The organism is Chryseomicrobium palamuruense (assembly GCF_042649045.1).
GTDB lineage: Bacteria > Bacillota > Bacilli > Bacillales_A > Planococcaceae > Chryseomicrobium > Chryseomicrobium palamuruense.
The window spans coordinates 287,662-344,325 of sequence record NZ_JBHSEF010000011.1 but is presented as its reverse complement, the minus strand read 5'-3'; the positions used below and the strand labels follow the sequence as shown (position 1 = coordinate 344,325).

Here is a 56,664-nt window from a genome sequence, read left to right as displayed (position 1 = left end):
GTGAAACTTTTTTCCTTACAAAACGTATGTACTAGTAGTGAAAAGAGGTGCCCTATGAACAGTAAATATTCAACGATACGCCATATGCTTAATATTCCAATCAGTGGATCCTCTCTCCTATTGTTATTAATTCCACTTGACGCAGGGCTAGCTATCAGTTCGGCAGTTGCAGCTGGAACGTATCTCGCATCTAACTATTCTATTAAAGGTGTCCAGCGTTATCAAATCGTCAAAAAACACGGTCTAACCTGGACCGAACTGCAGCATATTGAGAAACAGATCGAAGAAGCTCAATCTAAAATTCGTCAATTGAATCAATTCTATACACGGGTGCGGTCCTTCCGCTCCATCAAGCAACTGATCGACATGAACCGTGCTGCAAAACGCGTCGTTCAACTTGTGAAAGAAGAACCGAAACGTTTCTATCTCGTCGAAGCCTTCTTTTATTCTCACCTTGACAGTGCACTTGAAATCACGAAGAAATATGCACTGCTTGCCCAGCAACCCAATAAAAACGCTCATACGAAAGTAGCACTAATGGACGCAAGAGAAATGATGGATGAAGTGAACGGCTTATTACAACAAGATGTAAATGATGTGATACGCCAAGATTTGGATCAACTTCATCTAGAACTAGATTACGCAAAAAAATTAACCAACCGATTACCTGCCCCGAAAGGAGATCAACCAAATGACACAAAATCAAACGAATCATCAAACTGATTACTTGCTCGACGAACTGCTCATGGAGCCAGTCCAGCAACCGAGTGTTCAATCGAAAGAAGCCGTTCCGGTTAAGCTTATGGAACGTCTGACAGATGAAGAGCAATCAAAAGCAAAACAACTTGCTACACAAATCCCAATTGGTGATTATGAATCCATCCTCACTTATGGTGCCACAGCTCAGAACGAGTTGACAAAGTTCTCGCACCAAATGCTTGATCATGTACAGAAAAAAGATATCGGGCCTGTAGGGGACATCCTCGGTGATCTGATGAAAAAGTTAAATGAAATCAATCCAGAAGACTTGAATCAACGGGAGAAAAAAGGGATCCGGAAGTTGTTCTCGAAGATGAACCGTTCCCTTCAAGAAGTCATGACGCGTTATCAAAAGCTCAGCACACAAGTCGACCGTATCGGAATCCAGCTCGAACATTCTAAGCGCGGACTGATTGAAGATGTACGCATGCTCGATAAACTTTATGACCAAAACAAAAATTACTTTAAGGCTCTAAACATCTACATCGCTGCTGCAGAACTTAAACGCGATGAAATCGTTTCGGCCGTGATTCCGGAACTGAAACGAAAAGCGGAGCAGTCGAATGATCAGATGGCTTTTCAAGAAGTGCATGATATGACACAGTTTGTCGACCGCTTAGAAAAACGCATCTATGACCTTCAGTTGTCACGTCAAATCACAATCCAGAGTGCTCCACAAATTCGGATGATTCAACAAACGAACCAGACACTTGCTGAGAAGATTCAGTCTTCCATTATGACGTCGATTCCCCTGTGGAAAAATCAGATTGCGATTGCTTTAACGTTAAATCGTCAACAAAAGGCGGTCTCTGCACAACGACAAGTGACGGCAACGACGAATGATTTGTTGTTGAAGAATTCAGAGATGTTGAAGGTCAACAGTATTGAGACTGCGAAGGAAAATGAACGAGGTATCGTGGAAATCGATACACTGAAAACGACACAAGAAAACCTTCTTCAAACAATTGAAGAAACTCTACAAATCCAAGCTGACGGCCGTATGAAGCGAAAAGCAGCAGAACTCGAAATCGCTCGAATGGAAGATGAACTAAAAAACCGTCTCCTTCAAATACAAGAACGTTCTGAAAATCGAATGTAATACGAAAACCCCGCTGAAAAAGCGGGGTTTTACAATTGTTTCACTAAGTGGTCGAGCATTCTTTTAAGAAGTCTTCTCGCTTCGGATGTGAATTGATCAAGTGAGTGAGTCGCAGCTGTTTTCCTTCCAAAAATAATGCGGAAGAGTTGAAACTGCTCCTCCGTCACCTGGACTTCGGATAGAAAGAGATGCAGAAATGCAATGTGTTGTTTTTCAAGCCACTGGACGGCTTCAGCTGTATCCACTATTCCCTTCTCTCGGTAATCAAATGCAGAAGGTTCTCCGTCAGAAAAATAGATGAGAAACTTTTGCTTTTCTGGCCGTGCGAGTAAACTCTCCCCTGCTACTCTCAGTGCATAACCATCGCGGTTATCTTCGTGAGCTTCTAATGCGTAGATTGCATGGGCAGCATCCCCCTTGTCATTATACGAATGGACAATTTCAAAGTAGTTGGGCTGATACGTATCTATTGCATCATAGGCATCCTCATAATGTTGCACAATCATGTGGGGAATGGATAACTCCCGTAAGACATCATGCAAATAGAGCACGGCTTCTTTTGTCTCCTCTAACTTATCCTGCATCGAAGCTGAGCCATCAATCAGCAAATAGAAGACTGCGTCCAGCTCTTTGCTTTCTTGGCCTTTACGGTAAAAGATACGAGGACGCTCTTCAGTAAAGAACGGAAGTAAGTTTTTTTGCAGACGTCCTTTCGACAAATTACTGAAGCGTTCAGTTTGTTTTCTAGCCATTTCTTTTTTAAAGAGCTCCGTCAGCTGCTTCACATAGGGTTGTTGCTCATACCGAACAGTGGCAATTCTAGTAGTTGCAAACTTCTTATCAATAACGACCTCTCTCTCTATTTTCTTCACAAATTGATGAATCCCTATGGCGTGCGATTGATTACCTATTGTTAGGTCATAGACTTCTCGAGAGGAAGAAGTATCCTTTCCAAGTCCAATTGAAGCAGGAGCATGACCTTCCTCTCCTTCTTCTGTCGGATGATTCGGATCCGCAAGCTCACTATCACGACCATGTTCAATCTCAAAACGAAGATGAAGTCCCTTTTCGTCCTCCGATTGTTGGTGCCAAGTCGGTAGTGTATCTGAAACAGATTCCTTATCCCCTTCAGCACCTGCTTCCCCTTGTTTCATACCTTTGTGATAAGTAAATGTCTTAAAGTGCGCATAAGCCCCTGTTATATGCTGAAAATGAGCTTGTGTGGCATCTTTTTTGATGAATTCCGTGCTGCGATCCAACAGTCCAAGTACAAACTCTTTCGAGTCCTGCGTTGACTGTAGCACACGTGGTTGATTAACATACGAGATAATAGGTTCAAACGATTCATTGTGCGGTAGATGTAGTGTGCCTTGGTAGAATGCAATGGCCATATAATATACGAATGCGTCCCCATCAAACGACCGTTTGAAGTAATTCATATATTGTTGCAAATAATAAGGTATAACGGTTTCATGACGTTGGCGAAACCATTTGCGTGTTCCTTTACGCTTCGACAGAATCAAATTTGTGTAACGGACCTCTTCCACAAGGAACAAGAGCTGTTTGGCAAGTTCCGAGTGAGACGTTCCTTGCGTATCGTCTTTCATCTCCTGATAAGCAGAAAACGCGAAGTATGGAAAGAAACCTTGTGTTAGGAGAAGAACATCTGTCACTCTACCTGCATGACTCACCGCTTCCGGTCGATGACGCCAGAAGACACTAACAGCAAGTTCAGGTGCTTCCGTGTTTAGTTCTAAGAGTTGGCGTTCACTCAGTTCGACAAGAGAGGAATTCATCCATGCTTGTGCAAGTCGCTCAAAGTGTAACAGTTCTCTAGCATCAACCAGTTCATTATTAAACCGAATAAATTTTTCCATTATTCTTCAATCCACGTTTGAACGAGTTCATAGACCAATTCTTTTTCTTGAGTATCTGACATTTTTTCAACAAGCCCATACCGGTAGGCACGGAGAAGTGGCATGTGAAACGATAGATCTGCTACATCAAATAGGGAACGAATAGAAGCCGCCTCATCAGCCAATCTTCCTTGCTCTGCAAGAATACGTAACTCCTTCGTAATAGAGAGGATTGAGGTTTTTGTAGATTCGTCGATAGAAGGATAGATAGACACCAAAAGATGCTCTAGCTCTTTTCCTTCGATATATGGAATTGAAAATGAGACGAACCGGTCCTTCAATGCTTCGTTAAGCGGTGTGGTGCCCATATACCCTTCATTGATTGCTGCAATGACACCGAAATGGGGATGGGCTTTAATCACTTCTCCCGTAAATGGGTTGGTGAGCATACGACGATAATCTAACAATCCGTGTAGGATAGGGAGTGTTTCCGCTTTCGCCATATTGATTTCATCGATGTAGAGCAGATGCCCTTTTTTCATTGCCTGAACAACGGGACCTTCTACAAATTCAATGACGGCACGCCCTTCTTTTTGAACAATCGTTTTGAATCCAAGTAGAGCCTCAGCATCCAGATCCACAGATGTATTAATACTTTGCATTGGTTGTCCGAAGGTATGGCTAAGTGTTTCTGCGAGTTTTGTCTTTCCAGCACCTGCGGGTCCTTTTAATAAAATAGGCTTCCCCAGTGTCAAAGCAATCTCGATATCCTGCATGAGATAAGAAGAAGGACTGCGATACCCGCCTTCGCGAATAAGTGTTGCATCTTCACCGTAGTTTCGTGATGCTCTTTCTTGTTGGGTCTTGTTAATCCGTTCCATGTTCCGCCTCCCCTATAAAAAAACCGATGGAATCCCATCGGTCATTCAAAATAATCTTTATAATAACCGCCAATTTTTCCGGTATTGTCTATGACAAATACAAATTCGTCTGTTTCGTTTTTAACTTCATATTGTTTTCCTTCAGTTAGTACATTGCTAACCAAAAACTTTTCGGCATTTGTGTGTTTGCATGTCACTGTACGAAGTGTTGGCTTTTCAGCCCAATCTAAATGTTTCATCAGTGCGCTCCCTTTCTGTTGAAAAAAAGACCCTGCAAGCGCAGGATCTATTTCGCTTATGAGTTTAATAATAGGTCTTCTGGATTTTCAAGAAGTTCTTTGACTGTCTTTAAGAAGCCAACGGAATCTTTCCCATCAATTACGCGGTGATCATAAGATAATGCAATATACATCATTGGACGAATCTCCACATTTTCACCTACAGCGATTGGACGTTTTTGAATCGTGTGCATTCCTAAGATACCTACTTGTGTACCGTTAAGGATTGGTGTGGACATAAGTGAACCGAATACCCCACCGTTCGTGATTGTGAATGATCCACCTGACATATCAGCAAGTGTCAATTTATTATCACGTGCTTTGGTAGCAAGCTCACCGATGTTAGCCTCGATTTCTGCAAAGTTTTTACGGTCAGCATCACGTACGATTGGAACCACAAGTCCACCTTCAGTAGATACAGCAATACCGATATCGAAGAAATTATTCTTCACGATATATTCGCCATCAAGTTGAGAGTTCACATACGGGTACTTTTTAAGAGCTGCAACAACAGCTTTAGTGAAGAACGACATAAAACCAAGTCGCACATCGTTTTGCTCAAAGAACTGGTCTTTTTTGCGTGAACGAAGCGCCATTACATTTGTCATATCGATTTCATTAAATGTTGTTAACATCGCCGTATTCTGTTTCACTTCAAGTAAACGGCTAGCAATCGTCTGTCGACGACGTGACATTTTTTCACGAGTCGTACGGCCATCGTCTTCTTTTGCTTCTGACTTTGCAGGAGCCTGAGCAGTTTGAGGTGCAGCAGCTTTAGAACCATGTGCAGCAACGTCTTGTACGCGTACACGTCCCATAGGATCTACTGGAGAAATGTCGCTTAAGTTGATGCCTTTTTCACGAGCTAATTTACGTGCAGCTGGAGAAGCAATCGTACGGTCAGATGACTCTTCTTGTTTTGATGATTCTTCTTTTGTTTCTTTAGCAGGCTCTTCTTGTTTTGCTGGAGCTGCTTCTTCTTTCTTTTCGGATGCTTCTTCTTTCGGAGCACTTGCAGATCCCGAACCTTCACCAGCACCTACTTTTGCGATGACTTGACCAACTTGCACCGTGTCACCTTCAGCTGCTAGTAGCTCTTGAACTACACCTGCTTCTTCTGAAATGACTTCAACGTTGACTTTGTCTGTTTCAAGTTCAACAATGAATTCACCTTTTTCGACTGTGTCACCTGGTTGTTTCAACCATTGTGCAATGGTACCTTCTGTAATGGATTCTGCTAATTCTGGTACGATAATATCTGCCACGTTAATTTCCTCCTTGGACGATTTAGTTATTTTCAACTACTTCATTAATGATGCGTGCTTGTTCTATTTTGTATGCCTCTCCGTCACCTTCTGCGGGACTAGAACGGTGAGTACGACCACTGTACGTGATTTCTAAACCTTTTCCAAGCTCTAATAGATATGGAAGGGCAAAATGCCATGAACCCATGTTTTGTGGTTCTTCTTGCGCCCAAACGAGCTTCTTCACATTCGGATAACGCTTGATGATCGCCTCGATTTTCTCGGTTGGGAATGGATATAGTTGTTCCACGCGGACAATGTGAAGGTGGTCGTATCCTTCTCCAGAATCGATTTTATCTGAAAGATCTACCGCTAGTTTTCCACTTGCGAAGACGATTTTCGTCACTGCATCTTCATTTTTTCCAAGAGCCGGCTCTTCAATAATTGTTTCAAATTTGCCACTTGTCAACTCCGCAACATCTGCTCCAACTTTTGGATGACGAAGTAAAGATTTTGGTGAGACGATAATCAATGGGCGAATCGCTTCATCATGTAACATCGCTGCTTGACGACGCAAGATATGGAAGTAGTTCGCTGCACTAGATAAGTTCGCCACCGTCCAGTTATTTTCAGCAGCTAATTGTAAGTACCGTTCAACGCGCGCACTCGTATGTTCTGGTCCTTGTCCTTCAGCAGCATGCGGAAGTAACATTACAAGACCTGATTTTAGTCCCCATTTCGCACGTGCTGCACTGATAAAGTTATCAAACATCACTTGCGCCATATTGGCAAAGTCCCCATATTGCGCTTCCCAAATAGTTAAGGAATTTTGATCCTCTAAATTATATCCGAATTCATAGCCTAAAATAGCGGCTTCCGTAAGTGGACTGTTGTGAACTACGAATGAAGCTTTCGCATTTTGAATATGGTGAATCGGAACAAGTTCGTTCCCATTAGTTTCATCATGTAAAACTAAGTGTCTATGTGAGAATGTACCGCGTTGTGCATCTTGCCCAGTTAAACGCACCGATTGGCCATCTTGAAGGATGGTTGCAAACGCAAGTGTTTCCGCATGACCCCAGTCAATCTTTCCTTTACCTACAAATGGTTCTTCACGGCGTTTTAAAATACGTGCGAGTTTCTTAAATGGTGTGAAGTCTTCAGGCCAAGAAAGAAGATCTTCATTAATTTTGCGTAGACGGTCTTCTTCAACACCAGATTCAAGTTCAGGCATACCATTCAATACAGCGTCAGGAATAATGATGTCATTTGCTTTTGATTCTTCCAGTTCCTTCACACGGTCATACGCTGCTTGCATTTCAGCAAACGTATCAGTATCAAGTGTCGTGACATCTTCGTCAGATAGGATCGATACACTTGCAAGATTTTTTCCGTAAAGTTCACGAACGGTTGGATGTTTGTGGACCATTTTATACATTTCTGGATTTGTCACCATTGGTTCATCCATTTCGTTATGTCCATAACGACGATATCCAATCAAATCGATGACGATATCTTTGTGGAACTTTTGACGATAAGCAAATGCAAGCTCTGCTACACGAATGACCGCTTCTGGCTCATCTGCATTCACATGTATAACAGGTACTTCATATCCTTTTGCTGGATCGCTTGAGTACAGCGTGGAGCGCGAATCAAAGTATTCGGTTGTAAATCCAATCATGTTGTTTGCAATTATATGGATGGAACCACCTGTTTGGTATCCTGGAACACGACTATAGTTCAACATTTCCGTCACAACACCTTGACCTGGGAATGCCGCATCTCCGTGAACAAGAACAGCAAACGCAGTAGAAGGATCTTGTTTAGGGAACCCAGCCTCATTTGTTGTTTCTTGTGCAGCACGAACTTGTCCAGTAACCACAGGACTGACCACTTCCAAATGAGAAGGATTGTATGCAAGTTTTACTATCAAACCTGATGCCGAACGATAGGTCGCTCCGTTGTGATACTTCACATCGCCATACCAACCCTTGGACAACTCAAGTGAGCCATCTGTAGGCAAAAAGGAGTCATTAGGAACATGTGCAAAATCAGCAAACATCATTTCATATGGTTTATTTAAGATATGCGTCAAAACATTGAGTCGACCGCGGTGAGCCATCCCGATATTGATCTGTTTTATTTTCACTGCATTCGCTTTTTCCACAAGAGAATCGAAGAGTATCACTAAACTATCGAGTCCTTCAATTGAAAAACGTTTTGCACCCACAAATGTACGATGGATAAATTTCTCAAATCCTTCAACATGTGTCAGACGCGATAAAATCTCTTTCTTCTTTTCAGTAGAAAGTTCATCTTGAGGGGAAGCTTCAATTGTACGTTGCAACCATTCTCTTTCTTCACGCGTGATGACATGAGCAAATTCATAAGCTGTCTTTTTTGTATAAACCTCTTTTAAATGCTGAATAGCTTGTGCCCCATTTTGAATATGAGCAGGTGCATTTTGGACAAGCAAATATACAGGTACCTTTTCTAGGTCCTGTTCAGAAAGTCCATAAAATTCAAGAGAAATGCGCTCTGTCTTCTTTGGGCGATCATTTAATGGGTAAATATCTGCAGCCTCATGGCCATGTGTACGAATAGCATCTGCGAGCTGAATCGCTTTTAGAGCTGTATCCATTAAGGAATCATCCACTTGTACACTTGGTGTTAAACCAGTCGATTGAACTGGAGCTCCATATTTCTTAAATAGCTCACAAAGTTCTGGATCGACATTTTCGGGCGTTTCTAAATATAAGTCATATTGTTCCATCACATACCCTAAGTTCGGACCCGAAAAAGCCGACCAAGGTGCGTTTGTTTTCGACATGTGACAACCTCCAACTGTTGTTCCTATCAGTAGTGTATATATTCATAGTATCATTGATGCCGCCTTTATGAAAGCGAAGGGACATGAACAATTTTTCCATTTCAATCTTACTACTCTCATAAAAAAATACAATGCTTTTCGTGAAAAATTTCACGAAAAAACACTTAGTATGACAAAGTAATAATATGAATGGTTATTCACTTTGCTTTTTGTGGAAATAGTAGGTGAAACTCACTGCCTTTTCCGGGTTCGCTGTAGACCCGAATCTCACCACCAGCGCGTTCCATAACTTGCCGAACAAAAGTTAATCCAAGGCCAGTTCCTCCGCTTTCTTTTGACCGGGTTTCATCTATTGTATAGAAAGGTTCAAATAGCTTTCCAAAATGCTTTTCTGCAATCCCTACTCCATTATCATGAAAAATTAGTCTGTATTCATGAGAGGTCTTTTCAGATTTAATTTGAATAGATGGATGTTCGTTACTATATCGTATGGCGTTGGTCAGAAGGTTCATGACAATCTGATGGAATAGGATCCGTGATAATTCAATTTCTGCTTGTTCCACCTGTAAAAGAATTTTTATGTCTGGATACTGTTCTTTAAAAAGCCTAGTTGCTTCCTTCATCTCTTCTTTTACAAAGATCACTTCACTTGTTAGTTCATGTTGTTTGGCAAGTGCGAGAAGTGCTTCCATCATCTCTTTCATCCGGTAGATTTCTTGCTGAACTATAGAAAGTGTCTCATGAAGAACTTCCGGATCATCTTTACCCCATCTAGTAAGAAGGGCTATATTTCCTTCAATTGCCTGTACTGGACTTCGTAATTCATGGGAGACATTGCCGATAAATCGCTCTTGCATCGCATAGACGTCGTCCATTCGTTTCAGTAATCGATTGAATTCTTTTGTTAGTTCGCCAATCTCATCTTGTTTTGTATAGTTAGGAGTCAGACGCACGCCTTTACCTGGCATCGTTGATTGCATTGCGTTTCGCAAGTTTTCTAAAGGTTGAATTAAATAAGAGCTTAAAAAGTATCCCGCAAAACCCGCAGCTATGATAAATAAAATAGCAAAGAGAATGAGTGCCCACAACAAGTATGACAACATACTTTCATATGAAGCCAAAGAATGAGAGACGGCTACGAAAAGACGGTCATTCCCAAGAGGAATTTCAATTGCTCGATAAAGAATCGAATGATTGTTGACCTCTAATTGGACAAACTGATTGGTGGGGCCATCAAAACGTGGAAAAACCCCTTCCGAATTGATCTGAAGCAGTTCGATTCCATCCCGGTTCAAAATTCTCGCACTTTGATTCCGGGAGAGAAATTGATTTAGAAGTCCTGTATTTCGCTCGAAGTCCTGAATCGACAAATAAGCTCCTCTCGACTCCATATAACTTTGAAGCTCCGATAGAGATTGTTTTGCCGTTTCCCGCTCACTTGCAAGAACCCATTGGCTGAGGGCAGTATACAATAGTGCAGCAAGAAAAAAATAGGTGAGCACCATAGAAGTAGCTGTCCAAAGGGACCATTTGAAACGTAATGAGTCAGTCTTCCCTTTCATAAAGATACCCTACCCCTCTAACCGTACGAATGGAATCAGCTATATCACTTGGTAATTTTTTTCGCAAATGACGGATGTACACATCAACGACATTCGTCTCTGCTTGATTATCGAATCCCCACACCTGCGTCAATAGTTGATCTCTTGATAATACGATATTCGGATTTTTGGTCAATGTAAGCAGTAAGTCGAACTCTGTTTTCGTCAATTCAATCTTTGTTCCTTCATATGAAACTTGACGTGCTTGTTCATTAATATAAAAGCTCTCTTCCGGAGGGAGCGCCTGCCGGTCGCTACGTCTCAAGATTGCCCGGATACGTGCAAGCAATTCTTCAATCGCAAATGGTTTTACAATATAATCATCAGCCCCCGCTTCAAGACCAGAGACTTTATCCATCACAGCGTCTCGTGCAGTCACTAAGAGTATCGGTACAGAAGACTGTTTACGAACACGTCGAGTTAACTCTAATCCATTGATTCCAGGTATCATGATATCGATTAATAACAAATCAAAATGACCATCCTCAAATGCTTGCAACCCCATGCGTCCATCAGCTGAAACGACGACGTCAAAACCCTCGTGCTTGAGTTCTAACGCTAGAAAACGTGCGATATTTTGTTCATCTTCCACAACAAGAATGGATGGCAATAGTATCCCCTCACTTAGGTCGTTATGTACTTCTCATCCTACGGATTTAGGTACGAGGATTCAAGTTTTTTCGTTCACGTATTTTTCACTTTTCATTTTGAAATAAATAGAGTATATTTTTCTAGCAACATAAAATTTGATAGTGATTTAGGGAAGGCAAATGGTGCGCCACCACTCGATGGTTCTAGTAGGTTCGATTCCTACCCCGAAATTTTTTATGCAGCACAAAATGAAAAATTTCAGGGTCCAGGTAACTGGCTGAGGAGGAAATCGAATTGCTAAAAAAACGCGATTTGCAGGATTGTCACGCTCTTTATGAGCTCATTTCCGATCCCAATGTCATGAAATATGTACGTCACAAAGCCCATTCTGCTGAGGAGTATTTATTCAGCACCAAAGCGTTAATGGAAGAAGAAGAACAAGGTCTAGTGATTTCTCGTACGATTCTAAGCGATTTTGGTCAACCAATTGGAACAATTAATTTATTTGATATTGAACACCATGCAGGATTTTTAGGCACTTGGATTGGTCCACCGTTTCAAGGGCAAGGATACAACGCGAAAGCAAAAGAACAGTTTTTAAGTGAATTGTTTTTTGAACTGGAGATTGAGCGTGTGTTTATGCGCATTCGCAAAGTGAATGAAAAAAGCTTACGTGCAGCTGCAAAGCTTCCCTATGCGATTCAAGCAAATGATTCGTTCCCTGCACTTTATGCAGAAATCAATTCGGAACAAGACGTGTATGACCTGTTCTGCATTTCAAAAGATATGTTCCACTTCTATCTACTTCAACAACAAAATCAAGAAGAACAAGCTATGTAATAAGGCCGCTCCAAAGAGCAGCCTTTTTTTATTTTTGCCAGTGCATCTCAAGTAGGTCGACAAATTGTTGGGGAAGTGGCGGTTGTTGGGCATCGGTCTGAGATTGAATCATCTGCTTGCGATCACGAACCATTTGGTGGATTGCTTCCATAAAGTCTGTTGTCGTTAGCATGTCTTCCTCGGTCGTTACAGCAAAGCCTTTCGATGCAAAGTAATGAGCATTTTCTACTTGATCACCTCGACTAACCTTTTTAGAGAGGGGAATCAAATACATCGGTTTCTTCAGGGCTAGAAATTCAAAAATTGCATTTGAACCTGCACGGGAGATGATATAGTCGGATGCTGCGAGATAATCAGGCAATTCATCTGTTACAAATTCAAAGATACGGTAGCCAGGATGTGCTCCTTCATCCCCATGTATATGACCTTTTCCTGCTAAATGAATCAGTTGAAAATCGGAAAGTAACTCTGACCGCGTTTCACGAATCAATTGATTGATTTTCGCAGAACCTTGGCTTCCACCCATAACCAAAAGAATAGGTAGATTGTTCGAGAATCCTAGCTGCGTTCGCGCCTTTTCTGCAGACCCTTTAAATAATTCAGGTCGAATCAAAGGGCCGACAACCACTCCCTTACCGGGAAAGTGCTTCGCTGTGGACTCAAATACAGTAAGAATCGTATTAGCAAATTTGGACGCTATCTTATTGGCAAGCCCTGGACTCATGTCCGATTCATGAATAATTAAAGGCCGATTCGTCAGTTTCGCAGCAAGTGCAAGTGGAACGGAAACAAAACCGCCTTTTGAAAATATGGCATCTGCCTTGTGCTTCCGAATGAGCGCAATCGATTGGGCCACCCCTGCAAGTACTTTAAATGGATCTTTCGCATTTTGGAGTGAAAAATAACGACGTAGTTTTCCTGTGGAAATTGAATGGAACGGAATGTGAGGATAATATCCTTGCATGAGTTCCTCTTCAATGCCCCCTGCCTGTCCTACATAATGGATGGCATAGCCCCTTTGTTCAAGTTCTGGTATAATAGCTAAGTTTAATGAAACATGTCCGGCGGTTCCTCCGCCCGTTAAAAAAATCGTCTTCATAAAGACCTCCATTATTCGTAAAGGATGAGATTGTTATGCTTTCAAATTTACCAAAGTATGTAAAACGATTATCTATCATTGTAATTCCGATTCTCATCACACAGGTCTTTCTTTATCTTATGACCTTTTTCGATATTTTGATGACGAGTAAATATGATATCGGACATTTGGCTGGCGTGTCAATCGGTTCCTCCTTGTGGGTCCCCATCTATACGGGACTAACGGGGATACTCATCAGTATAACGCCTATTGTGGCACATTACATCGGTGGAAATAAAAAAGAGCAAGTCCGGCCCTCAGTGCAACAGGGAATTATAGTAGCCATAGGGATGTCTTTACTTGTTTACCTGCTCATATTCTTAGGTACGGATCCTATCTTGTCTAAAATGGACTTAACCGAAGTCGAACGGACGATAGCGGCCTCGTATATTAAAACCATCTCTATCGGGCTAATTCCTCTCTTTATTTACAGTGTACTACGTGGATTCATTGATGCACTTGGTCTTACACGTGTGACCATGTTGATTACGTTAATTTCAGCACCGATCAATATCTTCTTAAATTATTTGTTGATTTTCGGGAATTTTGGCATGCCTGAACTTGGTGGAACTGGAGCAGCACTTGCTTCCGCCCTTACATATTGGCTTGTACTTGGTATGACTGTTGTATTGACTCTACGCCTCCCATCCATCCAACAGTATCAGATCTTTAGTGGATTTGCGGGAGTCGACCCTAAACGCATATGGACCATCATTGCCATGGGGGTACCCATCGGACTATCCATTTTTGCAGAAACGACGATTTTCTCTGCGGTTACACTGTTTATGACCCGTTACTCGACCGAAATCTTGTCAGCTCATCAGATTGCCTTGAACTTCACGTCCCTGCTATATATGGTCCCTCTTTCCATTGCAATGGGAGCGACTATTTTAGTAGGACAAGCTGTAGGAGGAAACCAAATGAAAGAAGCCACACATTACGCGTGGCTGTCGGTCTCTCTCGCTATTTTCATTAGTTTCATCTCTGCTTCTGTACTTTACTTTTTCAGAGATACAATTGGAATCTTATACACTGACAATGCCACTGTACTTGCCTATACTGCAGAGTTTTTGATATTTGCAGCTTTGTTTCAATTGTCTGATGCCATTCAAGCACCTGTACAAGGTGCATTGCGAGGCTACAAAGATGTGAAAATCACGTTTATTATGGCTATTGTCTCATACTGGGTCATCGGTCTTCCACTTGGACATTATCTTGCAGTCACAACAGACTTTGCGCAATACGGTTACTGGATTGGGTTGATTGCTGGATTAACGGCTGGAGCCCTTACATTGACTATCCGCTTAGTGATTGTTCAAAAGAAACACGCACGACAACTTAGCAATTAAGGGCACTTCCATGACGGAAGTGTCTTTTTAATCTATAATGCCCGAATCACGCACAGTGACGTTAAAATGCGTGTTTATCGTTAATCCCTGATAAACTTCTTTCCATTCATTCTCCTCATATTGCTTGGGTCGAAATGCACGGTAATATTGTCCAATACCAAGGCCATCATGATTTGCTTGTTTCATTTGTTGGAAAAGTTTTTGTGCACGTATTTCGAGATCAGCTTCAATTGTTTTTTCAACTTCATCTCTACGAGCTGCTTTTTTGAGGCGATGCGGGTAATAATCCAAAATGCTTACCTCAAGGTTATAATATAAGTCAACAGAATTCGCATGAATTTTAACTTTCCTATGGGCTCTTTCAATTTCATAACTCATTGGAGCATCTTGAAACATTAACACATCTTTTACTTGTTTACCTAAATCATCTTTCAGTACTTGCATTAATACCATTTGCTTCATAAGAATGATTTCCCCTGTAAACCTATTTCCATCAAATAAAGCGATTCCTGTAATTGCAGGATACTCACTTTCTTCACCGATCTCCATGTAGGGAAGCTGCAGATCAATCGCCTCGTCAAATAAATACGTACATACAAGTTGTAAATCCATATGAGGAAGTTGACTATTTTCATACAATTGTTTCGTCACATCACTATAAAATGTATTGATGTTATCTGAAAATTCGGATCCCTTTTCAATGTATGGTTGAACCGGACCATTTGTGATGATTACGGACATTCCCAATCGATTTCGTACATCTCGATAAAAGGAATCCAAATAGCCGTAAAGGTTAGTTTTAGCGGATTCCTCATCGATTAATAACGCAGTCAACATAGAAGTATCCAATTGGTTATGCGTGATTGAATTTGCTGCTGCTCTCGCATCATGAAATGAACGGCCATCCACAGTAATAATACGTGTTTCTTCGCTTTTTAGTTCAATAGCGGGCAATGCAAAACTAACCGTTAGCTCTCCTAATTCACCTGAAATGCCCGCCATCGGTACGTGGATGATTGAATTGTAATTTTGTTCATCCCAACAGCCTGCTAGTAGGAGTGGAATAACGAGGAGAAGTACCCTACGCACGTTTCATCACCTTCTCTCGTAGACATATAAACGCTGGAAACACTACGGTAAATACGAGGCTAAGAAAAAGCATTCCATTGTGAAGTTCGGTTATATCAAATCGGTTTAAAAAGAAGGAAGCTAGTATAAATATCGGAATTATTTTAAGAGACAAACCACGTATGGTAGGTATTTTGACAGAAGTTGTACGGAAAATTAAAAAGCCGTATAAGATGATGGAAACTATACTCCAACTAATCCACAGACACATGAAGATTAAATCTAGTCGTTCAATAAAGGTTACTTCTTGAGATTTTAGTAGGTACATCAATGCAAATGGAACGACTTTGATTTCTTGGAGGGAAAATAATAGTAATGTAAAAACGATGGTCATAGTCAGGAATAGTCCAAAAATAACTTTAAAGATAACTACTTCGCGAACACGAATCTTGTTTGTTTGATTTAAAAACGGCTGCAGGAATAATAATGCTTCCATTCCATTAAATGCGCTGAGAGACTGGAAACCTGCGTCAAATGTTTCTTTCCCTGTGAGTCCAGATAAAGGTAACAAATTGAGCCAGTTTAGTTCTTTCCATGAGAGAAACAATGTACCGATTAAAATTACGAAAAATGGAGCTAACAGAATTGGCAAGTTCAATGGAACGGCTGCTTGCGCAGTGAGTGCATAAACAAACACAATCCCGATCATCAGTAAGATAACCCAAGAAGGCGTTTCTTGAAAGACCCATAACTGAGAGACAAATACAACTTTCGATAAGAAGACAAACAATAAAAATAGCCAGTATAGCTTAAATATCGCGACCTCGAAACGGTTAGGCTTAAACCATTTTTCAATTTTGATATAGGCTATTAAAATCAAAAGATGAATGGCAGTTACACCTAAAAAGATAAGCCAACCGTGTTGATTTCCGGCATTAACGACACGATATTGAAGATTGATAAATGTCGTGCCAGACTGTAAAACAAATAGAAACATAAACAACTGCACTTTTGTAATATTCCACTTGGTTTCAATCTGTGCGTTCATTGGCATAATGATCCTTTTGTAATTTGTGAGGTTGTGAGTGGGGCAATCGGAAAAATACATTTCCCACTTTCGATGGTTCAAATGGTAACAGCGGTGTGAAAAAAGGATGCCCATATGATGTGGATCTCATTAAGTGAATGAAAATGAGTAGGGAACCGATGATAAGACCAAAGAAACCCAAAATAGATGCTGCAATCATGAGTGGGAATCGTAATACTCGCAAAGCGGTATTCATTTCAACAGATGGTAAAACAAAGGTGGCCAATGTTGTGGAAGCGATGACAATAATCATTAAATTTGAGGCGAGTCCTGCAGAGACAATTGCATCTCCTATGACCAAACCTCCTACAATACCAATTGTTTGTCCAATTGGCCTTGGCAATCGGATGCTTGCCTCTCGTATAAGTTCTATCATGAGTTCTAAAATCAATGCCTCAAAAATAGGCCGGAATGGAATAGAAGACACAGAAGTTTTTACTTGTTGACTCAAAGATAATGGGAAAATTTCAAAATGAAAACTGATAATGGCAATATAGAGAGCTGGTAAGAACAAAGCTGTAAAAAAACTGCCTAAACGAAGCAATCGATAAAAAGAGCCGATTAAAATACGACCACTGTAATCATCTGGCGAATCAAAAAACGAAAACAGTGATACAGGACCAATTATTGCCGTTGGATCCCCCTCCGTAAAAACAACTACTTTGCCTTCAGCAAGTGCTGCGATGACACGGTCTGGTCTCTCCGTCATAAGTAACTGTGGGAAAAATGCCTTGTTCGCATCCTCAAGTTCTTCTGCAAGTTGCCCCGCACTAAATACAAGTAACGAGTGTAAATTTTTCAAACGATTACGGACGAGATTTACAGTTTCTTTATCTGCTTGATTCTCTAAATAAATTAATGTGGAAGTTGACCACTTTAAATCGCCATGTTTCACATCCTCCATAACAAGACAGGGGTTTCGCATCTTAGCTTGCAACAGCTTCTTATTTGTATCCAATGACTCGACAAACCCATCATGCGAACCTCTGACAACATATTCTGTATCTACTGGACTGACTTTTCTTTGAACATCCATACACTCACCTCTGACTACCAGTGTTGTCAGATCCTTAAAAAACTATACAAAAAAACTCACTGCCGAAGCAGTGAGTCGAATCTTACTGTTGAATAAATTGTTGGACCCAGTAACGGCCATTGGAATCGTACCCAATACCGATATGCGTCAAATTGCGGTCCAAGATGTTTGCGCGATGTCCTGGTGATTTCATCCAAGCATCGACTACTTCTGTTGCTGAACGCTGACCCATTGCAATGTTCTCTGCCGCACGACGATACGAAATTCCATTCGCCTTCATTTGGTCAAAAGGTGAACCAAGTGTTGGACTTGTATGTGAAAAATAGCGATTTTTCGCCATATCCGTTGCTTTTTGTTGAGCAGATTGTGAAAGCGATGTATGAAGTGAAAGTGGAGCTAAACCATTTTCAGCTCGGTACGCGTTCGTCTCCTTTAAAACTTGCTGTACTTCTACAGAAACCGAAGCATCTGACGTTACAGGTGCCTGAACAGGAGCTGCCTTCTCTTTATTAACGACTGGTGCCTTAACAGGTGCTTTTACTGGTGTAGCCTCCTGTTTTTTTTCGATCGGTGCGGGAACAGAAGCTTTTACTGGTGCTTGTACCGTTTCCTCTTTAGATGCAGGGGCTGGCATCCAGCAAGTAGCTGAAGCTGAGGTGGTTCCTGTCAAAAGAACAACCGAGACGATAAGTGATGTTGACCATTTTTTCATTGTGTTCCTCTCCTTTCACATACCACTCTAATAGATAGATAAGGAATAAATAGTACCTAATAGTTGGATGGATGACCAGTAGACTACTTAATGCTGTAAATGATGAGCAACATCTAGCTAATCAAAGGAGAGTTTGGCAGAACCTTCTAGTCAGAATCGGTTGACGATTGATTCAATATCTCGGTAAGGAATACAATCATCTGTCGCTCTTCCCATAAAGAACAATCTAAAACTTGTACTTTTTTTATCAGTTGCTCATATTTCTCTTCTCTCGTCTTGCGTACGCGGGGATGACTAAGTTCATCACGCAATTCCTCTAAAACAGCTTGTTTTACTTCATCAATGGTTTGCATCTCTTGTGCACGTTCACGTGTTGGATAAAGCTGTTTATAGAGACGTAGCAATACAAAATCTTCTAATGTGATGACATTATGAATCTGTTCCCCAATTAAGACAAGTTGGGTCTTAACTTTCACATCTTCTTGTAGCCACTGGATCATTCCGTAGGCATACTGGAACAGATGAGGATGCGATGTAGATGGTAGTTGAACATATCCTTTAATGCGATAGACTGAATCAGGTAGCGCAGAAACCCAATCCTCTACAATATACTGTGGATATTCTTTTTCCAAACTATCGAGTCTGCTTCCCAGCAATAACTCCTGGCCAATCCGACTCTTTTCATGTGATGTCGTTGTAAGAGTTAGATGCTCTATTCGGTCAATATTTACGTTCGCATGCTGTGTTTCAATAATCTGAGCATGTGGATTGATTTGTTGAATTGCAAAAGTAACCTCTGCCACTTTCTTAGAGGGAAGCAAATCCGTTTTATTGAGTACCAACAAGTGAGCATGACGGATTTGTTCTATAAATAGCGTTTGCGTTTGTGGAGGCAGATGGTTCCGTTTTAAAAATCGGAGACTGTCAACGACTGTCACAATGCCTCTAAAGCGGAAATAGTCCGCAAATAACGGGGATAGGACGACATCAAGTGCTGCTACTGGGTGCGCAGCGCCAGTTGTTTCGATTAATAACACATCAAATTGTTCTTGATACAATATTTGCTGTAACTGAGCCTCCGTTTTTTCAGAAGGTGAACAGCAAATACACCCCTCTAACAATTCACGCAATGGGACATCGTCCTCAACAGCGTCACTATCAAATCCTAATGCGCCAAGTTCATTCATCAAGATGGCGGGTTTTATATTCTTCTCTTTTAACTGGCGAATAAAGTTTTTAAGAAGCGTCGTTTTCCCACTCCCTAAAAACCCACTTAATAAATAGACGTCTTTCATTCTATTCCCTCCTTGAGAACAGAACAGGGCCGATTTCATGTTGAAATCAGCCCTGTTGATGTATTATGGATTCGTTTGAAGAAGTTCTGCAGCTTTCAACAGCTGCGGATCTTCTTCAGTTAATTTCGTACGAATAGCATCCATGAGAGCTGTTGTTGTCTCACCCGACACTACTCCAGTCGGTTCTAAATCATTTTGTTCTTGGAATTGCATAACTGCTTGTTGCAACGCTTCGTCAAATCGACCATCTTGTTCCCCTGATTCAAAACCGAGAGCACTCATGAATTGTTCCAGAGACGTCACGGCTTCTGATTGGAGACCAAGAGATAGTTCTGTTGAAGCATCAAGAGGAGCAACTGAAGCAAAGCTTGGATACTCAACGATATAATCAGGTTCAACACCTTTTTCATGAATCCAATTGCCATCTGGTGTCAACCATTTTGCTGTGGTTAATTTGATATTTGAGCCATCTTCTAAATCTTCCACACTTTGTACCGTACCTTTACCGAACGTCGTTAATCCGATAAGAGGTATGTCAGCAGATTCATTAAGTGCCGCTGCGATGATTTCAGAAGCAGATGCACTTCCTTCGTCGATAATGACTGCCGTCGGGATGGAGATTTTCTCTCCTCCTAGTGCAGGAATGGTTTCAGCTTGACCTTGCTGCTCAATCTGAAGAATCGGTTCACCTTCTGCAACAAATAATGAAGCAATATCTATCGCAACATCAAGGAGTCCTCCTGGATTCTGACGCACATCGAGTAATAGAGAGGTCATTCCTTTCGCTTCCATCTCCTCAAGTGCAGTTAAAAGCTCTTGATAGGTATTACGGGAAAAACTAGAAATGGCAATATGGGCCACGCCATTATCCATCATTTCTACATAAACGGTTTCAATAGGAATATCATCGCGTGTAATAGTTACTTCAATTGGTTGCGCTTCCCCGCGTTTAATTGTCAGTGTGACATCTGTCCCTTTTTCACCGCGAATTAAGAGAACTGCTTCTGATGCGCTAAATCCACGAATATCTTCCCCATCTACAGAGAGAATTTGATCGTTCGGCATAATACCAGCACGTTCTGCAGGTGAATTTTTGATTGGGGAAACGACGGTGATTACGCCATTTCGTTCTTGAATCTCCGCACCGATTCCTTGGAAACTTGAGGAGATACTTTCATCAAACTGAGAGGCTTCATCCACATTCATATAATCTGAATAGGGGTCTCCAAGTGCATCGACCATTCCATTTATAGCTCCGTTAACAAGCTCTTCTTGATCAAATTCGGAGTAGTAACTACTTTTTAATTCGTCATACACATCGTAAAGCTTTGAAAATTCCTGTCGTTCAACAGGTTGAATCACTTCCACGACTTTCTCCTCACCAGTTGTCAAAGCAAGCATAGTAACACCTGCTGAAACAGTCGCTGTCAAAAACAAGACAATCACAAAAATAAATGGATTGATACGAAATGCTTTACGTGCTGGTGGCTGTTCTTGTACTTCTGGTTGTTGTTCAGGCTGATGTTCCATCGTCTCACCTCATTAATAAAGACTGTCAGGAATGACAGTCTCGGAACTATTACTCTTGAATTGCAGCTTCAAGTGCTACGACAATCATATCATTGAATGTAGTTTGGCGTTCTTCAGATGAAGTCACTTCACCCGTAAGAATATGATCGCTGACTGTTAAGATAGATAAGGCTTGACGATTAAACTTCGCAGCAAGTGTATAAAGTGCTGCTGATTCCATTTCAACGGCTAAAATACCGTAGTCCGCCCATTTCTTGTAATCTGCTTCATCATTATAGAATAAGTCTGCTGTAAAGATGTTACCTACACGTAAGTTAAGACCTGCTTCTTTTCCAGCCTCGAAAGCTTTGTAAAGAAGGTCAAAGTTAGCCGTCGGCGCATAAGCTAAATCATTTAATAACACTTTGTTTAATGATGAATCTGTAGAAGCACTTTGTCCTAATATGACGTCACGTACTTTTACATCTTTCTGAATCGCACCACATGTGCCTACGCGAATCAATTTTTGTACATCATACTCTTGCATTAATTCAGTAACATAGATAGCAATCGATGGAACACCCATACCTGTCCCTTGAACAGAAATACGTTTTCCTTTATATGTACCTGTGTAACCAAACATATTTCGGACTTCATTATATTGAACCACATCTTCTAAAAATGTTTCGGCAATATACTTCGCACGCAATGGATCTCCTGGTAATAAAATTGTATCGGCGATTTCACCTTTTTTTGCACTGATATGAACACTCATGATTGAAACCTCATTTCTTTAACGTATACGTTTATGATACAGATTTTATAAGCTGAATGCAACGGAAGTCACCGTCTTGCTTGATATTCTTCCCATAACTCATCAAACACCGAAGCAGGCATCTCAGAATCAGCTTGCATTTCAATATACCGTGACAGTTCTTGAAAATCAATAGAAGATTTCGGGAAATCATGTGAGTCAAAAACGCGCTCAGCAAATAGATGCTTGGCATCCGCTAGGAGGCTTCCACGATAGCGTAAGACAAATTGATAAAATGAATCTTTCAATAGGTTCACCTCCAAAAAAATCACTCGGACTGTTGTCCAAGTGATTGAGTCGCATTAAAACGTGGAGAGATACTCTCCGTATCCTTGTTCCTCCAGTTTTTCTTTTGGAATAAATCGAAGTGCGGCAGAATTGATACAGTACCGTAACCCCGTCTCTTCTTTTGGCCCATCGGGAAATACATGCCCGAGATGAGAATCTGCGGTTTTACTTCGCACTTCTACACGACGCATCCCGTGAGTGTCATCAAATTTCTCAATGACTTCAGGGTCGTCAATCGGACGAGTGAAACTTGGCCATCCGCAACCTGCATCGTATTTGTCTTTCGAATGAAACAACGGTTTGCCGGATACGATATCCACATAGATGCCTTCACTAAAATGTTGATCAAATTCATTTTGATAAGGTGGCTCGGTTCCATTCATTTGCGTCACATAATATTGCATTTCGTTTAGTTTTGATTTAAGTTCATCTTTCAAAGAAATTCCTCCTCAAGCTTTCTGTGAATCGCTTTCTACCGGAGCCTTCAAAATAGCGTGTATAATGACTCGGGTTTTTCCGGTAATACTCCTGGTGATAATCTTCTGCTTCATAAAAAGGAGAAGCCGGAAGCAGCTTTACTGCAACTTTCTTTTGGAAGGTCTGCTGTTCCATCCGCCGGATAACATCTTCTGCCACTTGTTTTTGATATTCCGAATGATAGAAAATCGCCGTTTGATACGACTGTCCTCGGTCAAAGAATTGACCACCTGCATCAAATGGGTCGATATTTTGAAAGAAAATCTCCACAAGTTTCTCGTAGGAAAAAACATCTGGAATATAAGTGATTTGAACGGCTTCATAGTGACCAGTAGTCTCTGAACACACTTGTTCATATGTTGGGTTGGGTACATGACCACCGGTATACCCTGATACAATTTTCTCAATTCCATCATACTGGTCAAAGGGTTTCACCATACACCAAAAACATCCTCCTGCAAATGTTGCAATTTCCATAGGTTAACCTCCTATTCAGTCGGAACAGTTACAGTTAGTATAATCTCATCATTGATTAAATCCAACTTACGTGCTCGAATATCGAATCCGCCTTCAATGGGAATTCCAGAGAGGTCAATAAAAACGGATTCATCCGCCGGACTCACGACCATCCATGCAGGTAAATCAACAGAATCCCGTAAGAGTTTGAGAACTTGTTCAGGTGGAATCGATAACTGTCCTATATCTACTTGCTGTTGTTTCAATTGAATGTTGCCATCATCTTGAACAATTGGTTCAAAGTACATCTGAACCGGAATAGTTAAACTAAATACTTGCAATTCTGATATAAGAGCAATTTGATCATCCACCTTTAAATCGAGTGGAATCGATTGATCATTAATGGCTTGTTGCAAATATTTATTCGCTAATACCTCAAAGTCATTTTTAGATGTCTCGACAAATAGTTGGCCACCAGCTGGCGCTTCTGCTCTAACAGGAAGTGTGTACGATTCCGATTCTGTCGTTAAAAGACTTGCTAAGTAGCCTATGCCCAAGACGATTGCTATTATAAGTATGAAAAAAGCCACTTTCCACCGATTCATAGGCTCACTCTCCTTTTACATACAGTTCCCCATTATCTATTTCAATAAAACCACAGCTTTCCATCGTTCGGGTCATTCGACCTGCAATGGATTCGTACCCGCTTGCATTGGGATGGAAGAAATCTGTGTGATATACCAAGTTCGTATTCGTATAAAACAAATCTTGAACAGGAACAAAGCATGTATTTTCAAATTCTAAAAGAGTGTCTTCCATGGAATGATTCCAACTTGTTACAATGGTCTCCACTTCTTGGGATTCTACAGTGATAAGTGAAAATGGATTGTATAGGCCAAGAGCAGTGATGGGCGCTTTAGGATTGAGTTGACGAATATAATGGAGAATATGAAAGTAACGTGTTTCATAAAAGATTTGCTCTTCTTCAAAAGCTTCCAGTTTTAGTGAAAATAAATCTCTTTTGATCACTCTCATGATATCATTTCCGCCAATCGAAAGAAAAATATGACTCGCCTCTTGAATTTCTTTATCTAAATTCCCAGAAGAGAGAAGCGTCATGAGCTGATCACTTCTCCGTCCCCGCTTTGCTGTATTAATAAGGTCGACATCTTCCACCGATTCGGATTGTAAAAATACATCTTTCACTCGACCTAAATATCCGTTTTTTTGCAGTTCGTCTCCAATTCCAACGGTTAACGAATCACCTAATCCTAGAAACAACAAATTATCCGGAAAGACTCCGTATGGAACTTGAAGATTTGTTGGCTCTTCGCGTTCTTTCAATCCAAAAATGGGCTTTATGACAATTGATGAACATCCTGCTAGAACAATAGTTACCATCAACAAAACAACAAGTAATCTCTTCACAAATCTCTATCCTTCCAGCAAATACATAAAGCCGATGGCACCTGGGCCTGTATGTGTTGAAATTACAGGAGTTGTATACGTGACTTTCGTGTCCATAAATCCTGTCTTTTCAATTTCACTCAATAAAGGGGTAGCCATTTGGAAGCCATTTGCTTGAGCTATTCCCGCTGCAACGATACGTTGTGATTTGGAATCTGTTGTAAACTCATTCATCAAGTAGTTCACTACTTGTTTATAACTGCGCGCTTTTGCAACAGGCGTATATTCTCCACCTGCTAAGGATGCAATCGGTTTAATTGAAAGTAAAGATCCAATCATTGCACGACCTTTTCCAATTCGTCCCCCTTTTACAAGGTTATCCAACGTATCAACAACGACGAAAAGTCGAGTATTTTTACGGATTACTTTTAGCCGATTCACAATCTCCTCCATTGTTGCCCCTTGTTCGGCAAGTTTAGCCGCTTCAAGCACTTGAAAAGCAAGAGCATGTGAAATAAATCGCGAGTCAATGACTGTTACAGGGGTGTCTGTCATACTAGCAGCTGACTCTGCAGATTTGACAGTTCCACTCATTCCACCCGTCATATGAATCGATAAAACTTGAGAACCATCTGCTCCGAGTTCGTCATAGATCTCTTTAAACTTTCCAGCTGGAGGTTGTGATGATTTAGGTAAATCTTTCGAGTGTTTCATTTTCTCAAGAAATTCTTCTGCAGAAATATCAACAGCATCTAAATAATCGTCTCCGTCGATATGAATCGTTAATGGAACGACCGTAATATTATAGTGATCAATTATCGCCTGGGTAAGCTCGGCAGTTGAATCAGTTACAATTTTTATTGTCCTCATCATAAATCCCCTTTCAGTTGTGCAACGGCTTGTTCAATTTGATTTTGAATGTCTGCTAACAACCATTCAGAGGGTTGTTGAGACAACTCCACATAAGGAAGTAGCTGAATTTTAACATGAGCAGGTACAATATGATTGTTATTTTGCTCCATGATATGTGAAGTTCCATAGATTGCTATAGGAACGATAGGTACGTTTGCCCGCTCAGCAATGCGAATAAATCCCGACTTGAACGGCTGTACCCCATTTCCCTTCGAGCGAGTACCTTCAGGGAAGAGCAGTAAAGAATGTCCTTGTTGTAACCGCTCAACACTATCATGAATAGATTGAAGAGCATTCTTTCGATTCGTGCGATCGATAAATACACAATTCATCTCTTCCATCCAATCAGAAATAAAAGGAATTTTTTTCACTTCAACTTTTGACAAAAAGCCGAATGGTTTTGGAACATGTGCGATTAAAACCGGTATATCAAAATTCCCTTCATGATTGGAAATAAATAGTACAGGTCCAATCGGCAGATGCTCTACCCCTGATATTTCGACTGAAACACCAGCCTTCTTTAAAATGTTTGTGGCCCAATGTCGCGGTACTTTATAGACTTCCTCATCGTATGCTTGAGCTGATAATTGAGACTTTTGAATTCTCAACTTTTTTAACGCTCGCATGCGTGTAGGAATGAATCCAATAATATAACTATATGTAAGTAGGCTTCTCAGCACTTTATTCACTTGCCTTTCGGTGATAACGCTTATATGTATACGTTAACCCGTTTGTAGATATTTGGAGCTCTGAAGCCCAGGCAAGCTCCCATTCGTTTAAATCAATCCTTGGAAAAAACGTATCTCCTTCGAAGGTATGATGTATTTCGGTGATGAAAAGTGTATCTGCCACATCTAGCTGTTCATTAAAGATGGATGCACCACCAATCACCATAATATCTGTGTGGAAAGTCTTTGCGAGTTTTAAGGCTTGTTCCATACTCTGTACAGTATGAATTCCTTTATGATGGTACGAGTCGTTTCGAGTGATAACGATATTCTGACGTCCTGGAAGAGGTCTGCCAATCGACTCAAATGTATTGCGACCCATAATCATGGGTTTACCCATCGTCACTCGTTTAAAATAAGCTAAATCTTCAGGAAGATGCCAAGGCAATTGATTATTTTTGCCAATCACTAAATTTTTGTCATGAGCAACCACAAATGCAATCATGTATTTCCTCCTTAGACAGCGATTTCTGCTTGTATTCTTGGATGACTCTCGTAACCCTTTAAAAGGATATCGGATGTTTCTAATGTGAAAATAGATTTTTCAGGTATCTCAATAGTCGGTAGTGATTTTGGTGTACGGCTAAGGAGAATTTCCACTTGCGGTAAGTGATTTAGATAAATGTGTGCATCGCCAAACGTATGGACGAACTCTCCCACTTCCAGATTTGTTTCCTTTGCAATCAAGTGAACGAGTAACGCATACGATGCAATATTAAAAGGCACACCAAGAAAGACATCTGCACTGCGCTGGTAAAGTTGGCAGGAAAGTTTTTGGTCTTGTACATAAAACTGCATGAAGGAGTGACATGGGGGAAGCGCCATATGTTCTACTTCAGCTGGATTCCATGCCGTCACGATATGACGTCTTGAATGAGGATGATGCTTGATGGAATGAATAACCTGAGCAATCTGATCAATGGATTCCCCGTCTTGTCTTTTCCAGTCCCGCCATTGCCGTCCATACACAGGCCCTAATTCGCCATATTTTTTAGCAAAGTCATTGTCTGATTTTATACGAGTAATGAACGTCTCCATTTCCTCTTCATACAACTTGCGAAATTCCTCATCTTTCGTTGCACGAATACCGAAGTTTTCCATATTAGGTCCTGTATAGTCGTTAGAATTCACCCAATTATCAAAAGCCCATTCATTCCATATGTTGTTATTCTCTCGCACCAACGTTTGAATATTGGTGTCTCCTTTTAAAAACCATAACAATTCGCTGACGATTAAACGAAACGGTGTTTTCTTTGTAGTTAAGAGCGGAAACCCCATGGAGAGGTCGAATCTCATTTGATATCCGAATACGCCAATCGTACCCACTCCAGTTCGGTCTTGACGGTTCGCTCCATTTTTTAAAATATATTCGCAAAGTTCATGGTATTGTTTCATGTTGGTTGACCCCTTTATGACATCCACTTCGGTGGTGTGTTTTTTGACCAATAAATCTCTCCAATATCTTTATGACTCATGAAGTGATCGTCTGCTGTATGATAATGAAATGTGAAGAAATAGCCATCTTTGGGCCGCTTCTCTACACGCACGTGCGCCCTCAGGACATCTTCACCCGTCACTTTATCGTACAGATGAAAGATTTTCTCTCCGTGATTTCCAGATGGTTTAGAGGAGATGGAAGAAGTTTCTGTCGCTAATTCGTAAATTTTCTGTTGATATAAAGGAAAAATCTCAGACATATATTTTGATTCAATTTTCGGTTGAATTTTCGAACCAAACTTTAATGCACTTTGTTCCTCCGCTTTTATGACAAGGGCATCTGGCTCAAAAACAAAGACACGATCATCTATTTTACTATATGTAATCCCAGGCGGTTCGAAGACATTGCTCCAAATCTCATGCGAAGGTGTGATAACCCCAAATGTAATGACGGCAACAAGAGCGGTGACTAATTTTCTCCAAAATACTGACATCCCATACACGTCCATTCGTAACAAATTTGATACATCTTCAAGTGAAAGAGATTACTTAGACTTCATTCTTTTCTAATTTCATTGTACAATAATTACTAGACATAGAATAGTGAAACAAAGGAGCGATTGTGAGATGGACTATGGATTATTAATGGGCATCGGCTATTTATTATTATTAGGGTACTTGACGTCACTTAATTTTACACACTAAAAATAAACTGTCTCGCTATATTAGCGGGACAGTTTATTTTTTTCAATATAGCCAAAATGAAATTTTGCGGACTTCCGCGCTAACCTCTTAAATGAGTAGTGAGCGAACAATTCACTCCGAAAATGAGCTTTTAAAACCACTCGTTTTTTTGCTACGCGGATTGCTTCGTTCATCCACTCCGCAGAAAGCTGATCTTTTGAAGCGATGATATGGTGTGATCGAAAGTTGGTTGATTCTTCGATCAGCTCTTCAAACATGGGATCTAGGTAGACGACATCTACTGAATTATTTTTTTGACCTTTGAGGAAGGTAAGAGCATCTATCTCATAGAACTCAATTCGATGGAGGGCTTCATTTAGCAAAGACTCACCTAAGTCCGTAGAAAATTGGCTTTGACGAAATAAGAATGCTGAGATAGGTGATTTTTCAATCCCCGTCACCTTACCTAGCTTCCCAACCTGAAGACTTGCCATCAAACAATCAGACCCAAGTCCCAGCGTACAATCTAAAAAACTGTCTCCAGCTTGAAGGTCTGTCGCTTCCAAGAAAGGTTCTCGCTCCCCTAACTTCCATCGTTTGAAGCGAAACATGGCTGTTCCAGGATGAAAGTGATGCCGACTAGTATCACGTGTTTCTGCATACCATCCGTTTGTCGTCCACATGTATAACACGTCAAAGTCTCCCCAAAGTTTGTGAAGAGGTTGATTGAATCGCTCGATATAAAGAAGTTTTTCTTTAAGCGCAATTTGTTTGGCAAACTGTCGGCCCTTTTCATCCAGTTTAGCAGAAGTGGTTACTCCCGCCTTCATGAAGAGATGATTTGCGAAAGAGCTCCTTGAATATGTTCTTTGATGGCATCTTTCGGATGGTTTTCGATTTGTTCACGTGGAATAAAATAGGCAAGCTCACCGTCTTTCCAGATAGCCATAGAAGGCGAACTTGGCGGAACATCCGCAAAGTATTCTCTCATTTGAGCTGTCGCATCCGCATCTTGTCCTGCAAACACAGTCACAAGATGCTCTGGCTTAACTTCAAGTTGGGAGATTGCTTCGATAGCAGCCGGACGGGCAAGTCCAGCTGCACATCCACAAACTGAATTGATGACAATAAAAGATGTTCCTTTAGCAGTCGTCATATGCTCGTTCACTTCTTCTATAGAAATTAGTTCCTTAAAACCGTGCTGGGTCAATTCTTGACGCATCGGCACAACTATTTGCTTCATGTATTCATCGTATGCATTCACTCTTATTCCTCCTTAATAGCTCTTGCCATATTCATTTGTTTCCATACAGACCCTTTAGCTTCTTCACCTTGCTCGATTCGGGCAATGGCCATTTTCACTTGAAGTCTCACTTCATATTCTGGATCTTCTTCAGCCGAGCGAAGAGCTTCTAAATTGGATACATCTCCTACTTCATAGAAGAACATAGCCGCTCGCCAACGGACGAGCTTACTTTTATCATGCAAAGCATGTTCCATCGCGGATGCAAATTCAGGATAGCCAAGGTCACTCATTGTATCTCCCGCTGTTCGACGAATCGAAGCATTTTTATCATGCAATGCAATAGTTAAGTGAGGAATCGTAAGTTTGTCTTCCAGTATCCCTAAGTAAATAACAGCTAAACGACGTATAGACACTTTCTCATCCTTCAAGGCGAGTGCGAGTAAAGGTAAATCTTCTTCTCTTGGATGTGTCAAACGGTCAAGGAGTTGATAACGTACCTGCCAATCTGGGTGCTGAAAATCCTCTAAAGAAACCGGATGACGCTCTTCCTTCCAAGAAGTTTCAACTGAGGATTGAGGTGATTTTAATTGTTCTAAACGTTCGTCTGTAAATGCCGCTTCGATTTCAGCAACGACTTGTGTGCCGATTTCTTCATAATCTCCATAGCGAACACCGTAATCTAACCATTTACGCTGCATGATATAATTTTCATCATCTTGCATTCGCACATTAAACGTATCCGTAAAACGAGACGATAAGGCAAAGCGTTGTTCAGCAGAACCATCAAAAACTTTCACTTGAAGTGGGATACCGTGATAGTCTTGCACATGAACGCGTACCTCTCCAAAATGCTCATCCATCTCGACTTCACTATCAACAGTTTTTTCTCCTGAGAATGATGCCTCAATTTGAGGTATCAATTGATCCCAAGAAGCTTTTGGATGCTTTTCAACAGCTAAAAAATCTGCCACATGATAAATACCTTTTATACCTTCATAAGAAAACAAGCGATGAATGTATTCAGGTGCCTCTCCTAAAGCATCAGGTTTATAGTTGAAACTTTTACCAAATGGTAACTCTTGATCGACCACAATCTTCATGGAGTTTGGACTTGGTGTTGGTTCAATCGTCTTGATTTTCATTCATCTCACTCCTTCTGTCCTAAGTGTATCATGAGGAAACGATTTCTTCTAAATAAGCCCATCTCTCCATTTTATCTTCCAGTAAAGCCTCAGCTTTTTCAAGCTCTATGGTGGCAAGACGGATTTTTTCATAGTCAGATCCCGCGGATTCGATTTCTCTTGAATACAGGCTGATTTTTTCTTCTAATTGTTCAATCTCTTGTTCAATGGTTTCCCATTCTTTTTTCTCATGATACGAGAGACGCTTCCTTTTCTCTTTCACAGGTTCCTGTACTTCAGGAATATCAGTAACTTCCACTGATACGTCTCTTATTTTTTGTTTTTCAATATAGTCTTGATAGCTATCAAGAGTTTCTGTGATTTGTTGTTTTTCAACTACCCATAATTTCTCTGTTACCCTATCTAAGAAATATCTATCGTGAGAAACAACAATCACCACTCCACCAAACGAGTCAAGATAATCTTCTAATACTGCAAGCGTATCTAAATCTAGATCATTTGTGGGCTCATCCAGTAATAATACATTGGGTTGTTCCATCAATAGCTTCAATAAATAGAGCCTTTTCTTCTCGCCTCCCGACAACTTTCCAATAGGCGTCCCGTGAACATTTGTTGGGAATAAGAACCTTTCAAGCATTTGAACAGCCGACAAAGATTCTCCGGTTGTAGTCTGAATCGCATTAGATGTCTCTACGATGTAATGAAGCACGCGTTGATTTGGATTAAACTCTGGATACTGTTGAGTAAAATATCCAACACGAACGGTCGATCCAATGTCGAGTGAACCTTTTGTAGGGTACTCTTTACCAGCAAGGATATTCATCAAAGTCGATTTTCCTGCACCATTTTCCCCTAGAATACCAATACGGTCTTTTGCTTGTAAAATAAAGGAGAAGTTTTGAAATAAAACACGGTCCCCGAAGCTCTTCGAAAGGTGGTTACCTTCCATCACTTTCTTGCCTAAACGACTGCCTGAAAGATTCATCTCCATCGAGTCTGCTGAAGATTTCTTTAAAGCTTTTTCAGCAATCTCATCAAATCGGTCAAGACGTGCTTTTTGTTTCGTCGTGCGTGCCTTTGCACCACGGCGCACCCATTTCAATTCATTGCGGTATAAATTCTCGATTTTGGATTGCTCAGCAGCTGCTTGTTCTTGACGGATCACCTTGTTTTCTAGATACGTTTCATAATTCCCCTTATACATAAAGAGCTGTTGTTGATCGATTTCATAAATCGAATTCGTCACATGGTTTAAAAACAATCGGTCATGCGTCACAAAGAGGACCGACCCTTTATACGACTTTACGAGCTCTTCGAGAGCTTGTGTAGATTCTATATCTAAGTGATTGGTCGGCTCATCCAATAATAACAAATCATGAGGTTCAATCAATGCGCGTGCAAGAGCTACTCGCTTTTGCTGACCGCCGGATAATGTATTTGTTAACCGATCAAATTCTGTGATTCCCAGTTTTGTGAGCGCATACTTAGCAGCTGTATTCATTTCCCAACCACCTAGTTGCTCCATTTTTTCTTGCAATTGTAATAGTTCATTTATGAGGTTCATATCTCCCGGATTTGCCTCGCTTGCGTGTCTTATCTGCTCATACTTGCGGTTGATTTCCATAACCGGAATATCACTTTCAAACATGACTTCCAGTATCGACTTTCCAGCTGTTAGTTCGGGATTCTGAGACAAGTAAACCATCGAATAGGCATTGGGATGATCCATAGATACTACATCTGCATCCATTTCACCAGCTAGGATTTGAAGTAGCGTCGACTTCCCACATCCATTTCTGCCGAGCAGGCCAATCTTCTCTCCCTCCGTAATGGTAAATGAGATTCTATCATAGAGCGTTTTATCGCCAATGGTCTTTGTCAGTTGTTGAACAATTAATTGTGACATGGTTGATCCCCAATTTCTTTATAGAATTGATGTAAAAATTGTTCCATGAACAGATGACGTTCATTGGCAATTTTTCGAGCTTCATCTGTATTCAAACGTTCTTTCACATGTAATAGTTTTTCGTAAAAATGAGTAACGGACGCTCCATTTGCTACGCCTTCTCCGCGTAACACAGCTTCTACTTCTTCATGATTGTAAAGGCTTCGACCTTTAGCCCCCCCATAAGCAAATGTTCGCGCAATTCCAATAGCACCCAAGGCATCTAACCGGTCCGCATCTTGAACGATTCTTGCTTCGAGCGATGTCGCTTCTTTTCCGCCTGAAAAGGATACTTGATCAATTATTTCACGAATAACTTTTTGCTCTTTTGTTGATACATGAAATTCATTGAATACAAGCTCCATTACTTGCGTACTCTGACCATTGGTATACTTTTTATCTTCCACGTCATGTAGCGCAACCGCTAAAATAATTCGTTTCTGATCTGCCTCCGGATAAGCTCTATAAATTTCCATTGCAGTGTGATAGACACGACGAACATGTGCCATATCATGACTTGCATCAAATGAATTGTAATACGTATGTAGCATTTCTTCTAACTTGTTCCACATAAGGTTTTCCCCTTTCAAATTGACGGAATAGGTCGAATCCTGTATAGTTTATCTAGTAATTATCTGATTTTTCTAACGAAGGAGGTCCTGCACGATGCACCAAGGACAAGTAAAATGGTTTAATGCAGAAAAAGGCTATGGATTTATTGAATCGAGTGATGGTGAAGATGTATTTGTTCATTTTACTGGGATTCTCGGCGAAGGGTTCCGCACGTTAGAAGAAGGTCAACGCGTCACATTCCGCACAATAGAGGGCAATCGTGGTCCTCAAGCGTCAGAAGTACAAGTGATGACAGAATAAAATCACATGATAAACGAAAACAAACCCTGCGAACTTTCGCAGGGATTTTTATTTGTTAGCGTATGAAATATGGAGTAATGATTGACCCATCTGTTGAAGTTCGCGTCCCACGGAACATGTATCAATGCAAAAATGGTGAGCAGCCGTTTTCCCTTGACGCGCACGGAGATCTTGCTTGATTGGACATTGTTCACAATAGACATCTTCTAGTCGTGAGATTTCGTTGATTACAGTATTTTCTGACATGATACACCCACCTTATCTATTGTAGTAGTATAATCGGAAGTAACTAGCTATGGCAAGGAAAGGAGCACGAATATGCTCGAACTCTATACAGATGCAGCTACTCGGGGAAATCCTGGAGAGAGCGCCATCGGGATTTTTTATAAAGGGAACGGACACAAAGGGATGGTTGCTAAAAAAATAGGCGTCTATTCGAACCATTTGGCAGAATTCATTGCACTTCGGGAAGGTTTAAAAGAAGTGATCCCTCTCAAACCGGATATTCTGTCCATACGCGTTGACTCCAAAATCGTTTTTCAAGCAGTTGATCGAATGTTTGTGAAAAACGCGGAGTTTCGAGTAGTATTGGATGAAATTGAGGAATTATTAAAAAACATTCCTCTTTACTTTATTAAGTGGATTCCCGATAAAGAGAATGCTGCCGCGCATCGATTGGCGGCGGATGAGCTGAGGAAATGATTTAGATTTCTCGGGGTTACTGGAGCAGGATGGTGGAAGGTCTTGCTAGGAAGGGATTGGGTATTTGAGTGTTTTAGGAAGAGAATCTAGACAATTTGAACATCGGGCATTAGAATGGACCGGGTAGATGGTTGAAATGGACCGGGTAGGTAGCTTAAATGGGCCTTATAACAATATACTCTGTTCAATTGTTACGCAATGGACCGGGTAGTCTACTTAAATGGACCGGGTAAGCGGCTCGAATGGACCGCAACTGTTTTTGACCAAGCGTTCTTCACATCTTATGTGTACTCGAGTTGCGTAGCCTAGAAACACACTCAAAAATCATTCGCATCCATTGAGGTAAAGAGCGCCTCCCTGTCCACGCTGTCATTTGACAGAATTTCAGAGCGAGCCTGCTCCACATCTAGAAGTAAAAAAAAGACCCCCGAAGGAGTCTTTTTGAAAGGTTAAATTAAGCTTTGTTTACATTTGTAGCTTGTAAACCACGTTGACCTTGCTCGATTTCGAAAGTTACGTCTTGACCTTCGTCAAGAGTTTTGAAACCGTCGCCTTGGATAGCTGAGAAGTGAACGAATACGTCGTCTCCGCCTTCGCGCTCGATAAATCCGAATCCTTTTTCTGAGTTAAACCATTTTACTTTACCTTGTTCCATGTGTGTATCCTCCTCATGTACTGTGTGTACACTTTTGTTACTATCCTTGCTCAACACTGTTAAGTAAAAGTGTTGCCACCTACTAACGCTCCGAACAAAAATAATTCTATTACAATATACCATGTCTTGGGAGAGATTGCAAATGGAATGATTAAATTGTTAATAATGCACCAATTGCTCCACTATACCCATGTTCCGGTAAAAACACGGCTCGTTTGTTCTTTAAAGTCGTATAAGATGCAATTACATTTTGAAGCATTTCGTTGTTTTCCAGAGTAGTGCCAATGTAAATAATATCCTCCACATTTTTTGTATCCGCAGCCTGAATGGACAACGATGAGATGACTTCTCCGATCATCCCTTGGATACCTGCTAAATAATCGTTATCTGAATTTACTTCCTCTTCTGAGTGAAGAAGTGCACCAAAATTGCTTGCCGTTAATGAACCCTTGATGGGTAGTTGATTTTCCTGATAAATATCTTCTACGAGTACATCGATGTGTTTCCGCGAACCCATTGATGAACGTTCAACAATTTCACCAAACACCATTGTTCCCGCCATCTTTTTACTTAGACCCATGAGGGTCCCGCCTCCGATTCCTGTTCCTCCAAGGCGGGTATGCTGAGTTTCGAATAGGTGATGAATTGACGTCCCCGTTCCAATATTCGTCACGATGGCTTGTTGAATATCGATATGATTTTTATCTAGTTGGTAAAGTACACCTCGGACTGTCGCATCAAACTCAACAACATATTGATAATTCTCTGTGCCTAAAAAGTTTTGTAGTTGCTTCGCTCGACCACCCGTCATACAGATTTTCGGATGATCAAACTTGTTTTCAATCCACTGTTTTACTAAATCAAATCGGGAAGATAAAAAATACGTTGTATGAATTTGATTACTTTCCGATTTGTAAGCAAGTTTGACAAGTGTCCCACCTGCGTCAATACCTATAAAGCCCATGTAACAATTCCTTTCTAGACGTGTCCCTCTTCTTTTTGATAAACCACGTTTCCATTCACAATGGTTGCTTCAATTTGACAATGGGAAATGGATTCTTTCGTGATTTCGTCGGATACAACAGTAAAGTCTGCGCAAAAGCCTGAAGCAATCTTTCCGTACAGATGGTCTTCTTTTGCGATAGCTGCCGCTCCCGTTGTATATAAAGAAATCGTTTCAAACGCAGTTAATTCCTGATCAGGTACATAAGGATTGTTCATTGCTGCATTCATACCCAGTAGAGGATCAGCATTCTCAATGGGGGCGTCTGAACCTCCTGCAAGAACAATTCCTTCTTCAAGTAACGTTTTCCAAGCGTAAGAATAGGTTAAGCGATCTTTTCCTAAGCGATCTGTCACCCAAGGAAAATCCGATGGAACGAACATTGGCTGTATATCCGCCATAATTGAAAGCTCTTTCATTCGATCAATTAGCTCTTTTGACAACACATTGACGTGAATCAGTCTGTCAATGACGCCGTTTTGTGGAGGATGTTTTTCAATCACATCAAGCACGACTTTTGTTGCCTGATCGCCAATCACGTGAACCGCGATACCCGTTTGATAAGTCCGAGCGACTTTCGTCAGTGCGATTAGTTGCTCTTCTGTGTGAACAGCAACTCCTGATAGACTCGGTTCATCTGTATAAGGCTTTGATAACCATGCGGTATGCCCCCCTAGGGATCCATCCATGAAAATCTTCATATTGCCTAATGAAATAAAAGCACCCCCTGATTCATGCACCATATCTTTAAAAACGTGATGATGGCGCAGTAGATGAACACGGAAGTTCGAATCAATGGCTTTGCGATATGCTCCCAATGGGTTCGTATATGGTCCGTAATAGGCCATGTCCTCGGAATGTGCACCCGTCAGCCCCATTCGGTGTAAATCTTTGATACTTGTATGTATTATATCGACCAAATCATCTTGTGAAAGCTCGGGAATATGCTCGATGATGAGCGCTTGTGCTTCATCATAGAAAAGACCGTTCAGTTCTCCATGATCCGTTCGACCGATGACGCCTCCCGACACATCGTGTGTGTCTTCACCAATACCAGCCAGTTCAAGAGCCTTCGAATTGACGGCAACCACATGGCGACAGATTCTTTTTAAAACGACGGGATAATCTGAACAAACAGTATCGATATCTTGTCGCGTGATAGCACGTCCTTCCATTAACTGATTGTCATTCCATCCTTCTAAAACAATCCAGCCGGATACTGGCTCTGCTTGATGTATCACTTCCAAAATTTCACGGATGGATGTAAATCCAGATAAATCCACCGAACTGATTTTTTGGCCATGTCCAATTAAGTGCATATGACTATCAATAAATCCTGGATAGACTACTTTTCCTTCAAGAGACACTTGTTCGTCAGCAAGTTCTTTTAAATCATTAAAACGACCTGTTTCGATGATTTTTCCGTCTTCTACTATTACGGCTTCTACTTCATGACCTTCTGCCGTCATCGTCACAAAACGTGCATTTGAAAAAAGCGTTTTCATGAATGAACCTCCTCAATATACTCGGGATGGATAGTTATCGTTACTGATGCTTTTAACGCATTGCTGATCATGCAACGCTCATCTGCTTTATGAACAATTCGTTCAATCATTTTTCGTTTGGAGGGATCAAATCCACTGAGTGTAGGATGATGGCGTATCTCTTCTACTTTAAATTCTCCGTTTGTCACGGAAATGTCCAGTTCAGAGTGCATAGTGATCTGTTCGATATGTAGTGAGCTTCTTTCAAACATGGCGCCAAGTGTCATTATATAACAACCAGCAGCTGAACTGAGTAGAAGTTCGTCAGGGTTCGTGCCGACGCCAGGGCCTTGCAAATCCTGTGGAATGGAAAATGGAATGGGTGTTTGACCGATTATAACTTCACCAATTTCATTTCTTGTACTTCCCCATGATAGCTGCTGATGAAAAGTATGTCGCATAACGTTTACATCCTTTCTTTGTTACTAGTATACTTTAAATCAGAAAGTGGGGAAATGAAATGAAAGAGAATTATAAAATGCTTGGCGTGATTGTCTTATCAATCACTCTCTTTTTGCTGCTTCTCGGAACAGGAGTCATCCTTGATCAAGAGCTGACTGTAGGAAATGCAGTTACCATGGTAGCTTACGGACTTGCTGCAGGAATGTTTGCCGGTGCACTTGCGTATCTGGACCTCAAGATTGGTCTCTATTTATTTTTAGCAGGGCTATTCATTGGCTTTGTAGAGATGTACCGAAACTTTCTATTTGGTGATGGAGGATTTCAAGATTTAGCTGGTTTACTCTCGCTATTCATGTTCACAGCTTTTGGTCTTGTGTTAGCAGTCATCGTGGAAGGCATCCAATACTTCCTAAAGAAAAAACAGCCGCCCACAATGTGAGCAGCTGTTTTTTAATGTCCGCCAAGGTACGCTTTTCGAATTTCATCAGACGCATGAAATTCATCGGCAGGTCCAGAAAGGACCACTTTGCCTGTCTCAATTACGTACCCCCGATTGGCCACAGAAAGTGCCATGTGCGCATTTTGCTCAACTAGCAAAATGGTGGTACCTTCTGCATTAATCTCTTTGACCACTTTAAAAATCGTTTTGACCATGAGTGGAGCAAGGCCCATCGAAGGTTCGTCTAAAAGCAGTAGTTTAGGTTTTGCCATGATGGCGCGACCCATTGCAAGCATCTGTTGCTCTCCACCTGAAAGCGTTCCAGACATTTGTTTTCTACGTTCCAACAGACGTGGAAAAGTATCGTATACCTTCTTCAAGTCTGTTTCAATTCCTTTTTTATCTTTGCGTAAGAAAGCTCCGAGTTCCAAGTTTTCCTCCACCGTTAAGTTCGCAAATACGCGACGCCCTTCAGGAACGTGAGAGATTCCCGATTTCACGATGCCCTGTGCAGGTTTGCCCGCAATCGATTGGCCGAGAAATTCTATTTTTCCTGTCTTCGGTTTGAGAAGCCCTGAAAGAGTCTTTAACAATGTGCTCTTTCCTGCACCGTTCGCTCCAATAAGGGTCACGATCTCTCCTTCTTCTACTGTTAATGAGACCCCTCTCAATGCCTGGATATTACCGTAATACACATCAATTGCATCTACCGACAACATCGTCATTCTGTTACCTCCTCGCCGAGGTAAGCCTCGATTACTTTCGGGTCGTTCCGAATCACTTCCGGAGGTCCCTCTGCCAACAACTGACCATGATCAAGCACATAAATCCGCTCACACACGCCCATGACTAGATTCATGTCATGCTCGATCAATAATATCGTTAAATTGAATTTATCGCGAATGAATGCAATAAGTTCCATTAAGTCATGTGTCTCTTGCGGATTCATACCAGCTGCTGGCTCATCTAGGAGTAGTAACTTTGGATTGGCGGCAAGCGCACGTGCAATCTCCAATCGGCGTTGCTGACCATATGGCAAATTCTTCGCAAGTTCATCTTTGTATTTGTCTAGACGAAAGATCTTCAAAAACTCGATCGCAGCTTCCTCCATTTTTCGCTCTCCAGCAAAATGCGATGGTAAGCGCAAAATAGATGCAAGCATCGTATGCTTGGCTAGCGCGTGATACGCTACTTTTACATTATCTAATACCGTCATGTCGCGGAACAGGCGGATATTTTGGAATGTCCGACTCATGCCTGATTGGGTGACCTTGTAAGGAGCAAGGCCATTGATTCGTTTCCCTTGGAAGATGACATCTCCTTCTGTCGGCACATAGACGCCTGTCAACAGATTAAAGCTTGTTGTTTTTCCAGCCCCGTTCGGACCAATCAGTCCTACCAGTTCCCCAGGATACAAGGCGAGGTTAAGATTTTGAACGGCTTTTAACCCACCAAATTGGATACCGGCTTGTTTAACCTCAAGTATGGGTGTCTTTTCCATTTGCCTTACCTCCTTTGGATGTCCATCCTCTAAAGTAATCGGTAATCTCTTTTGTACCCATCAATCCTTGTGGACGATAGAGCATCACAATGATTAATACCAAGCTATAAATTATCATCCGCGTCTCAGGGAATTCTTGCAAGTAAGTAGAGACAAGCGTCAAGAAAATGGCAGAGATAATCGCTCCGGATATACTTCCGAGACCGCCTAATACCACTAGAATTAAGATATCAACAGATTTTAAGAAACCAAATTGACCTGGCTGAATAATGTAGAAGTTATGGGCAAACAATGCACCTGCTACTCCAGCAAAAAATGAACCGATGACAAAGGCAGCGACTTTATAGTACGTGGTATTGATCCCCATCGCATCCGAGGCGATCTCATCTTCACGAACAGATAGAGCGGCAATCCCATGACGAGACCGTGTGAAGTTCACAATGACGAGTATAGTGATGAGCATAAAGAAGTATGTGTATGACCAGTTTGTCATCTTCGATACTTGCATCCCCGCTGCGCCACCTACGTAGTCAATATTTAAGAAGATGATTCGGATGATTTCAGCAAACCCGAGTGTTGCAATCGCCAAATAGTCTCCTTTTAAACGTAAACTTGGAATCCCGACAATCAGTCCGGCTAATGCTGCAACGAGACCCCCCACGACGATAGCCAAAATAAACGGTAACTCGAATTTCATGGTGATAATAGCAGACAAGTAAGCTCCTACTGCCATGAAACCAGCGTGACCAATAGAAAACTGTCCCGTGATTCCAATGACCAAGTGCAAACTAACAGCTAGGATAATATTAATAGCAATAAAAATGAGCGTGTTGGAATAATACGTATTTAGTGCGCCAGCCATGATGAGTCCTTGTACAATCGCGTAAAACACAAGAGCTCCTATTAACAGTGGCCAAAATGCGCGTGAATGTTTTTTCATTTGGCCCACCTACACTTTCTCTCGTGTATTTTTTCCGAAAATACCAGACGGACGGAAAATCAAAATAAGAATTAAAATAACGAAAGCTGCGGCATCTCGCCATAGAGAGAAACCAACTGCAGAAACAAATGTCTCAACAACTCCAAGAATTAGTCCGCCGACCATCGCTCCTGGAATGATCCCAATCCCCCCAAGTACGGCAGCAACGAATGCTTTTAGTCCTGGGATAACTCCCATGAGTGGATCGATTTTTGTGTAGTAAAGTCCAAAGACTACACCTGCTGCTCCAGCAAGTGCAGAACCAATGGCAAACGTAGCGGAAATTGTATTATCTACATTGATTCCCATGAGCTTTGCGGCTTCTGCGTCATGAGATACAGCGCGCATCGCTTTTCCAGTTTTTGTTTTGTGCACAATAAATTGAAGAAGTAGCATCAAGACGACAGAAACCGATAGGATTAAAATTGCCTTCATGTCGATTGTCGCCCCTAAAAATGAAATGGACTGACGACCAAACACATCTGGATAGGCTTCAGGTTGTGCCCCACGTATGTAAATAAATCCATATTCAATAAGTAGAGAAACCCCAATGGCTGTGATAAGTGCGGCAATACGCGTAGCATTTCGTAGTCGCTTATAGGCGATACGTTCAATCAAAACACCAAGTAGCGCAGTAGCTGCCATGGAAACAATAAGCGCTAAAAAGAAGTTCATATTGAAAATCGTTATCGCATAGAAACCAAAGAAAGCGCCGAGCATGAACACATCTCCATGTGCAAAGTTAATTAATTTGATAATTCCATACACCATCGTGTAGCCAAGTGCAATCAATGCATAGATACTCCCTAAAGAGATACCGTTAATCAACTGCTGAATGATTTCCATTTTTCCTCACTCCTTTCAATCGTGCAGACAAAAGAAAAAGGGGGGAATCGTTCTCCCCCCTAATAACGCCCCCCTTAAGGGTTCACTTTCGTATTAAAGACTTGAACTCCATCAACGAATTCTAGAATCGTAGCTGATTTAACTGGGTGGTGGTTTTCGTCTACAGTGTACGCACCTGTAACTAACTCAAGTCCGTCTGTTGAAGCAAGAGCATCTTTGATTGCTTCTCCATCAAGTTCTCCTGCACGTTCAATAGCATCTTTTAATAGATACACAGTGTCATATCCAAGAGCATTGAATGAGTTTGGAAGCTTACCGTACTTCTCTTCAAATTTATCCGCAAATTCTTTTGCTTTCCCTTCTGGGTCTTCAGCAGAATAGTGGTTAATGATGTATGTGTTATTTAGAGCATCTGCACCAGCAAGATCAACGATTGTTGGAGAATCCCAACCATCTGCCCCCATTAAAGGCACATCGATTCCTAGTTCACGAGCTTGTTTGACGATCAAGCCAACTTCTTCGTAGTATCCAGGTATAAATACGAACTCAGGATTCGCTGAATTAATACGAGTCAGTGTAGAACGGAAATCTGTATCTTTTGCTACATAAGATTCTTGAGCGACAATTGTTCCGCCTGCTGCTTCAAAATCTTCAATGAAGGATGCAGCTAAACCTTTAGCATAATCAGACGCGTTATCAGCATATACTGCAGCTGTTTTTACGCCAAGTTCATTTGCAGCAAAGTTCGCCGCCACTGTACCTTGGAAAGGATCGATGAATGATGTACGGAATGCATATTCATTAACAGAACCATTTTCAGCCACTGTGACAGTTGGGCTAGTTCCTGAAGGTGTGATAAGTGGTGTTTGTGTATCAGCAGCTACTTGCACTTGTGCAACTGTATTTCCTGAAGTAGCGGCACCAATAATCGCTAAAACGCCATCTTGATCCGTTAATTTAATCGCAGCATTTGTAGCTTCAGCTGCGTCGGATTTGTTGTCTACTTTGACTAGTTCGACTTGTTTGCCGTCAATTCCGCCATCCGCATTGATTTCTTCTAATGCTAGCTCGATTCCCTCAAGCTCAGAAGAACCATAAGAAGCTACTGGGCCCGAAAGCTCAAGGTTCGCTCCAATTTTAATTGTATCTCCATCAGCTGAAGATCCGCCTTCTGTGTCTCCACATGCTGCCAGGGTTGCTAATAACAGCGAGGAAGCTACAAACAATGAAGCAAATTTAGATTTTTTCAATACAATAACCCCCATTTAGTTGACAGAATGAATTGTTCTCTCTATTTCCACAATTCAAAACTATCTTACTTATTTGAACAACTTCATTGTAATCCATCCTTTTTCATCCGTCTACATAAATTTTCAGATTTTATTAGAAAATTTAATGAATATATTAGTATTCCTAAATAAAAGCGCAAGGAATTAATCTTTCTCGCGCTTTGGTACTACCTTTTTTATAAATAAGCTAAGTATTAGTGCGACAATAGTTACAATAGCTGCAATGAAAAAGGAAAATGTGATACCTTCTAACATCCCTTTTTGAGTAAGTTCTCCCATGATTACTTGTTCTGCCTCTGCATCGCTAGGATACATTCCATCAATTTGTAGTTTTAGCAATTGGTCTTCTATCCAACTGGTCATACGGGCATTCATGATGGTCAAGAAAATTGCGGAACCAATTGCTCCTGACACTTGTTGAAGTGTATTGTTCATTGCCGTTCCGTGTGGATAATGGTGAGCTGCCAATTGACTTAATCCATTAGTCATCACAGGCATGGTAATCATCGAAAATCCGAACATCCTCATTGTATATAAAAACATGATGGATGCATAGGATGTTTCTAATGTTAAGCCACTAAGGGCGAATGTTGTTAATGTAGAGATGGTTAACCCTGTGATGGCTAACCACTTAGCACCAAACGAATCAAATAAACGACCAGTGACAGGCGACATAATGGCCATCACAAGTGCGCCAGGAAGCATGAGCAGTCCCGATTCTAGTGGTGAAAACCCTCGAATTGTCTGAACATAAAGTGGCGTCAAAATCATTCCAGAGAACATGGCAGCTGACAATACAATTGAAATAGCAGAAGCGAGCGCAAACATCGGATATCGATAGATTCGAAACTCGAGTAGCGGTTCTTTTAAGCTCAGCTGTCTTAAAATGAACCAGACAAGGGTGAACATTCCAACAGCTAGTGTGAGAAGAATAATCCATGAAGTCCATCCCTCATCTCCTGCCACACTAAACCCGTAAAGTAAACCTCCAAAACCAAAACTGGACAGTACCAAAGAAAATTTATCAAGAGTGACGTCGCGTTGTGGCGTAATATTCTTTAGTTTAAAAATGGCGAGCACGAGTGGTATCAAAGCAAATGGCAGGATCATCGCAAACAAGATACGCCAACTATAATTTTCTACAATGAACCCTGACAGTGTGGGCCCGATAGCAGGAGCCATGATCATCACAAGACCAAATATACCCATTGCTGTTCCGCGACGTTCAATTGGGAAGGCGATCAACATCACGTTCATTAATAGAGGCATCATGATCGCAGATCCACAAGCTTGTATCATTCGTCCAAGAACAAGAATCCAAAATCCTGGTGCTATAAATGCAATGAAAGTTCCGAATGTAAACAAACTCATTGCTGTAATAAAAAGAGTTCGATTAGTAAACTTTTGAATAAAATAGGCAGAGGCAGGAATCAAAATACCGTTAACCAACATATAGGCTGTCGTCAACCATTGGACTTGTGAGGGTTTGACATCAAACTCCACCATAATCGTCGGGAGTGCAACATTGAGAAGTGTGTTATTGAGGAATGCAACGAACGCACCTATAAATAAGATCGCAATCATTCCATAAGGGGGGTTCTTCATAAATTTTCCTTCTTTCGTGAAATCTAGTTTCCATACTACTCTTTTTTAATTCGCATGACAAACTTTTTGTGAATCGAAATATAAATTAAATAAACGGGCGCTTAGTCTAAGCGCCAGCCATTTTTTGCATATCCCATAAATTGTTGTTGAGCATGAATTTTGGTGTCTGATTTTCTGTACGTATAGATTCCTTTCGCGTTTTGAACACGAGCTTTTACCGTATCCTGAAGTTCAAGCTCAAGTATCGAAAGAATTCTCTTTTTGATAGCAGGTGACAGGATTGGAAATAATATTTCTACCCTTTTAATCATATTACGTGTCATCATGTCTGCAGAAGAGAGATATAATTTTGATGCTCCGTTCCTATGGAAATAATATATTCGTGAATGCTCTAAAAATCGTCCGACGATACTGATAACCCGGATGTTCTCGCTTACACCTTTGATTTCTGGCCGCAGACAACAGATCCCTCGCACAATCAAATCAATCTTTACCCCAGCTTGAGAAGCTATGTATAACTTTTCAATGAGATCTTTATCCGTCAAAGAATTCATTTTCAGCTTGATTTGACCATTTCCGAACGTGTGATGAAATTCAATCTCTTCATCAATCAATTCCACAAAACGATCTTTGATTTCAAAAGGAGAAACGACGAGTTTCTGATAATCTGGTTTATCCATATAGCCACTCAAGTAGTTAAAGAACTTTGTAGCATCAGCTCCGACTTTTTTATTTGTTGTAATAATGCTCATATCCGTGTAGATTTTTGCTGTCTGGTCATTATAGTTCCCTGTGCCAAGGTGTACAAATTGCTCAATTTTACCATGTTTTTGACGAATAATCAGCGTAATTTTAGAATGCGTCTTTAAATTATGCATTCCGTAAATGACAAGACACCCTGCTTTTTCAAGCTCTTTGGCCCAAATGACGTTGTTCTCTTCATCAAAGCGAGCTTTTAATTCCACGAGAACAGTGACTTGTTTTCCATTTTCAGCTGCACGTTTCAGCGCTTGTATAATAGGTGAGTTCCCACTAACTCTATATAATGTTTGCTTTATGGCAAGGACCGATGGATCATTTGCAGCTTGCTCAATGAAATCCAAAATAGGTTGGAATGATTCGTACGGATGATAAAAGAACAAATCTTGCGTGAGTGCTTTTGTAAAAATATCTTCTTCTCTTTTTAAGTCGGCGGGTTGTTGTGGCATAAATACAGGATAGCTCAGCTTTGGAAATGATGTATCAAAAAACTTCGTGAATGAAAAGAGAAATGTGACATCAAGTGGTCCATCTACTTTATACACATCGCCCCCTGTTATCTCCAGTTCATCTACTAAATAATGAAGGACTTTTTGTTTAATCTCCGAGGACTTTACTTCAAGGCGGCTAACCGCCCCCCATTTGCGCTTTTTTAATTCCTTTTCAATCTCAATCAGAAGGTCACGTGCACCTTCTTCATGAATAGTTAAATCTGCATTTCTAGTGATTCGAAAAGGATTGGCATGTTTTACTTGATAGCCTGTAAAGAGCTTAAACAAGTTCCCAATGATTACATCTTCAAGTAATACAACTGTATGCTTGTTTTGACTAGATTCTGCCACAATAAATCGCTTTAAAACGGAAGGCACCTGAACAATAGCGATTTTGGGTGTATCATCCGCCGTTGTCTCCTCAACCATCGCTAAAATATTCATCGTTTTACTTAATAGCACGGGGAACGGACGATAGGCATCTACAGCAACCGGTGTAATGACCGGATAAATTTCATCGTCAAACTGTTGGTCCACTATTTTTTTTTGTTCGGATGACAACTGACCATATGAAACGAGATGTATGCCTTCTTTTGGTAGTTCGACTTCCATCAGATGACGGTAAACTTTCATTTGTCGGGACACAAGAGCTTGGGTCTTCTCTGCAATTTCTTCAAGCTGCTGCATTGGTGTCAATCCTGATTTAGTTTCCGGATTTGAAAATCCAACGCGTACTTGATCTTGAAGACCCGCTACACGCACCATGAAAAATTCATCAAGATTGGAGCTAAAAATGGCAAGAAAACGTAATCGTTCAAACAAAGGATTGGCAGAATCTTCTGCTTCTTGAAGAACGCGCTCATTAAACGCTAACCAACTGAGTTCACGGTTGTTGAAGTGTGCATACGTGATAGAGCTCATGTGATTTCCTCCACTTCAAATGCAAGGATAACATTTCGGTTAATCAACTTTTCAATATGTTTTTTCATTTTTGCGGCTTGATAAGCCTCCAGGACAAACGAACCTCGAGTGAAAAGTGTCAAGAGAATGTCTTCTCCTTTTGCAAACATGGTGGCGTCTACTATGCTGGAATGCTTCGTTGTCTGTAACGAATGTACAAATCGAAGAAGAGCCCCTGCTTCTCGACACTCTTCAATCTCTTGCATCGTCAAAATTCCTTGGTAGGGCTGAATGTACTGTTGAAACGTTTGTTTGTTTTTATAGGAAGACAATAAAGCAAGCTTGAGTTTTTGTTTATTGGTAAACCCGTCAAGCGTACTATTAGTTAACAAATAGAATGTATGTTGACTGGCTGATTCAATATCTACTTGCTTTCCAAAGTGAAACAGCTGATAGGCGTACGTTAGCATTTCAGGGTCATCTGACCAATCCTGGATCCAACCGGCTTCTGCAAATTGGCCACGCAATTTTTGAAACGTATCAATCAGATCCGTATTATCCGCAGCTTCAATCGCAAACTTTCCATGAAGATGACGAATGGCACTTGAATCGACTTCATCTAAAAAAAATGTATGTTCTTTGTTTTCTTCCAACTTTTCAATGATGATTCCTTCACGTAGCCCTTTGCGACTGTGCATAAATAAAGTAGATCCTGTTAGTTCGAGAAGTGTTTCAAACGTGATGATAGCGCCGTCAATGACATCCGCTCGGTCTGACGACAATCCATCAATTTTCTTTCGTTCAGAAAAAGAAATTTTTTTCATTAAGTAATCAATTGACCGGATATCTTCGAGCGACATCTCATATTGATGTGTCCCAGAGAGTGGATAATTTTTTCGGTTCTGATCAATTTGAACGATGTTTCTCGCACTCCCTCCAATAGTAATCACGGGAAGTCCTTTACCTTGAATCCAAGGTTGTTCTTTAAATTGTTCGTGAACAAATGCTTTGATCGCTTTGCGTTCATGGAGAGTTGGTACATCTCCTGATACAAATTTATTTTTTAGAGTTACGACTCCAAATGGGAAACTATAGGACTCGACCAATTGCTTGTCCTTATAGAGTGTCACTTCCGTAGAACCTCCGCCCATATCGACTGTCATAGCGTCTCTAATATTTGTTGTCAGCACCACAGCTAAATACCCATAATAGGCCTCCTGTTTTGCACTTAAAACTTCAATCGTTAACCCGGTCTCTTGACACACACGTTCAAGAATATGTTGTTGGTTCGATGCTTGTCGGACTGCTGCTGTAGCGGCAATAACGGGTTGTTTTATGTGAAGGTCGTTCAAAACCGCTTGGAAGTTTAGTAGCGTCTCAATCAATCGATCGATTCCTTCCGTCTGCATTTCATTTTGCTCATTTAAATAGCCACTTAATCGAGCTACCGTTTTAATATTGTGGTGTTCTTCCAACCCTTTTTCGTACGAATAACTATAGACGACGAGTCGAATTGAGTTCGATCCAATATCAATAATAGCACGTAAATTTTCCATAGGCTCACCTACCGTTTCTTTTTATTATATCGAAAATTTGAGTGAGAGCTTAAATTTTTCAGAAAATTCACCTGAAATTCATTTCTGTAAGATACAATGAGAAAAAGGGGGACAATTTTGTGAAGAAGTATACGAAAAAAGAGAACAGTTGGGTAATGTATGACTGGGCTTCTTCTGCCTATACACTCATCATTACTACGGCAATTTTTCCGATTTATTTTAAATCCTCTGCTACGGCAGCTGGAATCGATGGCGCTGACTCAACAGCTTATCTAGGGTATACTATCGCTATTTTTACGACGATTTTAGCTCTACTAGGCCCCATAATGGGAACGATTGCTGATTATGAAGGCCTCAAAAAGAAATTCTTTGGTATCTTTTTCTCTCTAGGAATAGTTTTTACTCTTGCGCTCGCTCTGGTTCCGTTTGAAAACTGGCTGATGTTACTCATTGTCTATACATTTGCAGCACTTGGTGCGACAGGTTCAAACGTTTTTTACGATAGCTTTATCGTGGATGTCACATCTGATGAACGGATGGCTAAAGTATCTGCTCGAGGCTATGGAATGGGGTATATCGGAAGTCTATTTCCTTTTATCCTCGCTATGGGAATAATCGTCCTTAGTGGTAACGGCATCCTCCCATTTGCTGCAGATACGGCAAGTAAAATCGCGTTTTTCATTACAGCGGCTTGGTGGATCATCTTTTCCATTCCAATCTTCAAGAATGTCAAACAAGTGCATTTCGTTCCACGGGAGCCAAATCCTGTTGCTCAGAGTTTCAAACGACTTTTCACGACAATCAAAGAGATTCGTAAATACCGTGCAGTATTTTTATTCTTACTGGCCTATTTCTTTTATATCGACGGTGTGGGAACAATTATTTCGATGTCCACTGCTTATGGGACAGATCTAGGTCTTGATACAAATTCGTTACTCGGAATCTTATTTTTAACGCAAGTCATCGCTGCTCCATTTGCTTTCCTTTATGGTCATTTAGCTGCCAAGTTCGGGGAAAAGATGATGCTCTATGTGGGGATATTCGTTTATACCATTGTCTGTACGTATGCTTTTTTTATGGATTCTGTGACAGATTTCTTTATATTAGCGATGCTCGTCGGAACGTCTCAAGGCGGTATTCAAGCGCTTAGCCGTTCTTACTTTGGGAAGTTGGTACCAAAACAAAATTCCAATGAGTTCTTTGGGTTTTACAATATCTTTGGTCGATTTGCAGCGATTCTGGGGCCGTTACTCGTTGGAGTTACTGCCCAGGTGACAGGTAATTCATCTATGGGTGTCTTTAGTTTGATTGTTTTATTCATCATCGGCTTTATCATCCTGCGATTTGTTCCAGAACCAGACTATCATGCACCAGCTGTAGTTGTTAAAGAGTAAACAAAGATCCGGATGCACGTGCATCCGGATCTCTTTAGTCTAGCTTATATCGTGTAGGTAACCGGTCTTCAAATACCGGTACTTTTTTTCTAAACTCTTCAACATTCCCGAGGTCTAGCTCGGTAATCGCCACTTCTTCCCCACTTTTGCCCTCATATAAAATGGTTCCCCATGGATCAATTATGAGACTATGACCTGGAAATGCATTTGCTGGGTCGTTTCCAACTCGGTTCACTGCGACCACATACATTTGATTTTCAATGGCCCGCGCTTGAAGTAAGATGCGCCAATGATCAAGTCTTGCTGTCGGCCACTGTGCCGGAACTAGAAGTACATGAGCACCTTTTAATGCATAGTGTCTTGCCAGTTCAGGAAAACGTAAATCGTAGCACGTCATTGCTGCAAAACAGATCTCCTCTAGCTCAAATGTATCTGCGACCGTACCAGGTGATAAATAATGATGTTCGTTCATCAACTGGAACAAGTGCATCTTGTCATATACATGAATGACTTCTCCTGTGGCATCCACAGTGTAGCTCGTGTTGTAATAGTTGCTTCCTCTGCGGACTGCAACGGAACCACCATGAATCGTCACATTGCCTTGTCTCGCTAAAGATTGTAGAAATGTTATCGTTCTCTCTCCGTCTTCATCTGCATGCGATTCCAAGTTTTCTAAATCATAGGCTGCGTTCCACATCTCAGGCAATACAATAAGATCCGGCTGTTGTTCAAGAGCTTTTTTAATCAATTGTTTCATTTGCTCATAATTCGCATCCGGATCTCCAAAATGAATATCCGTTTGAATCGTTGCTATTTTCATATTTACCACTCCCTGACTTTAGTGTAGCAAAGTCAGTTGAAAATGCCTATATTAGAGATTTTCCATTAGACGTTTCGCTATTTTTCGGTAGTCTTCTGCTGTGATCCCAGGTGCAAATTCTTCTGGTAACTCATCCAAATCTGGCACTGGTGCTCCTTTCGGGAAACCTTCTTGTACGTATAGCCGTTGATTCGTCAAAGGATGTGTCCCTTTCCAGATTTGATTGATATCTTGGTAGTCTCCCTGGGTGTTCCACGTAAACAGAACGTTCCCATATCCACGATCTTCATATTTTCGAGCTTGATCAAACGCTCGGTTATCTAAATTCGGGATGGGTAGCATTTTAGTAATGTCCACACCTGTCGCCATTTCAATTGCCTTCGCATACGCCAAAACATGTGTGCCCCCGCGAACCAATAGATACCCAATCATTTCACGAGCCACTGGGTGATCGGTCATTTCGAAGACGCGCATTTTATGTGTACGTGCTCCACATTCTAAGAAGAAGTTATGCAAAAGGTCGAGAACAAGATTGCCACTTGAGAAGATGTAATCGCCACGCCACGCATTGCCCATCGAATCAGCACCGAGAGATGTTTGTGCGGTCGCAATAAAATGATGAGTATTTCGAGCGTCTTTTCCCAGTTGAAGCGGCGTGGTGTTTGGATCTCCATCAAACGAATTGGATTTATTCACAAGATTAATCGTATTGGAAACGAGTTCAACATGACCCACTTCTTCTGCTGCAATGCTTGCAACCAAATCGTAAAAAGGTTTTAATTTGGTTTTCGACCGAAAGTTGAACGACTGAAACAGATAATTGTTCAGTGTCGACATTTCTCCAAATTTCCCACCGAGTAGTTCTTGAACTGCAGCTGCCGCATTTGCGTCTCCGTATTCCACATGTGGCAATTCAATCAATAGTCGATTGGTCCGCTGAAACATCGTTTACACGCCCCTTGCTTCAGTGACCCAGATAATTTCCATTAAGCGGATGGCAAAGACTTGGTGTTGTATGGAAACTTCAATGGAATCATACCCTACCTGTTGGAGTACTCCTGTGAGAACACCGCGCGTTGTTTGGACCGTCACTTGTTGACCTTTTAATTGTGACAAATAGGCAGTGAATGTAGATTCTACATGTGCACTATATGTCAAACGTTGAGTTGATTGACTCATTTCATCCTCCTCTACTCTTTAACGTATTCTAGTGGAGGGAAATTGTTGACTACTGTACACTAAGATAAGAGGTGATATCGTGAAAAAACTTATCATTTCTGGCTACCGCGGAAATGAACTTGGAATATTTAACAATAAACATCCCGGAATCCGCATTATAAAAAAAGCATTAGAAGACCGTTTACTTGTTGATTTAGAGGAAGGACTTGAGTGGGTGTTGATATCTGGGCAACAAGGAGTCGAAATATGGGCAGCAGAAGTTGTTCTCTCATTAAAAAAACAAGGCATCCCATTGAAATTGTCCATCACACCACCATTCAGTGAGTTCATGTCACGTTGGAAACCGGAAAAACAAGCGGAATTTCGACAGTTGACACTTGCTGCAGACTTTTATCAAGCCTTAACAACTGGTGGATATCAGGGTCCTTGGCAATTTCAAGAAAGGGATAAATTCTTATTACGAAACAGTGATGGAGCACTTCTGGTTTATGACGAAGAGCAACCCGCGAGCCCTAAATTCTTTTTAGACCTGATTAAATCTTATCAATCTCAGCACCCACAGTATCGACTCGAACAAATCACATCCTATGATTTAAACGACACAGCAGAACAAATTCAATGGAAAGAAGGACAAGACAATGGAGCTAGCGATCTATAGTAAAGAAACGGACGAACCTGTAAAACTTGAAGATGAATCGTTTTTAGCTGAACCACTATCCATCTTAAAAACTCAAATTGAAAATTATCTATATGTTTCAAAACCTCACTATGCGGATTGGAAAGTGGAAGGCTACGTATTGGAATTAGATGATATTTTTCGATTTTATAATTTATTAGTGGGACTTTACATTCCAAAATCGAAACTTGCAGCAGTCGATGAAGTACTACAATCGATGTGGACCAATCCGGACTTTAATTATGCGCTTACGTATGAAGCAAATGAAGGAATCGCTGAATTAAACATTCCTATAAATTATGTGAAGAACTTTAACGAACATGCGACCATTGGTGAGACGATTCTTTTTTCAGAAAATATTTTAAAACGTATTTCTGAAAGAACTGCCTAAAGGAATAATCATTTCTCCATTGCACACACTTAAGATGTACGTGTAAAGGAGGAAGTATAATGTGGAAAAATCAGGCCGAACAATCTCAATACCAATCTTCTGAACAAGTCCAACCTGCTCAAAACCAAGGTGCACATGAAATTTTTGATGTGCAAGAAACACTGAAATCCTTAATTGGTGCTCAAAACCAGTTTACGTACTGGAAACCACAAATTAAGGATGGGCAATTGAAAGAAGTTGTAGAAAATCAGCATCTGTATTTAATCAACACGTACAATTCGATTCTAGAAGCCTTTCAAACAGGGCAAGCCCCCGCTCAAGCGACATATCCATATGAAATGAAGTTGATTCATGACTTTACTTTTGGTCTGAAACAACAGACACCACTTTCCCCTATTGAAGCACCAACGGCTGTCAATGATGCTTTGATTTCCGGTGTGTTGCTATCTGCGGTTAAGTCATGTGCAACCCATGCAACGACAGCGGCTCTTGAATGTACGAACCCTGTCGTTCGTCGTGTACTAGCGGATAGCGTTCCAAATTTCATTGAACTTGGTTACGAAATGTCGATTTATCAAAACCAGCATCATGTCTACCAAGTGCCACTTCTTCAAGAGGTGGATGCAGCCATGATTCGTAACAGTTTTCAACAAGCATCTAAAGTCGGTTTACCTATGAACTAGAAAAAGCACCCGACAGGGTGCTTTTTTAAATACGAACCGGGATCTGTTCATCCATTAAATGCTGTTTAATTTGTTGGATGGAATAATGACCGTAATGAATCATGGATGCAACAAGAGCTGCATCTGCATAACCTTCTTGGAATACCTCGGAAATATGTTCGAGTTTTCCTGCACCGCCACTTGCGATGATGGGTATCGATACATTATCGGAAAGGATTTTGATTAGCTCTACATCGTAACCGGTTTTCATGCCATCCTTATGGATACTCGTACAGATAATTTCTCCTGCTCCCCGTTCAGCAGCTTCTTGTGCCCACTCTATAACATCACGCCCTGAATTTTCGTGACCTGAATGGGTATAAACTTCCCAACGTTCAATCGTTCCGTCTTCTCTCATAATGGGCATGGCATCCAGCCCTAATACGACACATTGCTTTCCAAAGATAGAGGCTGCCTCATTTAAGAGTTCAGGACGGTTGACTGCCGCCGAGTTGACTCCTACTTTATCCGCACCTGCTCGAAGAAGTAACCGAAAATCCTCAATCGTCCGAACCCCTCCAATAACTGAAAAGGGAATATACACTTCTTCCGCGACTCGACGAATCCACTCATATTTGACCTCTTGATTTTTCAAAGAAGCGGTCGTATCGAGATAGATGAGTTCATCCGCTCCGTCTTCCGAGTATTTCCGCCCGAGTTCTGCTGGATCCCCAATGATTGTCGGATTGCGGAACTGGACATACTTAACTGCTTTATCATCGAGTACATCGATTGCTGGAACAATTCGTTTTTTTAACATGCCTCCACCTTCTTTGCATATCGACAGAAATTATCGAGAAGTTTCAAACCGGCTTGTCCACTTTTTTCAGGGTGAAACTGCACACCCATAATTTGCTCATTTCCTATAGCCGATGCAAATTCGTGTCCATAGTTTGTGAGACCAATTATATGCTCTTGATGTTTAGGCTCTGCATGATAGGAATGAACAAAATAGAAATCCGTTGTGTCAGGAAGATCCTTGAGTAGGAAGTGTTGTTGTGAATCAGCTACTTCATTCCAGCCCATATGAGGCACTTTCTGATTTTCAACTGAAAACTCTCTTACGGTACCTTGTAAGTATCCAAGACACGACGTATCTCCCTCTTCACTTTTCTCGAGTAAAAGTTGCATACCTAAACAAATCCCAAGAAGGGGAATTCCCTCATCCGTTTTACGCTGCATGTAAGTAGTCAGCCCGCGCTCGTCAAGTTGACGCATTGCTTGTTCAGCATGTCCTACACCAGGGAGAATGAGTTGATCAATAACATTTGTGAAGGTTCCATCTTCAATGCGAACCGAGGGGTACCCGAGTCGCTTGATTGCCTTTTCAACACTATGTAAGTTTCCTGCACCATAATCTATAATTCCTATCATCACTTTCGCCTCCTATTTTTTTATTATGCCACTTGACTCTAAAAATAGAAAGAAAAATAACTTTAGTGTAGTAGTATAGTGAAGTAATAACCATCGGTTTTTAAAAAATATAGTGAACCTTTTACGAGAGAAATAAGCTCATAATGAAAAAAGACCTGTTCTGATAATGAAATCAAAACAGGTCTCTAAACAATCCTATATTGCGACTTTTTCTTTCACTAGATACGTGTTAACTTTCTGGGCGGCTTCTTTTCCTTCTTTAATAGCCCACACGACGAGACTTTGTCCGCGGCGTGCATCTCCAGCTGTGAAGACGCCTGGCAAATTTGTTGCGTAGCTTGTACGTGAAGCGCGAATACGGTTACTAGAAAGTTCAAGATCAGTGCCTTCTGTAACTTCCAAGTCAATTCCTTCAAAACCAATTGCGACAAACACTACATCAGCTAGCCATACTCTTTCCGAACCAGGAATCTCACGGAAATAGTGAAACCCATCTTCTCCCATCACTTTATCCATCTCAATTGTATGAAGGGCAGTTACTTTCCCTGAAGCATCTTTTTCAATCCTTTTTGTTTGAATCAAATATTCTCGTGGGTCTTTGCCCGTAACAGCTTCCGCTTCCTCGTAGGCATAATCCATTTTAAATATTCCTGGGTCGGCTGGCCACATATGATCATTATCTCGGTCATTCCCGAGTCGCGGATGCTTACCAAACTGGACAACCGATTTGCATTTTTGTCTAAGCGCAGTGGCCACACAGTCTGCTCCAGTATCGCCTCCACCGATGACAAGAACATGTTTGCCTTTCACATCAATAGGTGCTTTCTTCTCACCATCTAAAAGACTTTTAGTTGTCGAGGATAGGTAAGTCATCGCAGGAATGATACCATCGGCGTCATCTCCTGGGAGATGGAGAACTCGCTGACGCTGAGCACCTACACATAAAATAACCGCATCAAATTCTTCTTTTAATTCGTCCAATGTCCGGTCTTTCCCAATTTCACAGTTGACAATGAATTGGATTCCTTCCTGTGAGAGAAGGTGTACACGTCTTAACACGACATCTTTATCGAGTTTCATTGACGGGATCCCGTACATCAAAAGGCCACCTGGACGATCGTCCCGTTCAAAGACGGTCACTTGGTGACCATCTTGGTTTAAATCATCCGCTGCAGTGAGTCCAGCTGGGCCTGAACCAACGATGGCGATTTTCTTCCCTGTTCGCGTCTTTGGAATGCGCGGAGTGATCCATCCTTCTTCGAATCCCTTGTCGATAATGCTGCGCTCAATTCCTTTAATAGCTACAGCAGGTTCTGAAATCGCTAGTGTACAGGAACTTTCACATGGAGCTGGACAGACACGACCTGTGAATTCGGGAAAATTATTCGTCATGAGTAAGCGGTCGAGTGCATCTTTCCACTGACCTCGATAGACCAGGTCGTTCCACTCAGGAATCACATTTTGTATCGGACACCCGGCTGCAACACCACGGATTTCTATCCCCATATGACAAAACGGTGTACCACAATCCATGCACCGTGCACCTTGCACTTTGAGCTGTTCATCGGTAAATCGTTCCCCGTATTCTCCAAAATGTTTAATTCGCTTCTTTGGTGGCTCTTCGTGCGGCTTTTCTCTTTTATATTCCATAAATCCTGTAGGTTTTCCCATACGCTCACTCCTTAGGAGCCGACAGTTGCCCCGTAAAAGGCATTGAGTGCGGCAGTATCTTTTTCCATTCCTTGTTCTTCGAGTTCAGCAATACGTCTTTTCATCATTGCATATTCCACAGGTTCCACTTTCAAGAACTGATATTTCACGACATCCCAGTTCATTAACACGTCTTGTGCTTTCG

The 56,664-nt window shown here is 41.2% G+C and carries 61 protein-coding genes (1 of these 61 only partly in view); 11 read left to right on the top strand and 50 right to left on the bottom strand.

What is annotated here, in order from left to right; translation table 11 throughout:
• Positions 1–54 precede the first annotated feature (54 nt).
• On the top strand, positions 55–723 hold the full coding sequence (locus ACFO0S_RS06240) for a 5-bromo-4-chloroindolyl phosphate hydrolysis family protein (protein WP_378140950.1): 669 nt from the start codon (positions 55–57) through the stop codon (positions 721–723).
• On the top strand, positions 692–1,858 hold the full coding sequence (locus tag ACFO0S_RS06235; protein ID WP_378140949.1) for a toxic anion resistance protein: 1,167 nt from the start codon (positions 692–694) through the stop codon (positions 1,856–1,858). Before ACFO0S_RS06240 ends, ACFO0S_RS06235 begins: the two co-directional genes overlap by 32 nt.
• A 29-nt stretch (positions 1,859–1,887) precedes the next feature.
• Here ACFO0S_RS06235 and ACFO0S_RS06230 read toward each other — a convergent pair whose 3' ends face one another.
• From ACFO0S_RS06230 to ACFO0S_RS06200, 7 genes are all read right to left on the bottom strand, one after another.
• A complete protein-coding gene (locus tag ACFO0S_RS06230; RefSeq protein ID WP_378140948.1) occupies positions 1,888–3,735 on the bottom strand; it encodes a vWA domain-containing protein in 1,848 nt (615 codons plus the stop codon).
• The gene (locus tag ACFO0S_RS06225; protein ID WP_378140947.1) at positions 3,735–4,595 is read right to left on the bottom strand and encodes an ATP-binding protein; all 861 of its coding nucleotides are present in this window, start codon (positions 4,593–4,595) and stop codon (positions 3,735–3,737) included. The genes ACFO0S_RS06230 and ACFO0S_RS06225 overlap by 1 nt, the downstream gene beginning before the upstream one ends.
• 41 nt (positions 4,596–4,636) lie before the next feature.
• Positions 4,637–4,834, bottom strand: a complete 198-nt coding sequence (locus ACFO0S_RS06220) for a DUF6501 family protein (RefSeq protein WP_378140946.1) — start codon at positions 4,832–4,834, stop codon at positions 4,637–4,639.
• A 56-nt stretch (positions 4,835–4,890) separates the two neighbouring features.
• Entirely contained in the window at positions 4,891–6,138 is a 1,248-nt protein-coding gene (gene odhB / locus ACFO0S_RS06215) for a 2-oxoglutarate dehydrogenase complex dihydrolipoyllysine-residue succinyltransferase (RefSeq protein WP_378140945.1), read from the bottom strand.
• Between the two features lie 22 nt (positions 6,139–6,160).
• Positions 6,161–8,947 (bottom strand): 2-oxoglutarate dehydrogenase E1 component, encoded by a 2,787-nt coding sequence (locus tag ACFO0S_RS06210; protein WP_378140944.1) that lies wholly within the window; start codon positions 8,945–8,947, stop codon positions 6,161–6,163.
• 197 nt (positions 8,948–9,144) lie between these two features.
• Positions 9,145–10,509, bottom strand: a complete 1,365-nt coding sequence (locus tag ACFO0S_RS06205) for a sensor histidine kinase (RefSeq protein ID WP_378140943.1) — start codon at positions 10,507–10,509, stop codon at positions 9,145–9,147.
• Positions 10,493–11,158, bottom strand: a complete 666-nt coding sequence (locus tag ACFO0S_RS06200; protein ID WP_378140942.1) for a response regulator transcription factor — start codon at positions 11,156–11,158, stop codon at positions 10,493–10,495. Before ACFO0S_RS06200 ends, ACFO0S_RS06205 begins: the two co-directional genes overlap by 17 nt.
• Positions 11,159–11,433: 275 nt before the next feature.
• Here ACFO0S_RS06200 and ACFO0S_RS06195 point away from each other — a divergent pair, with 275 nt between their 5' ends.
• A complete protein-coding gene (locus ACFO0S_RS06195; RefSeq protein ID WP_378140941.1) occupies positions 11,434–11,979 on the top strand; it encodes a GNAT family N-acetyltransferase in 546 nt (181 codons plus the stop codon).
• A gap of 28 nt (positions 11,980–12,007) precedes the next feature.
• Here ACFO0S_RS06195 and ACFO0S_RS06190 read toward each other — a convergent pair whose 3' ends face one another.
• Entirely contained in the window at positions 12,008–13,078 is a 1,071-nt protein-coding gene (locus tag ACFO0S_RS06190) for an undecaprenyldiphospho-muramoylpentapeptide beta-N-acetylglucosaminyltransferase (RefSeq protein WP_378140940.1), read from the bottom strand.
• Between the two features lie 35 nt (positions 13,079–13,113).
• Here ACFO0S_RS06190 and ACFO0S_RS06185 point away from each other — a divergent pair, with 35 nt between their 5' ends.
• Positions 13,114–14,466: an MATE family efflux transporter gene (locus ACFO0S_RS06185; RefSeq protein ID WP_378140939.1), complete on the top strand. Its 1,353-nt coding sequence runs from the start codon at positions 13,114–13,116 to the stop codon at positions 14,464–14,466.
• Between the two features lie 27 nt (positions 14,467–14,493).
• On the opposite strand, the gene ACFO0S_RS06180 is transcribed toward ACFO0S_RS06185, so the two are convergent.
• The 22 genes from ACFO0S_RS06180 to ACFO0S_RS06075 all read right to left on the bottom strand — a co-directional run bounded on the left by ACFO0S_RS06180 (position 14,494) and on the right by ACFO0S_RS06075 (position 33,281).
• Entirely contained in the window at positions 14,494–15,555 is a 1,062-nt protein-coding gene (locus ACFO0S_RS06180; protein ID WP_378140938.1) for a Ger(x)C family spore germination protein, read from the bottom strand.
• Positions 15,548–16,582, bottom strand: coding sequence for a GerAB/ArcD/ProY family transporter (locus tag ACFO0S_RS06175; protein WP_378140937.1), 1,035 nt, complete (start codon positions 16,580–16,582; stop codon positions 15,548–15,550). The genes ACFO0S_RS06180 and ACFO0S_RS06175 overlap by 8 nt, the downstream gene beginning before the upstream one ends.
• Positions 16,566–17,657: a spore germination protein gene (locus tag ACFO0S_RS06170; protein WP_378140936.1), complete on the bottom strand. Its 1,092-nt coding sequence runs from the start codon at positions 17,655–17,657 to the stop codon at positions 16,566–16,568. Before ACFO0S_RS06170 ends, ACFO0S_RS06175 begins: the two co-directional genes overlap by 17 nt.
• 82 nt (positions 17,658–17,739) lie before the next feature.
• The gene (locus ACFO0S_RS06165; RefSeq protein ID WP_378140935.1) at positions 17,740–18,369 is read right to left on the bottom strand and encodes a CAP domain-containing protein; all 630 of its coding nucleotides are present in this window, start codon (positions 18,367–18,369) and stop codon (positions 17,740–17,742) included.
• Between the two features lie 146 nt (positions 18,370–18,515).
• Positions 18,516–19,664, bottom strand: a complete 1,149-nt coding sequence (locus tag ACFO0S_RS06160; RefSeq protein ID WP_378140934.1) for a CobW family GTP-binding protein — start codon at positions 19,662–19,664, stop codon at positions 18,516–18,518.
• A gap of 63 nt (positions 19,665–19,727) precedes the next feature.
• Entirely contained in the window at positions 19,728–21,194 is a 1,467-nt protein-coding gene (locus tag ACFO0S_RS06155; RefSeq protein ID WP_378140933.1) for a S41 family peptidase, read from the bottom strand.
• A gap of 49 nt (positions 21,195–21,243) precedes the next feature.
• Positions 21,244–21,948: a purine-nucleoside phosphorylase gene (gene deoD, locus ACFO0S_RS06150; protein ID WP_378140932.1), complete on the bottom strand. Its 705-nt coding sequence runs from the start codon at positions 21,946–21,948 to the stop codon at positions 21,244–21,246.
• Positions 21,949–22,016: 68 nt separating this feature from the next.
• On the bottom strand, positions 22,017–22,235 hold the full coding sequence (locus ACFO0S_RS06145) for a YozE family protein (RefSeq protein ID WP_378140931.1): 219 nt from the start codon (positions 22,233–22,235) through the stop codon (positions 22,017–22,019).
• A 54-nt stretch (positions 22,236–22,289) separates the two neighbouring features.
• Positions 22,290–22,679, bottom strand: a complete 390-nt coding sequence (gene msrB / locus ACFO0S_RS06140; protein ID WP_378140967.1) for a peptide-methionine (R)-S-oxide reductase MsrB — start codon at positions 22,677–22,679, stop codon at positions 22,290–22,292.
• Between the two features lie 22 nt (positions 22,680–22,701).
• Positions 22,702–23,229, bottom strand: coding sequence for a peptide-methionine (S)-S-oxide reductase MsrA (msrA, locus tag ACFO0S_RS06135; protein ID WP_378140930.1), 528 nt, complete (start codon positions 23,227–23,229; stop codon positions 22,702–22,704).
• 11 nt (positions 23,230–23,240) lie between these two features.
• Positions 23,241–23,813: a YpmS family protein gene (locus ACFO0S_RS06130; RefSeq protein WP_378140929.1), complete on the bottom strand. Its 573-nt coding sequence runs from the start codon at positions 23,811–23,813 to the stop codon at positions 23,241–23,243.
• Positions 23,814–23,817: 4 nt separating this feature from the next.
• Positions 23,818–24,636 (bottom strand): GDSL-type esterase/lipase family protein, encoded by an 819-nt coding sequence (locus ACFO0S_RS06125; RefSeq protein WP_378140928.1) that lies wholly within the window; start codon positions 24,634–24,636, stop codon positions 23,818–23,820.
• Between the two features lie 6 nt (positions 24,637–24,642).
• Positions 24,643–25,485: a DegV family protein gene (locus ACFO0S_RS06120; RefSeq protein ID WP_378140927.1), complete on the bottom strand. Its 843-nt coding sequence runs from the start codon at positions 25,483–25,485 to the stop codon at positions 24,643–24,645.
• Positions 25,485–26,135: a lysophospholipid acyltransferase family protein gene (locus ACFO0S_RS06115; RefSeq protein ID WP_378140926.1), complete on the bottom strand. Its 651-nt coding sequence runs from the start codon at positions 26,133–26,135 to the stop codon at positions 25,485–25,487. The genes ACFO0S_RS06120 and ACFO0S_RS06115 overlap by 1 nt, the downstream gene beginning before the upstream one ends.
• 73 nt (positions 26,136–26,208) lie before the next feature.
• Positions 26,209–26,700, bottom strand: coding sequence for a dihydrofolate reductase (locus ACFO0S_RS06110; RefSeq protein WP_378140925.1), 492 nt, complete (start codon positions 26,698–26,700; stop codon positions 26,209–26,211).
• Between the two features lie 11 nt (positions 26,701–26,711).
• Positions 26,712–27,650: a thymidylate synthase gene (locus tag ACFO0S_RS06105; protein ID WP_378140924.1), complete on the bottom strand. Its 939-nt coding sequence runs from the start codon at positions 27,648–27,650 to the stop codon at positions 26,712–26,714.
• Positions 27,651–27,664: 14 nt separating this feature from the next.
• Positions 27,665–28,186 (bottom strand): YpjP family protein, encoded by a 522-nt coding sequence (locus ACFO0S_RS06100; RefSeq protein WP_378140923.1) that lies wholly within the window; start codon positions 28,184–28,186, stop codon positions 27,665–27,667.
• Positions 28,187–28,417: 231 nt separating this feature from the next.
• Complete coding sequence (locus ACFO0S_RS06095; RefSeq protein WP_378140922.1) at positions 28,418–29,206, bottom strand: class I SAM-dependent methyltransferase; 789 nt, start codon at positions 29,204–29,206, stop codon at positions 28,418–28,420.
• Positions 29,203–29,640 carry a BrxA/BrxB family bacilliredoxin gene (locus ACFO0S_RS06090; protein ID WP_378140921.1) on the bottom strand — a complete coding sequence of 146 codons (438 nt, stop codon included), beginning with the start codon at positions 29,638–29,640 and terminating at the stop codon, positions 29,203–29,205. The genes ACFO0S_RS06095 and ACFO0S_RS06090 overlap by 4 nt, the downstream gene beginning before the upstream one ends.
• Before the next feature lie 2 nt (positions 29,641–29,642).
• Positions 29,643–30,764 carry a conserved virulence factor C family protein gene (locus ACFO0S_RS06085; RefSeq protein WP_378140920.1) on the bottom strand — a complete coding sequence of 374 codons (1,122 nt, stop codon included), beginning with the start codon at positions 30,762–30,764 and terminating at the stop codon, positions 29,643–29,645.
• 28 nt (positions 30,765–30,792) lie between these two features.
• Complete coding sequence (locus tag ACFO0S_RS06080; RefSeq protein WP_378140919.1) at positions 30,793–32,670, bottom strand: ABC-F family ATP-binding cassette domain-containing protein; 1,878 nt, start codon at positions 32,668–32,670, stop codon at positions 30,793–30,795.
• Positions 32,658–33,281, bottom strand: coding sequence for an HD domain-containing protein (locus ACFO0S_RS06075; protein ID WP_378140918.1), 624 nt, complete (start codon positions 33,279–33,281; stop codon positions 32,658–32,660). Before ACFO0S_RS06075 ends, ACFO0S_RS06080 begins: the two co-directional genes overlap by 13 nt.
• Before the next feature lie 94 nt (positions 33,282–33,375).
• Between ACFO0S_RS06075 and ACFO0S_RS06070 the strand changes: the two genes are divergently transcribed.
• Positions 33,376–33,582, top strand: coding sequence for a cold-shock protein (locus ACFO0S_RS06070; RefSeq protein ID WP_378140917.1), 207 nt, complete (start codon positions 33,376–33,378; stop codon positions 33,580–33,582).
• Between the two features lie 48 nt (positions 33,583–33,630).
• Here ACFO0S_RS06070 and ACFO0S_RS06065 read toward each other — a convergent pair whose 3' ends face one another.
• A complete protein-coding gene (locus ACFO0S_RS06065) occupies positions 33,631–33,828 on the bottom strand; it encodes a zinc-finger domain-containing protein (protein ID WP_378140916.1) in 198 nt (65 codons plus the stop codon).
• Positions 33,829–33,900: 72 nt separating this feature from the next.
• On the opposite strand from ACFO0S_RS06065, the gene ACFO0S_RS06060 reads away from it, so the two are divergent.
• On the top strand, positions 33,901–34,284 hold the full coding sequence (locus ACFO0S_RS06060; RefSeq protein ID WP_378140915.1) for a ribonuclease HI family protein: 384 nt from the start codon (positions 33,901–33,903) through the stop codon (positions 34,282–34,284).
• 454 nt (positions 34,285–34,738) lie between these two features.
• On the opposite strand, the gene ACFO0S_RS06055 is transcribed toward ACFO0S_RS06060, so the two are convergent.
• The 4 genes from ACFO0S_RS06055 to ACFO0S_RS06040 all read right to left on the bottom strand — a co-directional run bounded on the left by ACFO0S_RS06055 (position 34,739) and on the right by ACFO0S_RS06040 (position 37,887).
• Complete coding sequence (locus tag ACFO0S_RS06055; RefSeq protein ID WP_378140914.1) at positions 34,739–34,939, bottom strand: cold-shock protein; 201 nt, start codon at positions 34,937–34,939, stop codon at positions 34,739–34,741.
• A gap of 151 nt (positions 34,940–35,090) precedes the next feature.
• Positions 35,091–35,903, bottom strand: a complete 813-nt coding sequence (gene coaW / locus ACFO0S_RS06050) for a type II pantothenate kinase (protein WP_378140913.1) — start codon at positions 35,901–35,903, stop codon at positions 35,091–35,093.
• A 14-nt stretch (positions 35,904–35,917) separates the two neighbouring features.
• Positions 35,918–37,447, bottom strand: coding sequence for an amidohydrolase (locus ACFO0S_RS06045; protein ID WP_378140912.1), 1,530 nt, complete (start codon positions 37,445–37,447; stop codon positions 35,918–35,920).
• On the bottom strand, positions 37,444–37,887 hold the full coding sequence (locus ACFO0S_RS06040; protein ID WP_378140911.1) for an OsmC family protein: 444 nt from the start codon (positions 37,885–37,887) through the stop codon (positions 37,444–37,446). The genes ACFO0S_RS06045 and ACFO0S_RS06040 overlap by 4 nt, the downstream gene beginning before the upstream one ends.
• Positions 37,888–37,946: 59 nt before the next feature.
• Here ACFO0S_RS06040 and ACFO0S_RS06035 point away from each other — a divergent pair, with 59 nt between their 5' ends.
• Complete coding sequence (locus ACFO0S_RS06035) at positions 37,947–38,327, top strand: hypothetical protein (protein WP_378140910.1); 381 nt, start codon at positions 37,947–37,949, stop codon at positions 38,325–38,327.
• Positions 38,328–38,338: 11 nt separating this feature from the next.
• Here ACFO0S_RS06035 and ACFO0S_RS06030 read toward each other — a convergent pair whose 3' ends face one another.
• From ACFO0S_RS06030 to ACFO0S_RS05995, 8 genes are all read right to left on the bottom strand, one after another.
• A complete protein-coding gene (locus ACFO0S_RS06030; protein ID WP_378140966.1) occupies positions 38,339–39,046 on the bottom strand; it encodes an ABC transporter ATP-binding protein in 708 nt (235 codons plus the stop codon).
• A 2-nt stretch (positions 39,047–39,048) separates the two neighbouring features.
• Complete coding sequence (locus tag ACFO0S_RS06025; RefSeq protein ID WP_378140909.1) at positions 39,049–39,828, bottom strand: ABC transporter ATP-binding protein; 780 nt, start codon at positions 39,826–39,828, stop codon at positions 39,049–39,051.
• Entirely contained in the window at positions 39,806–40,768 is a 963-nt protein-coding gene (locus ACFO0S_RS06020) for a branched-chain amino acid ABC transporter permease (RefSeq protein ID WP_378140908.1), read from the bottom strand. Before ACFO0S_RS06020 ends, ACFO0S_RS06025 begins: the two co-directional genes overlap by 23 nt.
• A gap of 9 nt (positions 40,769–40,777) precedes the next feature.
• Positions 40,778–41,653 (bottom strand): branched-chain amino acid ABC transporter permease, encoded by an 876-nt coding sequence (locus ACFO0S_RS06015; protein WP_378140907.1) that lies wholly within the window; start codon positions 41,651–41,653, stop codon positions 40,778–40,780.
• A 74-nt stretch (positions 41,654–41,727) separates the two neighbouring features.
• Positions 41,728–42,918, bottom strand: a complete 1,191-nt coding sequence (locus tag ACFO0S_RS06010; RefSeq protein ID WP_378140906.1) for an ABC transporter substrate-binding protein — start codon at positions 42,916–42,918, stop codon at positions 41,728–41,730.
• A gap of 168 nt (positions 42,919–43,086) precedes the next feature.
• Positions 43,087–44,547, bottom strand: coding sequence for a DHA2 family efflux MFS transporter permease subunit (locus tag ACFO0S_RS06005; protein WP_378140905.1), 1,461 nt, complete (start codon positions 44,545–44,547; stop codon positions 43,087–43,089).
• Positions 44,548–44,648: 101 nt separating this feature from the next.
• Positions 44,649–46,718 (bottom strand): RNA degradosome polyphosphate kinase, encoded by a 2,070-nt coding sequence (locus tag ACFO0S_RS06000; RefSeq protein WP_378140904.1) that lies wholly within the window; start codon positions 46,716–46,718, stop codon positions 44,649–44,651.
• Positions 46,715–48,253 (bottom strand): Ppx/GppA phosphatase family protein, encoded by a 1,539-nt coding sequence (locus tag ACFO0S_RS05995; RefSeq protein WP_378140903.1) that lies wholly within the window; start codon positions 48,251–48,253, stop codon positions 46,715–46,717. The genes ACFO0S_RS06000 and ACFO0S_RS05995 overlap by 4 nt, the downstream gene beginning before the upstream one ends.
• Before the next feature lie 119 nt (positions 48,254–48,372).
• Here ACFO0S_RS05995 and ACFO0S_RS05990 point away from each other — a divergent pair, with 119 nt between their 5' ends.
• Positions 48,373–49,647: an MFS transporter gene (locus tag ACFO0S_RS05990; protein ID WP_378140902.1), complete on the top strand. Its 1,275-nt coding sequence runs from the start codon at positions 48,373–48,375 to the stop codon at positions 49,645–49,647.
• Between the two features lie 34 nt (positions 49,648–49,681).
• On the opposite strand, the gene ACFO0S_RS05985 is transcribed toward ACFO0S_RS05990, so the two are convergent.
• The 3 genes from ACFO0S_RS05985 to ACFO0S_RS05975 are packed head-to-tail and all read right to left on the bottom strand — an operon-like array spanning position 49,682 to position 51,646.
• Positions 49,682–50,467 (bottom strand): carbon-nitrogen family hydrolase, encoded by a 786-nt coding sequence (locus tag ACFO0S_RS05985; protein WP_378140901.1) that lies wholly within the window; start codon positions 50,465–50,467, stop codon positions 49,682–49,684.
• Between the two features lie 51 nt (positions 50,468–50,518).
• Positions 50,519–51,412 (bottom strand): manganese catalase family protein, encoded by an 894-nt coding sequence (locus ACFO0S_RS05980; protein WP_378140900.1) that lies wholly within the window; start codon positions 51,410–51,412, stop codon positions 50,519–50,521.
• A gap of 3 nt (positions 51,413–51,415) precedes the next feature.
• Complete coding sequence (locus tag ACFO0S_RS05975; RefSeq protein WP_378140899.1) at positions 51,416–51,646, bottom strand: DUF2642 domain-containing protein; 231 nt, start codon at positions 51,644–51,646, stop codon at positions 51,416–51,418.
• Positions 51,647–51,722: 76 nt separating this feature from the next.
• On the opposite strand from ACFO0S_RS05975, the gene ACFO0S_RS05970 reads away from it, so the two are divergent.
• Genes ACFO0S_RS05970 through ACFO0S_RS05960 form a run of 3 tightly spaced genes read left to right on the top strand, consistent with a single transcriptional unit; the run spans position 51,723 to position 53,396 of the window.
• Positions 51,723–52,304, top strand: coding sequence for an SLOG family protein (locus ACFO0S_RS05970; protein WP_378140965.1), 582 nt, complete (start codon positions 51,723–51,725; stop codon positions 52,302–52,304).
• Positions 52,285–52,713, top strand: coding sequence for a hypothetical protein (locus tag ACFO0S_RS05965; RefSeq protein ID WP_378140898.1), 429 nt, complete (start codon positions 52,285–52,287; stop codon positions 52,711–52,713). The genes ACFO0S_RS05970 and ACFO0S_RS05965 overlap by 20 nt, the downstream gene beginning before the upstream one ends.
• Before the next feature lie 59 nt (positions 52,714–52,772).
• Positions 52,773–53,396 (top strand): spore coat protein, encoded by a 624-nt coding sequence (locus tag ACFO0S_RS05960; RefSeq protein WP_378140897.1) that lies wholly within the window; start codon positions 52,773–52,775, stop codon positions 53,394–53,396.
• A 25-nt stretch (positions 53,397–53,421) separates the two neighbouring features.
• Here ACFO0S_RS05960 and hisF read toward each other — a convergent pair whose 3' ends face one another.
• The 4 genes from hisF to gltB all read right to left on the bottom strand — a co-directional run.
• A complete protein-coding gene (gene hisF / locus ACFO0S_RS05955; protein ID WP_378140896.1) occupies positions 53,422–54,195 on the bottom strand; it encodes an imidazole glycerol phosphate synthase subunit HisF in 774 nt (257 codons plus the stop codon).
• On the bottom strand, positions 54,189–54,809 hold the full coding sequence (hisH, locus tag ACFO0S_RS05950; RefSeq protein WP_378140895.1) for an imidazole glycerol phosphate synthase subunit HisH: 621 nt from the start codon (positions 54,807–54,809) through the stop codon (positions 54,189–54,191). Before hisH ends, hisF begins: the two co-directional genes overlap by 7 nt.
• 195 nt (positions 54,810–55,004) lie before the next feature.
• Positions 55,005–56,480 (bottom strand): glutamate synthase subunit beta, encoded by a 1,476-nt coding sequence (locus ACFO0S_RS05945; RefSeq protein WP_378140894.1) that lies wholly within the window; start codon positions 56,478–56,480, stop codon positions 55,005–55,007.
• Positions 56,481–56,491: 11 nt separating this feature from the next.
• Positions 56,492–56,664: the end of a glutamate synthase large subunit gene (gene gltB, locus ACFO0S_RS05940; protein ID WP_378140893.1), read on the bottom strand. It continues 4,324 nt past the right edge of the window; the window shows 173 of its 4,497 coding nt (coding positions 4,325–4,497); the start codon falls outside the window, past its right edge; the stop codon is at positions 56,492–56,494.

What these genes read in the sequence shown, in the direction of transcription:
- hisF (WP_378140896.1), bottom strand. Translation starts at nt 54,195, where the DNA reads ATGTTAAAAAAACGAATTGTTCCAGCAATCGATGTACTCGATGATAAA.
- ACFO0S_RS06035 (WP_378140910.1), top strand. Translation starts at nt 37,947, where the DNA reads ATGAAAGAGAATTATAAAATGCTTGGCGTGATTGTCTTATCAATCACT.
- ACFO0S_RS06045 (WP_378140912.1), bottom strand. Translation starts at nt 37,447, where the DNA reads ATGAAAACGCTTTTTTCAAATGCACGTTTTGTGACGATGACGGCAGAA.
- deoD (WP_378140932.1), bottom strand. Translation starts at nt 21,948, where the DNA reads ATGAGTGTTCATATCAGTGCAAAAAAAGGTGAAATCGCCGATACAATT.
- ACFO0S_RS06025 (WP_378140909.1), bottom strand. Translation starts at nt 39,828, where the DNA reads ATGGAAAAGACACCCATACTTGAGGTTAAACAAGCCGGTATCCAATTT.
- ACFO0S_RS06100 (WP_378140923.1), bottom strand. Translation starts at nt 28,186, where the DNA reads ATGTCAGTATTTTGGAGAAAATTAGTCACCGCTCTTGTTGCCGTCATT.
- ACFO0S_RS06010 (WP_378140906.1), bottom strand. Translation starts at nt 42,918, where the DNA reads ATGGGGGTTATTGTATTGAAAAAATCTAAATTTGCTTCATTGTTTGTA.
- ACFO0S_RS06105 (WP_378140924.1), bottom strand. Translation starts at nt 27,650, where the DNA reads ATGAAACAATACCATGAACTTTGCGAATATATTTTAAAAAATGGAGCG.
- ACFO0S_RS05965 (WP_378140898.1), top strand. Translation starts at nt 52,285, where the DNA reads ATGGAGCTAGCGATCTATAGTAAAGAAACGGACGAACCTGTAAAACTT.
- ACFO0S_RS06220 (WP_378140946.1), bottom strand. Translation starts at nt 4,834, where the DNA reads ATGAAACATTTAGATTGGGCTGAAAAGCCAACACTTCGTACAGTGACA.
- ACFO0S_RS06185 (WP_378140939.1), top strand. Translation starts at nt 13,114, where the DNA reads ATGCTTTCAAATTTACCAAAGTATGTAAAACGATTATCTATCATTGTA.
- ACFO0S_RS06080 (WP_378140919.1), bottom strand. Translation starts at nt 32,670, where the DNA reads ATGTCACAATTAATTGTTCAACAACTGACAAAGACCATTGGCGATAAA.
- ACFO0S_RS06230 (WP_378140948.1), bottom strand. Translation starts at nt 3,735, where the DNA reads ATGGAAAAATTTATTCGGTTTAATAATGAACTGGTTGATGCTAGAGAA.
- ACFO0S_RS06005 (WP_378140905.1), bottom strand. Translation starts at nt 44,547, where the DNA reads ATGAAGAACCCCCCTTATGGAATGATTGCGATCTTATTTATAGGTGCG.
- ACFO0S_RS06205 (WP_378140943.1), bottom strand. Translation starts at nt 10,509, where the DNA reads ATGAAAGGGAAGACTGACTCATTACGTTTCAAATGGTCCCTTTGGACA.
- ACFO0S_RS06095 (WP_378140922.1), bottom strand. Translation starts at nt 29,206, where the DNA reads ATGAAGGCGGGAGTAACCACTTCTGCTAAACTGGATGAAAAGGGCCGA.
- ACFO0S_RS06165 (WP_378140935.1), bottom strand. Translation starts at nt 18,369, where the DNA reads ATGAAAAAATGGTCAACATCACTTATCGTCTCGGTTGTTCTTTTGACA.
- ACFO0S_RS06075 (WP_378140918.1), bottom strand. Translation starts at nt 33,281, where the DNA reads ATGTGGAACAAGTTAGAAGAAATGCTACATACGTATTACAATTCATTT.
- ACFO0S_RS06030 (WP_378140966.1), bottom strand. Translation starts at nt 39,046, where the DNA reads ATGTTGTCGGTAGATGCAATTGATGTGTATTACGGTAATATCCAGGCA.
- ACFO0S_RS06110 (WP_378140925.1), bottom strand. Translation starts at nt 26,700, where the DNA reads ATGATTGCATTTGTGGTTGCTCATGACAAAAATTTAGTGATTGGCAAA.
- ACFO0S_RS05985 (WP_378140901.1), bottom strand. Translation starts at nt 50,467, where the DNA reads ATGAAAATAGCAACGATTCAAACGGATATTCATTTTGGAGATCCGGAT.
- ACFO0S_RS06155 (WP_378140933.1), bottom strand. Translation starts at nt 21,194, where the DNA reads ATGGAACATCAGCCTGAACAACAACCAGAAGTACAAGAACAGCCACCA.
- ACFO0S_RS06130 (WP_378140929.1), bottom strand. Translation starts at nt 23,813, where the DNA reads ATGAATCGGTGGAAAGTGGCTTTTTTCATACTTATAATAGCAATCGTC.
- msrA (WP_378140930.1), bottom strand. Translation starts at nt 23,229, where the DNA reads ATGGAAATTGCAACATTTGCAGGAGGATGTTTTTGGTGTATGGTGAAA.
- ACFO0S_RS06015 (WP_378140907.1), bottom strand. Translation starts at nt 41,653, where the DNA reads ATGGAAATCATTCAGCAGTTGATTAACGGTATCTCTTTAGGGAGTATC.
- ACFO0S_RS06085 (WP_378140920.1), bottom strand. Translation starts at nt 30,764, where the DNA reads ATGAAAATCAAGACGATTGAACCAACACCAAGTCCAAACTCCATGAAG.
- coaW (WP_378140913.1), bottom strand. Translation starts at nt 35,903, where the DNA reads ATGGGCTTTATAGGTATTGACGCAGGTGGGACACTTGTCAAACTTGCT.
- ACFO0S_RS06065 (WP_378140916.1), bottom strand. Translation starts at nt 33,828, where the DNA reads ATGTCAGAAAATACTGTAATCAACGAAATCTCACGACTAGAAGATGTC.
- ACFO0S_RS05960 (WP_378140897.1), top strand. Translation starts at nt 52,773, where the DNA reads ATGTGGAAAAATCAGGCCGAACAATCTCAATACCAATCTTCTGAACAA.
- ACFO0S_RS06210 (WP_378140944.1), bottom strand. Translation starts at nt 8,947, where the DNA reads ATGTCGAAAACAAACGCACCTTGGTCGGCTTTTTCGGGTCCGAACTTA.
- ACFO0S_RS06175 (WP_378140937.1), bottom strand. Translation starts at nt 16,582, where the DNA reads ATGAACGCACAGATTGAAACCAAGTGGAATATTACAAAAGTGCAGTTG.
- ACFO0S_RS06190 (WP_378140940.1), bottom strand. Translation starts at nt 13,078, where the DNA reads ATGAAGACGATTTTTTTAACGGGCGGAGGAACCGCCGGACATGTTTCA.
- msrB (WP_378140967.1), bottom strand. Translation starts at nt 22,679, where the DNA reads ATGCAATATTATGTGACGCAAATGAATGGAACCGAGCCACCTTATCAA.
- ACFO0S_RS06000 (WP_378140904.1), bottom strand. Translation starts at nt 46,718, where the DNA reads ATGAGCTCTATCACGTATGCACACTTCAACAACCGTGAACTCAGTTGG.
- ACFO0S_RS05945 (WP_378140894.1), bottom strand. Translation starts at nt 56,480, where the DNA reads ATGGGAAAACCTACAGGATTTATGGAATATAAAAGAGAAAAGCCGCAC.
- ACFO0S_RS06170 (WP_378140936.1), bottom strand. Translation starts at nt 17,657, where the DNA reads ATGGATGTTCAAAGAAAAGTCAGTCCAGTAGATACAGAATATGTTGTC.
- ACFO0S_RS06225 (WP_378140947.1), bottom strand. Translation starts at nt 4,595, where the DNA reads ATGGAACGGATTAACAAGACCCAACAAGAAAGAGCATCACGAAACTAC.
- ACFO0S_RS06235 (WP_378140949.1), top strand. Translation starts at nt 692, where the DNA reads ATGACACAAAATCAAACGAATCATCAAACTGATTACTTGCTCGACGAA.
- ACFO0S_RS06120 (WP_378140927.1), bottom strand. Translation starts at nt 25,485, where the DNA reads ATGAGGACAATAAAAATTGTAACTGATTCAACTGCCGAGCTTACCCAG.
- ACFO0S_RS06060 (WP_378140915.1), top strand. Translation starts at nt 33,901, where the DNA reads ATGCTCGAACTCTATACAGATGCAGCTACTCGGGGAAATCCTGGAGAG.
- ACFO0S_RS06160 (WP_378140934.1), bottom strand. Translation starts at nt 19,664, where the DNA reads ATGAAAGACGTCTATTTATTAAGTGGGTTTTTAGGGAGTGGGAAAACG.
- ACFO0S_RS06240 (WP_378140950.1), top strand. Translation starts at nt 55, where the DNA reads ATGAACAGTAAATATTCAACGATACGCCATATGCTTAATATTCCAATC.
- ACFO0S_RS06070 (WP_378140917.1), top strand. Translation starts at nt 33,376, where the DNA reads ATGCACCAAGGACAAGTAAAATGGTTTAATGCAGAAAAAGGCTATGGA.
- ACFO0S_RS05980 (WP_378140900.1), bottom strand. Translation starts at nt 51,412, where the DNA reads ATGTTTCAGCGGACCAATCGACTATTGATTGAATTGCCACATGTGGAA.
- ACFO0S_RS06055 (WP_378140914.1), bottom strand. Translation starts at nt 34,939, where the DNA reads ATGGAACAAGGTAAAGTAAAATGGTTTAACTCAGAAAAAGGATTCGGA.
- hisH (WP_378140895.1), bottom strand. Translation starts at nt 54,809, where the DNA reads ATGATAGGAATTATAGATTATGGTGCAGGAAACTTACATAGTGTTGAA.
- ACFO0S_RS05975 (WP_378140899.1), bottom strand. Translation starts at nt 51,646, where the DNA reads ATGAGTCAATCAACTCAACGTTTGACATATAGTGCACATGTAGAATCT.
- ACFO0S_RS06020 (WP_378140908.1), bottom strand. Translation starts at nt 40,768, where the DNA reads ATGAAAAAACATTCACGCGCATTTTGGCCACTGTTAATAGGAGCTCTT.
- ACFO0S_RS06040 (WP_378140911.1), bottom strand. Translation starts at nt 37,887, where the DNA reads ATGCGACATACTTTTCATCAGCAGCTATCATGGGGAAGTACAAGAAAT.
- ACFO0S_RS05995 (WP_378140903.1), bottom strand. Translation starts at nt 48,253, where the DNA reads ATGGAAAATTTACGTGCTATTATTGATATTGGATCGAACTCAATTCGA.